This window comes from Nonomuraea sp. NPDC050733 (assembly GCF_040654215.1).
Lineage (GTDB): Bacteria > Actinomycetota > Actinomycetes > Streptosporangiales > Streptosporangiaceae > Nonomuraea.
Window position 1 is genome coordinate 1 of record NZ_JBFAHO010000043.1, and the last position, 55,843, is coordinate 55,843.

General features: G+C 71.7%; 53 protein-coding genes and 1 pseudogene (1 of these 54 cut by a window edge). 31 read left to right on the forward strand and 23 right to left on the reverse strand.

The annotated features are described in order from the left end of the window. The first annotated feature begins 337 nt into the window (after positions 1–337). Together AB0H64_RS38060 and mgrA are read left to right on the forward strand one after the other, a co-directional pair. Positions 338–2,491, forward strand: coding sequence for a S9 family peptidase (locus AB0H64_RS38060; protein WP_357634762.1), 2,154 nt, complete (start codon positions 338–340; stop codon positions 2,489–2,491). Then, complete coding sequence (mgrA, locus tag AB0H64_RS38065; protein ID WP_357634765.1) at positions 2,488–3,486, forward strand: L-glyceraldehyde 3-phosphate reductase; 999 nt, start codon at positions 2,488–2,490, stop codon at positions 3,484–3,486. Before AB0H64_RS38060 ends, mgrA begins: the two co-directional genes overlap by 4 nt. On the opposite strand, the gene AB0H64_RS38070 is transcribed toward mgrA, so the two are convergent. Then, complete coding sequence (locus AB0H64_RS38070) at positions 3,455–5,833, reverse strand: lysylphosphatidylglycerol synthase transmembrane domain-containing protein (protein ID WP_357634767.1); 2,379 nt, start codon at positions 5,831–5,833, stop codon at positions 3,455–3,457. The two genes, mgrA and AB0H64_RS38070, sit on opposite strands and share 32 nt — an antisense overlap. A gap of 259 nt (positions 5,834–6,092) precedes the next feature. Here AB0H64_RS38070 and AB0H64_RS38075 point away from each other — a divergent pair, with 259 nt between their 5' ends. Then, positions 6,093–8,099, forward strand: a complete 2,007-nt coding sequence (locus AB0H64_RS38075; RefSeq protein WP_357634770.1) for a molybdopterin oxidoreductase family protein — start codon at positions 6,093–6,095, stop codon at positions 8,097–8,099. 27 nt (positions 8,100–8,126) lie between these two features. On the opposite strand, the gene AB0H64_RS38080 is transcribed toward AB0H64_RS38075, so the two are convergent. Then, positions 8,127–8,921 (reverse strand): hypothetical protein, encoded by a 795-nt coding sequence (locus AB0H64_RS38080; RefSeq protein ID WP_357634773.1) that lies wholly within the window; start codon positions 8,919–8,921, stop codon positions 8,127–8,129. Between the two features lie 68 nt (positions 8,922–8,989). Between AB0H64_RS38080 and AB0H64_RS38085 the strand changes: the two genes are divergently transcribed. Beyond that, on the forward strand, positions 8,990–9,568 hold the full coding sequence (locus AB0H64_RS38085) for a helix-turn-helix transcriptional regulator (protein ID WP_357634776.1): 579 nt from the start codon (positions 8,990–8,992) through the stop codon (positions 9,566–9,568). On the opposite strand, the gene AB0H64_RS38090 is transcribed toward AB0H64_RS38085, so the two are convergent. Together AB0H64_RS38090 and AB0H64_RS38095 are read right to left on the reverse strand one after the other, a co-directional pair. Next, entirely contained in the window at positions 9,511–10,008 is a 498-nt protein-coding gene (locus AB0H64_RS38090; protein WP_357634903.1) for a GNAT family N-acetyltransferase, read from the reverse strand. The genes AB0H64_RS38085 and AB0H64_RS38090 overlap by 58 nt on opposite strands. A 15-nt stretch (positions 10,009–10,023) precedes the next feature. Further along, positions 10,024–10,521 (reverse strand): annotated as a pseudogene (locus tag AB0H64_RS38095) (GNAT family N-acetyltransferase); the annotation flags it as partial. Here AB0H64_RS38095 and AB0H64_RS38100 point away from each other — a divergent pair. Next, on the forward strand, positions 10,496–10,879 hold the full coding sequence (locus AB0H64_RS38100; RefSeq protein ID WP_357634778.1) for a VOC family protein: 384 nt from the start codon (positions 10,496–10,498) through the stop codon (positions 10,877–10,879). The pseudogene AB0H64_RS38095 and the gene AB0H64_RS38100 sit on opposite strands and share 26 nt — an antisense overlap. 13 nt (positions 10,880–10,892) lie before the next feature. Here AB0H64_RS38100 and AB0H64_RS38105 read toward each other — a convergent pair whose 3' ends face one another. Further along, positions 10,893–11,345, reverse strand: a complete 453-nt coding sequence (locus AB0H64_RS38105; protein WP_310717202.1) for a hypothetical protein — start codon at positions 11,343–11,345, stop codon at positions 10,893–10,895. An 82-nt stretch (positions 11,346–11,427) separates the two neighbouring features. After that, the gene (locus AB0H64_RS38110) at positions 11,428–12,225 is read right to left on the reverse strand and encodes a class I SAM-dependent methyltransferase (RefSeq protein ID WP_357634781.1); all 798 of its coding nucleotides are present in this window, start codon (positions 12,223–12,225) and stop codon (positions 11,428–11,430) included. 103 nt (positions 12,226–12,328) lie between these two features. On the opposite strand from AB0H64_RS38110, the gene AB0H64_RS38115 reads away from it, so the two are divergent. From AB0H64_RS38115 to AB0H64_RS38135, 5 genes are all read left to right on the forward strand, one after another. After that, positions 12,329–14,134, forward strand: coding sequence for an acyl-CoA dehydrogenase (locus AB0H64_RS38115; protein ID WP_357634784.1), 1,806 nt, complete (start codon positions 12,329–12,331; stop codon positions 14,132–14,134). A gap of 78 nt (positions 14,135–14,212) precedes the next feature. After that, positions 14,213–15,151 carry an MBL fold metallo-hydrolase gene (locus AB0H64_RS38120; RefSeq protein ID WP_357634787.1) on the forward strand — a complete coding sequence of 313 codons (939 nt, stop codon included), beginning with the start codon at positions 14,213–14,215 and terminating at the stop codon, positions 15,149–15,151. Positions 15,152–15,216: 65 nt separating this feature from the next. Beyond that, positions 15,217–15,441: a DUF6458 family protein gene (locus AB0H64_RS38125; RefSeq protein ID WP_357634790.1), complete on the forward strand. Its 225-nt coding sequence runs from the start codon at positions 15,217–15,219 to the stop codon at positions 15,439–15,441. Between the two features lie 65 nt (positions 15,442–15,506). Beyond that, positions 15,507–16,040 (forward strand): RNA polymerase sigma factor, encoded by a 534-nt coding sequence (locus AB0H64_RS38130; RefSeq protein WP_357634793.1) that lies wholly within the window; start codon positions 15,507–15,509, stop codon positions 16,038–16,040. Then, the gene (locus AB0H64_RS38135; RefSeq protein WP_357634796.1) at positions 16,040–17,023 is read left to right on the forward strand and encodes a CU044_5270 family protein; all 984 of its coding nucleotides are present in this window, start codon (positions 16,040–16,042) and stop codon (positions 17,021–17,023) included. The genes AB0H64_RS38130 and AB0H64_RS38135 overlap by 1 nt, the downstream gene beginning before the upstream one ends. Here the strand turns inward: AB0H64_RS38135 and AB0H64_RS38140 are convergent. The 4 genes from AB0H64_RS38140 to pdhA form a co-directional block, all read right to left on the reverse strand. Then, positions 17,013–17,306 carry a Dabb family protein gene (locus tag AB0H64_RS38140; RefSeq protein WP_310717217.1) on the reverse strand — a complete coding sequence of 98 codons (294 nt, stop codon included), beginning with the start codon at positions 17,304–17,306 and terminating at the stop codon, positions 17,013–17,015. The genes AB0H64_RS38135 and AB0H64_RS38140 overlap by 11 nt on opposite strands. 83 nt (positions 17,307–17,389) lie before the next feature. Then, on the reverse strand, positions 17,390–18,883 hold the full coding sequence (locus AB0H64_RS38145; protein WP_357634799.1) for a dihydrolipoamide acetyltransferase family protein: 1,494 nt from the start codon (positions 18,881–18,883) through the stop codon (positions 17,390–17,392). 16 nt (positions 18,884–18,899) lie between these two features. After that, positions 18,900–19,880 carry an alpha-ketoacid dehydrogenase subunit beta gene (locus AB0H64_RS38150; RefSeq protein ID WP_357634801.1) on the reverse strand — a complete coding sequence of 327 codons (981 nt, stop codon included), beginning with the start codon at positions 19,878–19,880 and terminating at the stop codon, positions 18,900–18,902. Beyond that, positions 19,877–20,968 carry a pyruvate dehydrogenase (acetyl-transferring) E1 component subunit alpha gene (gene pdhA / locus AB0H64_RS38155; protein ID WP_355445855.1) on the reverse strand — a complete coding sequence of 364 codons (1,092 nt, stop codon included), beginning with the start codon at positions 20,966–20,968 and terminating at the stop codon, positions 19,877–19,879. The genes AB0H64_RS38150 and pdhA overlap by 4 nt, the downstream gene beginning before the upstream one ends. Before the next feature lie 224 nt (positions 20,969–21,192). Here pdhA and purS point away from each other — a divergent pair, with 224 nt between their 5' ends. The 4 genes from purS (at position 21,193) to purL (ending at position 25,134) form a co-directional block, all read left to right on the forward strand. Continuing rightward, positions 21,193–21,438 (forward strand): phosphoribosylformylglycinamidine synthase subunit PurS, encoded by a 246-nt coding sequence (gene purS, locus AB0H64_RS38160; RefSeq protein ID WP_357634804.1) that lies wholly within the window; start codon positions 21,193–21,195, stop codon positions 21,436–21,438. 170 nt (positions 21,439–21,608) lie between these two features. Beyond that, the gene (locus tag AB0H64_RS38165) at positions 21,609–22,046 is read left to right on the forward strand and encodes an ATP-binding protein (RefSeq protein WP_357634806.1); all 438 of its coding nucleotides are present in this window, start codon (positions 21,609–21,611) and stop codon (positions 22,044–22,046) included. 158 nt (positions 22,047–22,204) lie between these two features. After that, on the forward strand, positions 22,205–22,885 hold the full coding sequence (gene purQ / locus AB0H64_RS38170) for a phosphoribosylformylglycinamidine synthase subunit PurQ (RefSeq protein ID WP_357634809.1): 681 nt from the start codon (positions 22,205–22,207) through the stop codon (positions 22,883–22,885). Beyond that, positions 22,882–25,134 (forward strand): phosphoribosylformylglycinamidine synthase subunit PurL, encoded by a 2,253-nt coding sequence (purL, locus tag AB0H64_RS38175; RefSeq protein WP_357634812.1) that lies wholly within the window; start codon positions 22,882–22,884, stop codon positions 25,132–25,134. Before purQ ends, purL begins: the two co-directional genes overlap by 4 nt. A gap of 56 nt (positions 25,135–25,190) precedes the next feature. Here the strand turns inward: purL and AB0H64_RS38180 are convergent, their stop codons facing one another. Then, entirely contained in the window at positions 25,191–25,889 is a 699-nt protein-coding gene (locus tag AB0H64_RS38180) for a hypothetical protein (RefSeq protein WP_357634814.1), read from the reverse strand. Positions 25,890–26,138: 249 nt separating this feature from the next. On the opposite strand from AB0H64_RS38180, the gene AB0H64_RS38185 reads away from it, so the two are divergent. From AB0H64_RS38185 to AB0H64_RS38195, 3 genes are read left to right on the forward strand one after another with little or no spacing between them, the layout of a single operon-like run. Beyond that, positions 26,139–28,154: an adenylate/guanylate cyclase domain-containing protein gene (locus AB0H64_RS38185; protein ID WP_357634816.1), complete on the forward strand. Its 2,016-nt coding sequence runs from the start codon at positions 26,139–26,141 to the stop codon at positions 28,152–28,154. A 33-nt stretch (positions 28,155–28,187) separates the two neighbouring features. Next, a complete protein-coding gene (locus AB0H64_RS38190; RefSeq protein WP_357634819.1) occupies positions 28,188–28,850 on the forward strand; it encodes a Crp/Fnr family transcriptional regulator in 663 nt (220 codons plus the stop codon). Then, positions 28,840–30,318, forward strand: a complete 1,479-nt coding sequence (locus tag AB0H64_RS38195) for an MFS transporter (protein ID WP_357634822.1) — start codon at positions 28,840–28,842, stop codon at positions 30,316–30,318. Before AB0H64_RS38190 ends, AB0H64_RS38195 begins: the two co-directional genes overlap by 11 nt. Here AB0H64_RS38195 and AB0H64_RS38200 read toward each other — a convergent pair. Both AB0H64_RS38200 and AB0H64_RS38205 read right to left on the reverse strand, forming a co-directional pair. Continuing rightward, on the reverse strand, positions 30,301–31,050 hold the full coding sequence (locus AB0H64_RS38200) for a methylenetetrahydrofolate reductase (RefSeq protein ID WP_357634825.1): 750 nt from the start codon (positions 31,048–31,050) through the stop codon (positions 30,301–30,303). The genes AB0H64_RS38195 and AB0H64_RS38200 overlap by 18 nt on opposite strands. A 9-nt stretch (positions 31,051–31,059) precedes the next feature. Beyond that, the gene (locus tag AB0H64_RS38205; RefSeq protein WP_357634906.1) at positions 31,060–31,713 is read right to left on the reverse strand and encodes a TetR family transcriptional regulator; all 654 of its coding nucleotides are present in this window, start codon (positions 31,711–31,713) and stop codon (positions 31,060–31,062) included. Between the two features lie 68 nt (positions 31,714–31,781). Between AB0H64_RS38205 and AB0H64_RS38210 the strand changes: the two genes are divergently transcribed. Continuing rightward, complete coding sequence (locus AB0H64_RS38210) at positions 31,782–33,218, forward strand: MFS transporter (RefSeq protein WP_357634828.1); 1,437 nt, start codon at positions 31,782–31,784, stop codon at positions 33,216–33,218. On the opposite strand, the gene AB0H64_RS38215 is transcribed toward AB0H64_RS38210, so the two are convergent. Both AB0H64_RS38215 and AB0H64_RS38220 read right to left on the reverse strand, forming a co-directional pair. Beyond that, the gene (locus AB0H64_RS38215; RefSeq protein ID WP_357634830.1) at positions 33,182–35,059 is read right to left on the reverse strand and encodes an ABC transporter ATP-binding protein; all 1,878 of its coding nucleotides are present in this window, start codon (positions 35,057–35,059) and stop codon (positions 33,182–33,184) included. The two genes, AB0H64_RS38210 and AB0H64_RS38215, sit on opposite strands and share 37 nt — an antisense overlap. Positions 35,060–35,108: 49 nt before the next feature. Continuing rightward, entirely contained in the window at positions 35,109–37,112 is a 2,004-nt protein-coding gene (locus AB0H64_RS38220) for a PhoX family phosphatase (protein WP_357634909.1), read from the reverse strand. A 212-nt stretch (positions 37,113–37,324) separates the two neighbouring features. On the opposite strand from AB0H64_RS38220, the gene AB0H64_RS38225 reads away from it, so the two are divergent. After that, entirely contained in the window at positions 37,325–37,765 is a 441-nt protein-coding gene (locus AB0H64_RS38225; RefSeq protein ID WP_357634833.1) for a sterol carrier family protein, read from the forward strand. A 19-nt stretch (positions 37,766–37,784) separates the two neighbouring features. Here the strand turns inward: AB0H64_RS38225 and AB0H64_RS38230 are convergent, their stop codons facing one another. Further along, positions 37,785–38,819, reverse strand: a complete 1,035-nt coding sequence (locus AB0H64_RS38230) for a hypothetical protein (protein WP_357634836.1) — start codon at positions 38,817–38,819, stop codon at positions 37,785–37,787. A 187-nt stretch (positions 38,820–39,006) separates the two neighbouring features. Here AB0H64_RS38230 and purF point away from each other — a divergent pair, with 187 nt between their 5' ends. Together purF and purM are read left to right on the forward strand one after the other, a co-directional pair. Continuing rightward, positions 39,007–40,443 (forward strand): amidophosphoribosyltransferase, encoded by a 1,437-nt coding sequence (gene purF / locus AB0H64_RS38235; protein ID WP_357634839.1) that lies wholly within the window; start codon positions 39,007–39,009, stop codon positions 40,441–40,443. Further along, entirely contained in the window at positions 40,440–41,465 is a 1,026-nt protein-coding gene (gene purM, locus AB0H64_RS38240) for a phosphoribosylformylglycinamidine cyclo-ligase (RefSeq protein WP_357634842.1), read from the forward strand. The genes purF and purM overlap by 4 nt, the downstream gene beginning before the upstream one ends. 147 nt (positions 41,466–41,612) lie before the next feature. Here purM and AB0H64_RS38245 read toward each other — a convergent pair whose 3' ends face one another. Beyond that, on the reverse strand, positions 41,613–41,840 hold the full coding sequence (locus AB0H64_RS38245) for a DUF3073 domain-containing protein (RefSeq protein ID WP_310716114.1): 228 nt from the start codon (positions 41,838–41,840) through the stop codon (positions 41,613–41,615). 151 nt (positions 41,841–41,991) lie between these two features. Beyond that, positions 41,992–43,071: a Glu/Leu/Phe/Val dehydrogenase dimerization domain-containing protein gene (locus tag AB0H64_RS38250; RefSeq protein ID WP_357634844.1), complete on the reverse strand. Its 1,080-nt coding sequence runs from the start codon at positions 43,069–43,071 to the stop codon at positions 41,992–41,994. Between the two features lie 106 nt (positions 43,072–43,177). Here AB0H64_RS38250 and AB0H64_RS38255 point away from each other — a divergent pair, with 106 nt between their 5' ends. Both AB0H64_RS38255 and bldC read left to right on the forward strand, forming a co-directional pair. Further along, entirely contained in the window at positions 43,178–44,041 is an 864-nt protein-coding gene (locus AB0H64_RS38255; RefSeq protein ID WP_357634847.1) for a hypothetical protein, read from the forward strand. 322 nt (positions 44,042–44,363) lie between these two features. Next, positions 44,364–44,567 carry a developmental transcriptional regulator BldC gene (gene bldC, locus AB0H64_RS38260; RefSeq protein WP_013133571.1) on the forward strand — a complete coding sequence of 68 codons (204 nt, stop codon included), beginning with the start codon at positions 44,364–44,366 and terminating at the stop codon, positions 44,565–44,567. A gap of 239 nt (positions 44,568–44,806) precedes the next feature. On the opposite strand, the gene AB0H64_RS38265 is transcribed toward bldC, so the two are convergent. Continuing rightward, a complete protein-coding gene (locus AB0H64_RS38265; protein ID WP_357634849.1) occupies positions 44,807–45,472 on the reverse strand; it encodes a TetR/AcrR family transcriptional regulator in 666 nt (221 codons plus the stop codon). Positions 45,473–45,628: 156 nt separating this feature from the next. On the opposite strand from AB0H64_RS38265, the gene AB0H64_RS38270 reads away from it, so the two are divergent. The 4 genes from AB0H64_RS38270 to AB0H64_RS38285 all read left to right on the forward strand — a co-directional run bounded on the left by AB0H64_RS38270 (position 45,629) and on the right by AB0H64_RS38285 (position 49,562). Next, on the forward strand, positions 45,629–46,669 hold the full coding sequence (locus AB0H64_RS38270) for a LacI family DNA-binding transcriptional regulator (protein ID WP_357634851.1): 1,041 nt from the start codon (positions 45,629–45,631) through the stop codon (positions 46,667–46,669). Positions 46,670–46,788: 119 nt separating this feature from the next. Then, on the forward strand, positions 46,789–47,037 hold the full coding sequence (locus AB0H64_RS38275) for a hypothetical protein (RefSeq protein WP_357634854.1): 249 nt from the start codon (positions 46,789–46,791) through the stop codon (positions 47,035–47,037). A 90-nt stretch (positions 47,038–47,127) separates the two neighbouring features. After that, positions 47,128–47,955 carry an N-acetylmuramoyl-L-alanine amidase gene (locus AB0H64_RS38280; protein ID WP_357634857.1) on the forward strand — a complete coding sequence of 276 codons (828 nt, stop codon included), beginning with the start codon at positions 47,128–47,130 and terminating at the stop codon, positions 47,953–47,955. Further along, entirely contained in the window at positions 47,952–49,562 is a 1,611-nt protein-coding gene (locus AB0H64_RS38285) for a beta-N-acetylhexosaminidase (RefSeq protein ID WP_357634859.1), read from the forward strand. The genes AB0H64_RS38280 and AB0H64_RS38285 overlap by 4 nt, the downstream gene beginning before the upstream one ends. 29 nt (positions 49,563–49,591) lie before the next feature. Here the strand turns inward: AB0H64_RS38285 and AB0H64_RS38290 are convergent, their stop codons facing one another. The 3 genes from AB0H64_RS38290 to AB0H64_RS38300 form a co-directional block, all read right to left on the reverse strand. Next, the gene (locus AB0H64_RS38290; RefSeq protein ID WP_357634862.1) at positions 49,592–50,143 is read right to left on the reverse strand and encodes a GNAT family N-acetyltransferase; all 552 of its coding nucleotides are present in this window, start codon (positions 50,141–50,143) and stop codon (positions 49,592–49,594) included. Between the two features lie 76 nt (positions 50,144–50,219). After that, entirely contained in the window at positions 50,220–51,317 is a 1,098-nt protein-coding gene (locus AB0H64_RS38295) for a quinone-dependent dihydroorotate dehydrogenase (RefSeq protein WP_357634865.1), read from the reverse strand. A 6-nt stretch (positions 51,318–51,323) separates the two neighbouring features. Next, positions 51,324–51,974 carry a response regulator transcription factor gene (locus tag AB0H64_RS38300; RefSeq protein WP_357634868.1) on the reverse strand — a complete coding sequence of 217 codons (651 nt, stop codon included), beginning with the start codon at positions 51,972–51,974 and terminating at the stop codon, positions 51,324–51,326. Positions 51,975–51,992: 18 nt separating this feature from the next. Between AB0H64_RS38300 and AB0H64_RS38305 the strand changes: the two genes are divergently transcribed. The 3 genes from AB0H64_RS38305 (at position 51,993) to AB0H64_RS38315 (ending at position 53,749) form a co-directional block, all read left to right on the forward strand. After that, positions 51,993–52,367, forward strand: a complete 375-nt coding sequence (locus AB0H64_RS38305; RefSeq protein WP_357634870.1) for a tautomerase family protein — start codon at positions 51,993–51,995, stop codon at positions 52,365–52,367. Positions 52,368–52,460: 93 nt separating this feature from the next. After that, positions 52,461–53,141, forward strand: coding sequence for a TIGR04282 family arsenosugar biosynthesis glycosyltransferase (locus AB0H64_RS38310; RefSeq protein WP_357634872.1), 681 nt, complete (start codon positions 52,461–52,463; stop codon positions 53,139–53,141). Next, positions 53,138–53,749 carry a methyltransferase domain-containing protein gene (locus AB0H64_RS38315; RefSeq protein ID WP_357634875.1) on the forward strand — a complete coding sequence of 204 codons (612 nt, stop codon included), beginning with the start codon at positions 53,138–53,140 and terminating at the stop codon, positions 53,747–53,749. Before AB0H64_RS38310 ends, AB0H64_RS38315 begins: the two co-directional genes overlap by 4 nt. A gap of 5 nt (positions 53,750–53,754) precedes the next feature. Here the strand turns inward: AB0H64_RS38315 and AB0H64_RS38320 are convergent, their stop codons facing one another. Next, complete coding sequence (locus AB0H64_RS38320; RefSeq protein WP_357634877.1) at positions 53,755–54,462, reverse strand: hypothetical protein; 708 nt, start codon at positions 54,460–54,462, stop codon at positions 53,755–53,757. A gap of 89 nt (positions 54,463–54,551) precedes the next feature. Between AB0H64_RS38320 and lpdA the strand changes: the two genes are divergently transcribed. Further along, positions 54,552–55,843 carry the 5' portion of a dihydrolipoyl dehydrogenase gene (gene lpdA / locus AB0H64_RS38325; RefSeq protein WP_357634880.1) on the forward strand. Its footprint extends 88 nt past the window's final position, so 1,292 of the gene's 1,380 nt are visible here — the first part of the coding sequence; the start codon lies at positions 54,552–54,554; its stop codon lies off the right edge, out of view.

Sequence of the window (55,843 nt, forward strand, 5' to 3'; positions counted from 1 at the left end):
TGCGAGAGGCGCTTTTCGTTTCGGTCTTTCGTTGTGTCTTTATTCTTTCAGCGATCCGATTTACTGTCAAATTCGGCGCTTCCGGAATTCCGACTTACCCCGTTTCCGGGGCAACCCCTCTAACTTACCAGCCCGCAGCCATGCTCCGAACCGACTCGCCAGAGGGAGGTTGTCGACGACCAACGACACAGCCCATGCCGAATCCACTGGAGTGGAGGAGGATGGTTGTGCCGCACCGCGTCGGCTTCACAAGATTAGCAGCGCGTCCGACTGCTTGAGCCGTCTTCGCCGAGCCTCGCGGCCACGGAAGGATTACGGCCGAACATAGACTCCCCACGTGAGCAGCGAAACCCAAGCGAGCAGCCAGGCCCCCGGCGACGCGACGACGCCCCCGGTGGCGAAGAAGGTTCCGACGGAGCGCACCCACCACGGTGACACCGTGATCGACGAGTTCGCCTGGCTCGCCGACAAGGACGACCCGGACACGGTCGCCTATCTGGAGGCGGAGAACGCCTATCTCAAGGAGCAGACCGCCCATTTGGGAGATCTTCAGGAGCAGGTGTTCCAGGAGATCAAGGGCCGCGTCCAGGAGACGGACCTGTCGGTGCCGAGCCGCAAGGGCGGCTGGTGGTACTTCACCCGCACCGAGGAGGGCAAGCAGTACGCCGTGTCATGCCGGGTGCCGGCGACCGGCGAGACCCCGCCGGAGATCACTCCCGGTGAGCGGCTCGACCGGGAGGAGGTCATCCTCGACGGCAACGAGCTGGCGGGCGACAGCGCCTTCTTCTCGGTCGGCGTGAGCGCCATCTCCCCCGACGGGGGGATGCTCGCCTACTCCACCGACTACAAGGGCGCCGAGCGCTTCACGCTGAAGTTCAGGAACCTCGCGACCGGCGAGGCGCTGGACGACGAAATCGAGGACATCTTCTACGGCGGCGCGTGGTCGGCCGACGGCTCGACGTTCTTCTACACGCGCGTGGACGACGCGTGGCGGCCGTACCAGGTCTACCGCCACACGCTCGGCACGCGGGACGACGTGCTGGTCTACGAGGAGTCCGACGAGCGGTACTGGGTGGGCGTCTCCCTGACGCGCAGCGAGAAGTACCTCGTTCTCGGCGCCGGCAGCAAGATCACCAGTGAGGTGCGCATCCTGGACGCCGCCGACCCGACCGGCGAGTTCCGGGTCGTGCGTCCCCGGACGGTCGGCGTGGAGTACGGCGTCGAGCACGCGGGCGACTTCTTCTACGTGCTGCACAACGAGAACGCCGAGAACTTCGAGCTGGCCACTGCCCCGCTCGACGACCCGGGCGCGTGGACGCCGCTGATCGCGCACCGCGAGGACACGCGGCTGCTGGAGATCGACGCGTTCGCGAGCCACGCCGTCGTCCACTTCCGGCGCGACGGCCTCACCGGCATCCGCGTCCTCCCGTACACCGAAGACGGCGGAGCCGCGGAGGGCGGCTGGCGCGAGCGGGCCGAGGCCGCCGCCGGCACCTCGGCGTACGAGATCGAGTTCCCCGAGCCGCTGTACGACGTGAGCCCCGCGGGCAACCCCGAGTTCGTCACCGAGAGGCTTCGGCTCGGCTACACCAGCATGGTCACCCCGTCGAGCGTCTATGACTACGACCTGGCGACCCGCGAGCTGATCCTGCTGAAGCGGCGGGCGGTGCTGGGCGGCTACGATCCGGACGACTACGAGCAGTTCCGTGAGTGGGCGACGGCCGAGGACGGCACGCGGGTGCCGATCTCCCTGGTCAAGCGGAAGGACACCGCCACTCCGGCGCCGACCGTCCTGTACGGCTACGGCAGCTACGAGACCTCGATCGACCCGGGCTTCTCGGTGCCGCGGCTGTCGCTGCTGGACCGGGGCTTCGTGTTCGCGGTGGCCCACGTGCGCGGCGGCGGGGAGATGGGCCGGCGCTGGTACGAGGAGGGCAAGCTCACCAGGAAGCGCAACACGTTCACCGACTTCGTGGCCGCGGCCCGGCACCTGAAGCAGGCGGGCGTCAGTGAGCGGGTGGTGGCGCGCGGCGGCTCGGCGGGCGGGCTGCTCATGGGCGCGGCCGTCAACCTGGCGCCGGAGGAGTTCGCGGGCGTCGTGGCCGAGGTGCCGTTCGTCGACGCGCTCAACACGATCCTCGACCCGTCGCTGCCGCTGACCGTGATCGAGTGGGACGAGTGGGGCGACCCGCTGCACAATCCCGACGTCTACGCGTACATGAAGAGCTACACACCGTACGAGAACGTCGACGGCCGGCCGTACCCGCCGATCCTGGCGATCACCAGCCTGAACGACACGCGGGTGCTCTACCACGAGCCGGCCAAGTGGATCGCCCGGCTGCGGGCCACCGCGGACGGCGGGCCGTTCCTGCTGAAGACCGAGATGGGCGCGGGTCACGGCGGCCGGAGCGGGCGTTACGACGCCTGGCGGGAGGAGGCGTTCGCGCTGTCCTGGATCATCCAGACGGGCGCCGACGGGAGTGCCGCGTGACGTACACGGCGGACGAGGGCCGCTACGAGCGGCAGCCCTACAACCGCAGCGGCCGGAGCGGGCTGCGGCTTCCGGCCGTCTCGCTGGGGCTGTGGCACAACTTCGGCGACGACCGGCCGGTCGCGACGTCGCGGGAGATCCTGCGCCGCGCGTTCGACCTCGGGGTGACGCACTTCGACCTGGCCAACAACTACGGCGTGCCGTACGGCTCGGCGGAGCGGAACTTCGGCCGGATCTTCCGCGAGGACTTCGCCCCGTACCGGGACGAGCTGGTCATCTCCACGAAGGCGGGCTACGACATGTGGCCCGGCCCGTACGGCGAGTGGGGCTCGCGCAAGTACCTGCTGGCCAGCCTCGACCAGTCGCTGGAGCGGATGGGGCTGGAGTACGTCGACGTCTTCTACAGCCACCGTCCCGACCCGGACACGCCGCTGGAGGAGACGATGGGCGCGCTGGACCGGGCGGTGCGCTCGGGCAAGGCGTTGTACGCGGGCGTGTCCAACTACTCGGCGGAGCAGACGGCCCAGGCGGCCCGGATCATGCGGGAGCTGGGGACGCCGCTGCTCATCCACCAGCCGTCGTACTCGATGATCAACCGGTGGATCGAGGGTGACCTGCTGGACACGCTGGAGGAGGTGGGCATGGGCTGCATCGTCTACTCGCCGCTGGCGCAGGGGCTGTTGACGGACCGCTACCTGGAGGGCGTGCCGGCCGGGTCGCGGGCGGCGACGAGCAGGTTCCTGAGCGCCGACCAGATCGACCGTGAGCTGGCGGGCGACCTGAACGAGATCGCGCGGGGCCGCGGTCAGTCGCTGGCGCAGATGGCGCTGCTGTGGACGCTGCGCGATCCGCGGGTGACGAGCGTGCTGATCGGCGCGAGCAGTGTGCGGCAACTGGAGGACAACGTGGCCTGCCTGCAGGGGCCGCCCTTCACCGAGGACGAGCTGCGGGAGATCGACCGGATCACAGGGCCTCGTGCCGCTGGAGGTGCGTGAAGGACGCCCAGCCGGGCAGCACCGGCAGCCAGAACGTGAGCAGCCGGTACAGCAGCACGGCCGAGGTGGCCAGCTCGGCGGGCAGCCCGGCGACGGTCAGGCCCAGCGTGAGCGAGGCCTCGACCGCGCCGAGCCCGCCGGGTGTGGGCGCGGCCGAGCCGATGGCGTTGGCCGTGAGGTAGACGACGGCGACGGTGGTGAAGCTGATGGAGCCGCCGAACGCCTCCACGCACGCGTCGAGGCAGGCCACGAACGCCAGGGTGATCATGAGGGTGCCGAAGGTGGCCTCGATCATCTTGGCCGGCGACTGGAGCACGTCGAGCAGCCGCGGCAGCACGTTGGAGAACAGCCGCCGCATGCGCCCGGTGACGAGCCGGCGCAGCGGCGGCACACCGAGGAGCACCACGACGAGCACGGCCACCGCGAGCAGCGCCACGGCCAGCCCGCGTGAGGGGGTGAAGGACGTGGCGGTGCTCGACCCGGTGATGTAGGCGAACAGCAGCAGCAGCGCGATGTGGAAGATCATCATGACGAGCTGCGACGCGCCCACGCTGGCCACCGCCGAGGCGGGTGAGATCCCGCGTTTCTGCAGGTAGCGGGTGTTGATGGCGACGCCGCCGACGGCGGCGGGCGCGACGAGCTTGACGAACGACGCCGCGAACTGCACGAGCACGGTACGCCAGAGGGGCAGCGCCTCGGGCACGAACCCGCGCAGCATGAGCGCGGCCGCCACGAAGCTGACGAACGAGGCGACCAGCGCGAGCCCGGACCACGCCCAGTCGGCCGTGGTGACGACCTGCGCGAGGTTGACCCGGCTGAGCTGCGACAGCAGGAAGTAGGCGGCCAGGGTGCTGGCGATGATCGTGACGAGCGTGCGCGGCCGGAAGCGCTCCAGCCGGATCTCCTCGGCCTTGCCCTGCGGCTTGAGCGCGACGATCTGCTCGCGCAGGTTGCCGAGCAGGGCCTTGTCCTTGGCCAGGGCCGCGCGGGTCTCGCGGGTGAGCGCGATGCGCTGGAGGAGCGGCAGGGCGGCGGCGAGCGCGTCGGGCCCCATGACGGCGGCCGCCGCGCGGACGGAGCGCTCGGGGCCGACGCGCAGGGCGAGGTAGGTGAGGAGCTGGGCGACGTCGAGCCGGAGCAGCAGGTCGCCGGCCGCGATCTCGCCGCTGCGGGCGTCGGTCAGCACGACGCGGCCGGCCTGGTCGAGGTGGATGCCCTCGCCGGTGAGCCGCCGGTGGGCGAGGCGCTGGATCTGGAGCAGCTCGATCTGCTCCCAGATCTGGGCGAGCACGTTGTCGTCGATCTCGGCGTCCGGAACGTCGTCCAGGGGCCGCGTGTCGAGGTGCTCGTAGGCGAGCAGTGCGGCCTCGGTGCCGATCTCGCTGGTGCCGAGCAGGCGGGGCGTGCTCGCGCCGGCCGCCTGGGCGGCGTACGCCATGAGCGCCTCGCGCTCCAGCTCAGCGCGGAGCGAGCGGATCGCGCGGCGGCGGGTCTCGGAGTTGAGCCGGATGCGCCGCCACAGCCGGTACGGCAGGCCGGCCACCTGACGGTCGCGGTCGAGGACGGTGACGTCGAGGCTGCTGCCGTCCTTGAGCCCGATGGCGTAGCGGCGGCTGCCCTGGTGGTCGTCGTCGATGCGGCGGGCGGAGACGGGCGTGAAGGACAGCTTGCGCAGGGCGGCGACGACGGCGTTGCCCGGGGGCCGGGTGTTGGGGCTGCCGACGCCGTACAGGGTGCCGTAGCCGACCGCCATGCCGAGCAGGACGGTGATGATGCCGCCGACGAGCGTGATCTGGTAGCCGGTGAAGAAGGCGAGGGCGTACAGCCCGATGACGGTCCACATGAGGGCCCGCCAGGTGGGGCGGCGGGAGATGCGGACGGCCGTGGAGTAGGCGATGACCGACGTGAGCAGTGTGTTGAGCGGCTCGATGTCGCGGTTGCCGGTCAGCAGGAGGCGCAGGTCGGTGGGGGCGGCGGTGACGATCCAGCCGCCGAGCAGGAAGGCGATGACCATGCCGAGGATGGCCGCGACCAGGCCCTCGGCGACGCGCAGGCCGTCGCGGTGGAAGACGCGCTCGACGGCGAAGGCGACGGGCACGACGAGCAGCGCGGCGCCGCCGAGGAACGTCGCGACGCGGCTCAGCAGCTCGGGCAGGCGGGTGGCGCCTTCGGTGACGTCCTTCTCCAGCCCGTTCAGGGTCTGCTTGGCGACGAGCGCGATGACGATCACGCCGACGATGGCGACCAGCGTGGCGAGGAAGCGGAGCAGGTCGGAGGGGCGGCGCAGGCGCTGGGGCAGCAGCGGCTCGACCACGTACACGTCGTGGTCCGGGCGCGCTTCAGCCACGGCCGGATCCCCTTCCGAGAGGTCCCCCGTGTCTTCACGTTCCCTGATGTCGGCCACCGACAGCGATTCTGCACCTTCCCGACCGGACCGTACGATCTTTGGCCGCTAGTGTCCCCAATCGTCACCTCGGTTACCGCACCAGGGGTGACGCACGACGAGCTCTTCCCTTCGATTTCTACCGCCGCCGGAGCCGTGCCGCGTGACGGAGGTCTCCGGCCACCCCGTGCCAGGCTCGTTCACCCGTCATAAGCTGGGGCGCATGTCGGGTGAATTGCGAGTTTTGGGGGCTTGTCCGCTGGACTGCCCCGACGGCTGCTCATGGGTGGTTACCGTCGAGGACGGCCAGGCCGTGAAGCTGCGCGGCAACCCGGACCATCCTTACACGCGCGGCGCTCTGTGCGTGAAGGTCAACCGCTACCTGGAGCACACCCGGGCCGACGACCGCATCCTGTACCCGCTGCGCCGCACCGGCCCCAAGGGCTCCGGCCGGTTCGAGCGGATCACGTGGGACGAGGCCCTGGAGGAGATCTCGGCCCGGCTGCGCGGGATCGTCGAGGAGCACGGGGGCGAGGCGATCTGGCCGTACGCGGGCACCGGCTCGCTCGGCTACCTCCAGGGGTGCGAGGGCGTGGCCGGCCGCCGGTTCTGGAACGTGCTGGGCGCCTCCAAGCACTGGCTGAACATCTGCTCCAGCGCCGGCAACTCCGGTCTCACCCTGGCCAACGGCACCCCCGGCGGCATGGACACCGAGGACTTCGCGCTGTCGCGGCTGATCCTGCTGTGGGGGACGAACACACTGACCAGCGGCCACCACCTGTGGAAGTTCGTGCAGGAGGCCCGGGCGAACGGCGCGTACGTGGTGGCGATCGACCCGATCCGCACCAGGACCGCGGACCAGGCGGACCGGCACCTGGCGATCAGGCCCGGCACGGACGCGGCGCTCGCCCTCGGGCTGCTCAACGTGGTGCTCGCCGAGGGTGCGCAGGACGACGACTACCTGGCCCGGCACACGACGGGCTGGGAGACGTTCCGCGAGGAGATCCTGGCCTACCCGGTCGAGCGGGTGGCCGAGATCACCGGCATCCCGGCCGAGGACATCCACAGCCTGGGGACGCGGCTCGCGCGCACCCGGCCGACCGCCATCCGCGCCACGATGGGCATCCAGCGGCACGAGGGCGGCGGCACGGCGATGCGCACGATCGCCGCGATCCCCGCCGTCACCGGCGACTGGCGGCACCCGGGCGGCGGCGTGGCCTACTCCACCAGCGGCCACGTCCACCTGAACATCGACACCCGCGACGACCTGCTCGCCAAGCCGGTCCGCACGCTGACGATGACGCGCCTCGCCTCGGAGCTGGACTCGGTCAAGTGCCTGTGGGTGTACGGCGCGAACCCGCTCGGCTCCACCTCCGACACCGGCGCGATCAGGCGCGGGCTGGCCCGCGAGGACCTGTTCACGGTCGTCATGGAGCACTTCCCGACCGACACGGTCGACTACGCCGACATCGTGCTGCCCGCGACGATGCAGACCGAGCACGCCGACCTGCACGCCGGCTACGGCCACATGTACCTCCACTGGAACGAGCCCGCGGTGGAGCCGCCCGGCGAATGCCTGTCCACCACGGAGACGTTCCGCCGCCTGGCCCGGCACATGGGCCTGAACGAGCCGTCCCTGTACGACTCGGACCTGGAGCTGGCCGAGCAGCTCCTCGCCAGTGGCCATCCGTCGCTGGAGGGCGTCACGCTGGACCGGCTGCGCAAGGAGGGCTGGGTGCGGATGAACTATCCCAAGCCGTTCACGCCGTTCGCCGAGGGCTTCCCGACGTCGTCCGGCCGGATGCGTTTCCCGTCGCGGGGCAAGGCGTACGTGCCGTCGATGTCGGCGCGGGAGGCGGGGCGCGGGCCGTACCCGCTGACCTTGATCACGCCGGCGGCGCACACGTTCCTCAACACGACGTTCGCCAACAACCCCGAGTTGCGGCGCCGCGCCAAGGACCCGGTGGTGTTGGTCAACCCGGCCGACGCGGCCGAGCGGGGGCTCGAGAGCGGGCGGCGGGCGCGGGTGCACAACGCGGGCGGCGAGTTCCTGGCCGAGGTGGAGGTGAGCGACCGGGTGGCGCGCGGCGTGGTCGCCTCGCCCAAGGGGCACTGGCCGAAGCACGTGCCGGGCGGCGCCAACCCGAACGCGGTGGTACGGGAGGCCGACGCGGACCTCGGCCGGGGCGCGGTCTACCACGACAACCTGGTCGAGGTCAGCCCTTGCTGACCGTGGTTGATCAAGAACTGTGGTCGTTCAGGAACGGTGCCGGTCCATGAACGTGAGGATGCGGTCGAGCACCTGCGGGCCGTAGGAGGCGCCGAACATCGCGGAGGCGTGGGCGCTCTCGCCCTTGACCAGGAGCAGCTCGTTGGCGGCCGCCTTGGTGGCGGCGTCGTGGGCGGCCCGGAGGTCGGCGGCGCCGCCGTAGCCGTCGTTCTCGGTGCCGATCTGGAGCAGCGGCGCGGTGATCGCGGCGGCGTCGGCGGGGTCGATCGAGCCTGACAGGGCGACGACCCCGGCCGTCTTGCCGCGCATCCTGGCCGCCGCGAGGGGGGCGGTGGTGGCGCCGATCGAGCCGCCCACGAAGAACAGGCGCTTGACGCCCTTCTCCTTGGCCAGCCGCTTGCCCATGGCCACGGCGACGTCCTCCGGCGGGACCCTGCTGTCCCTGGCGTACAGCAGCACGCGGTAGCCGGCCCCCACGAGACGGTCGGAGAGCGGGCGCCAGGTGCAGACGCTGCCGTTGCGCTCGTACGTGATCACCACGCCGACCGGTCCCTTGCCCGTGATGACGCCGGGCAGGTCGTCGCCGTGGGTGAAGATCCTGCCGTCCTTCTCGGTGAAGCAGCCGCTGACGTTCGGGCCGGTGACGACGGGTGACGGCGTCACCGAAGGCCTGGCCGGTGCCGACGTCGCCGGCATCGGAGATGTCGGGGACGGCGCCGCCGCGGTGCCGGCCGTGCCCCCGCAGGCGGTCAGCAGCGCCACGAGCCCCGCCAGGCCGGCGCCTCCCCACCCGGTGTGCCGTGAGCCGATGATCGCGCGCATGCCCGTCCCCTCTCCTCAGACTATGTCAGAAGTGACATAGTCTGCCGGCAGAATATCCTTGGCACACGATGACCTCAACGCTTGGTTTCGCGATCCTCGCCGTGCTGGCGCGGGGCGAGCGCACGGGCTACGACATCGCCGCCGCCATGCGACGGCCCGTGTCGTACTTCTGGACGGCCGGGCACAGTCAGATCCACGCCGAGCTGCAGAAGCTGACGGCCGGAGGTCTGGTCGCGTTCGAGACCCGGCACGGGCCCGGCCCGCAGGACAAGAAGGTCTACCGGCTGACGCCCGAGGGCGGGGACGCGCTGCGGGCGTGGATCACCGAGCCGCCGCGCGGGCGGCCCGAGCGCGACGAGCTGGTGCTCAAGACGTACGCCTCGTGGCTGGCCGACCCCGAGCTGGTCAGGCGGCTGTTCGCCGAGCAGTTGCGGGCGCACGAGGAGCGGCTGGCCGAGTACGAGCGCGAGGAGGAGCTGTTCGGGGGGCCTCCCGACCCGGGCGACCCCCGCTTCGGCAACTACGCGGCGCTGCGGTGCGGGCTCGGCTACGAGCGGCACCGCGCCGAATGGTGCCGGTGGATGGTGGGTCAGCTCAGCGCGAGCTTGAAGCCCTCGTGGGAGGCGGTGAAGCCGAGCGAGCCGTAGAAGCGGTGCGCGTCGGCGCGGGACTTGTCGGAGGTGAGCTGCACCATCGCGCAGCCCCGGGCGCGCGCCCGGTCCACGGCCCAGCTGATCATCTTGCGGCCGAGGCCCTGGCCCCGGGTGGAGGCGGCGACCCTGACCGCCTCGATCTGGCAGCGCTCGGCGCCCAGCCTCGACAGGCCGGCCAGGTAGGTGAGCTGCATGGTGCCGACGACCTTGCCGCCGACCTCGGCCACGATCAGCTCGTCGTAGGGGTCGGCGTCGATGCGGGCGAACGCCTTCAGGTAGCGCTCGTCGTTCGGGTCGCCCTCGCGCCGCGCGCCGAGCGGGTCGTCGGCCAGCAGGGCCACGATCGCGGGCACGTCCTCGGCCCTGGCCCGGCGGAACAGCAGCGACAGCGCGTACTGCGACTCGCCGACCTCGGGGTCGGACGGCAGCGCCATCGTCTGGCCCGTCGGGGTGAACCCCTTGCGCAGGTAGAGGGCACGGGCGGCCGCGTTGGAGTCCACGGCCCACAGCCGCACCTCCTCGGCCCCCGCGGCGCGGGCCCCGGCGACGACCTCGTCCACCAGGAGCGAGCCGATCCCCCGGCCCCGGGCCTCCGGCGCCACCCACATCGCCAGCAGATGGACCCCGTCCTCCTCCTGGCGGGCGCACACCAGCCCGAGGTCGGCCGTGCCGTCGGTGGCCACCAGCCACCTTGACTCGGGGGCGCTCAGCCGCTCCGCCCACGTCTCGGATGGGAAATCCTTCTCCCTGGCGTACGTGGACGCGAACGCGCCCGGCGCGTCCAGCAGCGCTCTCAGCCTGATCTCCCGCAGACGCTCCACGTCGTCCACGCCCAGCTCCACAAGTACGATGTCCGGCATATCGGGCATCATGCCAGTAACCGGCTTGACGGCTTCACCGGTGTCGCGGTTGGGTGATCGCATGATTGAGATCCATGCCGTGACCATCGACGCCGCCGACCCGTACGAGCTGGGGAGCTGGTGGAGCAAGGTCACCGGGCTTCCGCTCGGAGACGACGACCACCCGGGCGACCCCGAGATCATGCTCCGCACGAAGCAGGACCCGTTCCTGCTGTTCATCCGCGTCCCCGAGGGCAAGGCCGGCAAGAACCGCGTCCACCTCGACGTCAACGCCGTCGAGGGCAGCCGGGACCAGGAGGTCGAGCGGCTGCTGGAGCTGGGCGCCACCATCTTCGAGGACCACCGCAAGCCCGACGGGACCGGATGGGTGACCATGCACGACCCCGAGGGCAACGAGTTCTGCGTCACCCGGAACCAGGCCGAGCGGGACGGCCTGCTGGGCTGACGTCCCACCGGCCTCACGAGGACGAGCGCGCGCGGCCCTTCACGGTCATCGTGAGGATGCCCGCGATGACGTACACGAGCACGCCGTGCCAGACGGACTGGAAGGCCGAGCCGAAGACGCCCTCGGAGTCGAGCACGAGCTGCACCGGGTAGTCGAGCACGGTGGCGATGCCGGCGGGCAGCAGCGCGAACTTCCAGGGGTGGTTCAGCGCCCACTGGCGGGCCTGCCGGGTCACCCGGTCGCCGACGTCCGGCTTGGAGACCGCGCCGATCGCGGCGATCAGCGCGAACAGGTTGATGCCGAGTCCCAGCGCCCACACCAGGTTGGCGTCACCGGGCAGCAGGACCCCGAGGCCGAAGCTGACACCGGCCACCACACCGCCGCCGACGGCCGCGGCCTTCCAGGGCGCGCCGCGCAGCGCGGCGCCGGACAGCGAGACTTCGTCGCGTCGAGTGATTTCGTTCATACGGCCAGGGTGCCTCGCGGGCCACCCTGGCCACATCGGGGATCGTCCCTGATAAGTCCCCGACCACCCGGGCGCCCGGAGGTCAGTCCCACCAGATCGTCACCCAGCGCTCGCGCGGCAGCGGCCACATGCCCATGGAGAGCGCGGTCTCGGCGACCTCCTCCGCGCGTGCCGGGTCGAGGCAGATCCGGCGGCAGGCGCCCGCCGCCAGCTCCTCCAGGCTGCTGAATCGTTCCAGCGGGGCCTCCCGCTCCTCCACCCGGACCCGGAACCCGAGCGCCGCGGCCAGCGCGACGCAGTCCTCGGCGACGGGGCGCACGGGACGGTTCACTCCGTGGAAGTGCTCCCAGAGCGGGGTCATCCAGCTCATGGGGTGGCGGTGGGCGAGCTCGATCACCACGCGGCCGCTCGTACGGGCGTCCAGGGCGCGCAGGAATCCGGCCAGGTCGGGCACGTTGTAGACGACGTGCGCGGCGACCGCCACGTCCGCCACCGGCACCTGGTCGGCCACGTCGGGCCAGCGTCCCTCGACCGTGGTGTGCGCGACGCCCAGCTTGTCGGCGCGCAGCGCCAGCTCGGCCAGCATCGCGGCGGAGGTGTCGACCGCGTACAGCCGTCCCACGCGCCCGTGCAGCGGCAGCGAGGCGGCGCCCGTGCCGGCGCCGACGTCCAGGAGCGTGCCTCCCTCCGGCAGGGCCTCCGCGAGCCGGGTCATCGTGGGACCGTCGTCCGGCTCGGCCAGCGCCCGGTCGGTACGCGCGGCGAAACGGGTCGGGGAGTGGCCCCACGGATCGGCGTGGGCCTTGGCCAGGATCTCGGGCGGGATGGCCCACGAGTCAAGGCGCTCTCGCCAGCGCACGGCGAGTTCTTCGGCGTCCATGGAGATGAGCATGCCACGCATATCCACTGTTACCCGCGGGTAGCATTCAGAGTAAGGTTACTAGCCGGTAGATAAAGACCTCGGGTCAAGGAGATCAGCACCCATGGGCCACTACAAGAGCAACCTGCGTGACCTCGAGTTCAACCTCTTCGAGGTGTTCGGGCGCGGCGAGATCCTCCGCACCGGCCCGTACGCGGACCTGGACGAGGACGTCGCCCGCAGCATCCTCGGCGAGGTCAACAGGCTGGCCACCGGGGTCCTTGCCGAGTCGTTCGAGGAGGGCGACCGCAACCCGCCGGTCTTCGACCCCGAGAACCGCACCGTGAGCGTCCCCGCCGGTTTCAAGAAGTCGTACCAGGCGCTGCTCGACGGAGGCTGGGCGAACCTGGACCTGCCCGAGAGCCTCGGCGGCCCCGGCATCCCCCGCAGCCTCGCCTGGGCCACGGCCGAGATGGTCCTCGGCGCCAACCCCGCCCTCTACATGTACGCCGCCGGCCCCAACTTCGCCTACACCCTGTGGAAGCTCGGCACCCCCGACCAGAAGCGCTTCGCCCAGCTCGCCATCGAGCGCAACTGGGGCGCCACCATGGTCCTCACCGAGCCCGACGCCGGCTCCGACGTCGGCGCCGGCCGCGCCAAGGCGGTCCGGCAGCCCGACGGCACCTGGCACATCGAGGGCGTCAAGCGCTTCATCACCAGCGCCGAGCACGACCTGACCGAGAACATCTTCCACCTCGTACTGGCCCGCCCCGAGGGCCACGGCCCCGGCACCAAGGGCCTGTCCATGTTCCTGGTGCCGAAGTACCACGTGAACCTCGACAACGGCCGGCTGGGCGAGCGCAACGGCGTCTACGTCACCAACGTCGAGAAGAAGATGGGCCTGAAGGTCTCCACCACCTGCGAGCTCACCTTCGGCGACCGGCACCCGGCGATCGGCTGGCTGGTGGGCGACGTCCACGAGGGCATCAAGCAGATGTTCATGGTCATCGAGCACGCCCGCATGATGGTCGGCACCAAGGCCATCGCCACGCTCTCCACCGGCTACCTCAACGCCCTGGAGTACGCCAAGTCCCGCGCGCAGGGCGCCGACCTGACCCGGATGGCCGACAAGTCCGCCCCGCGCGTCACCATCACCCACCACCCCGACGTGCGCCGCGAGCTCATGCTGCAGAAGGCGTACGCCGAGGGCATGCGGGCGCTGGTCCTCTACACCGCGACCTTCCAGGACGCCATCCAGATCGACCCGGACGACCGGCACGCCCAGGCCATGAACGACCTGCTGCTGCCCCTGGTCAAGGGCGTCGGCTCCGAGCGCTCGTACGAGCTGCTGTCCCGCTCCCTGCAGACCCTCGGCGGCTCCGGCTACCTGCAGGACTACCCCATCGAGCAGTACATCCGCGACGCCAAGATCGACTCGCTCTACGAGGGCACCACCGCGATCCAGGGCCTCGACCTGTTCTTCCGCAAGATCCTGCGCAACCAGGGCGCCGCGATCGGCGCGCTGCTCACCGAGGTCAACGCCTTCGCCGGCTCCGAGGCGGGCAACGGCCGGCTCAAGGAGGAGCGCGGGCTGCTCGCCGAGGCCGCCGCGGACGTCAAGGCCATGGGCGACACGATGGCCGGCTGGGCGCTCTCCTCGCTGGAGCAGCCGCAGGAGGTCTACAAGGTCGGCCTCAACACCACCCGGTTCCTGCTCGCGCTCGGCGACCTCGTGATCGGCTGGCTGCTGCTGCGCCAGGCCGAGGTGGCGCTGGCCCGCCTGGCGGACGGCGAGGACCCCTTCTACCAGGGCAAGGTGGCCGCGGCCTCGTTCTTCGCCAAGACCGTGCTGCCGCGCCTGGCGGCCGAGCGGCGCGTGCTCGACGGCACCGGCCAGGAGCTCATGGAGCTGCCGGAGGAGGCGTTCTAGCGACGCCCGCGCCGCCCCTCCACGACGCCCGCTCCGGACTCCGGAGCGGGCGTCCGCGTCCGGCGGTACGGTCGCCTCATGAGTGCCACCCCCCACGACCACCCCCTCCCCCCGCCGCGCGTCGAGGAGGTCTCCGACGGCGTGTACGCCTACGTCCAGCCGGACGGGAGCTGGTGGATCAACAACACCGGCTTCCTGGCCGGCCGGCGCGGCGTCGTCGGGATCGACGCGTGCTCGACCGAGCGCCGCACGCGGGCCTACCGCGAGGCCGTCGCCAGGGTCACCGACCGGCCCGTCACTACCCTGGTCAACACCCACCACCACGGCGACCACACCTTCGGCAACTACCTGTTCCCCGAGGCCACGATCGTCGCCCACGAGCGGACCCGCGAGATGGTGCTGGCTGAGGGCATCCCCGCCTACCGAGCCGCCTGGTCGCCCGACGTCGAGTGGGGCGAGCTGGAGGCCGTGGCGCCGTTCCTCACCTACACCGACGGCGTGACCCTCTACTCCGACGAGCTGCGCTGCGAGGTACGGCACGTCGGCACCGCCGCGCACACCACCAACGACTCCTACGTGTGGATCCCGGAGCGCCGCCTGCTGTTCTCCGGCGACCTCGTCTTCAACGGCGGCACCCCGTTCGTGCTGATGGGCTCGGTGGACGGGATGCTGGACGCGCTGGACCGGCTGGCGGAGCTGGGGGCGGAGACTATCGTGCCCGGCCACGGCGACGTGTGCGGCCCCGAGGTGATCGGGCGGGTGCGCGGCTACCTGCGCTTCGTCCGGGACACCGCCGAGCGCGGCCGGTCGGCGGGGCTCACACCGCTGGAGACCGCCCGCGAGACCGACCTCGGCGAGTGGGCGGAGCTGCTCGACGCCGAGCGGATCGTCGGCAACCTGCACCGCGCCTACGCCGAGCTGGACGGCCTGCCGAGGGGCGGTGACATCGACCTGGTCGCGGCCATCGGGGACATGATCGCCTTCAACGGGGGCCGTCCACTCTCCTGCCTCGCCTGAGGGTGTGATCGCCTTTCCCCGGGTATTGCACAGGGTGTACTCGCCTTTTGCCTGCGGAGGTCGTCATGGGTGTCGGGGTCAGCATCTTCATCCTCACGCTCGGCGCCATCCTGAAGTTCGCCATCGAGCCGGACGTGTTCGGTGACGCCGTCCACATGGACGTGATCGGCCTCATCTTCATGATCGTGGGCGGCATCGGGATCGTGCTCAGCGTCGTGATGGCGCCCCGGCGCGGCCGTACCTCCGACGACCGGCTGATGCACCGCGAGAACAACCCGCCCGAGATGTGACGGAAGGGTCTCCCGGGAGCGGGCAATCACGGTTGTCCATGTTCCCCGGCGAGGGAGACCCTTGCATGACCGCATCGCTCGACGGAGCCGTCGCGGACCCCGAGAGGTTCGCCACCGTCTTCGACGCCCACTACGAGGAGATCCGCCGCTACGTCGGACGCCGGCTCGACCTCGACGTCGCCGAGGACCTGGCGGCGGAGACCTTCCTCATCGCCTTCCGCCGCCGTCACAGCTTCGACGCGGCCAAGGGCGGCGTCAGGCCCTGGCTGTACGGCATCGCCACGAACCTCATCGGCGGGCACCGGCGCGCCGAGGTGCGCCGCTACCGGGCCCTGGCCAGATCGGGGCCGCCGCCGGACGACGACGGCCATGACCAGCGGGTCGTGGACCGGATCGCCGCCGGGGTGACCGTGCAGAGGCTCTCGGCCGCACTGGCCGGCCTGTCGCGCGGCGAGCGCGACGTGGTGCTGCTCGTCGCGTACGGCGAGCTCACCTACGACGAGGTGGCCGCGGCGCTCGGCGTCGCCTACGGCACCGTCGCCTCCCGGCTCAGCCGGGCCAGGACCAAGCTACGTGACGCCCTGGGGGTGGAGGTTTGATGAAGGAGTTCCAGCTCATCGACGACGTGATGCCGGACGTCCCGCCCGCCGGGCACGCGGAGACGGCGGTGGTGCGGGCGCGGGTGCTGGCTGCGGCGTCGCCGCGCCGCCGGCCGCCCGTCTGGGCGCGGGTGTCGCTCGCGGCGGCGGCGGTCACGGGCGTGCTCCTGGCCGGGTTCGTGGTGGCGCCCCGCCTGGGCGACGACGGGACCGGCACGGCGTCTCCCCCTGCCACAGCCGCCGCCATGGCGACGGCCTCCTCGCCGAGCGACGCCCTGAAGAGAGCGGCGGACCGGCTGGCCGCGCAGCCCGCGGGCACGGGACGGTGGTGGAGACGCGAAGCGCTGCACAGCCAGCGGGCGCGATTCAAGGACAACCCCTCCTTCTACGTCGAGAACCAGGCGAAGGAGGTGCTGTGGATCGACCGCCAGGGCCGGCAGCGAATCGAGCGGGGGGGCGTCTCCTCCACGTTCCCGACCTCCCTGGACGAGCGGGAGTGGAAAAGGGCGGGATCCCCGCCGCTCTGCGGTGACGACAACGACTGCCAGATCGGCAGGGTGTTCATGGCTCCGCTGCCGCTCAAGCCTGTCACGGATCTGCCCGCCGAGCCCGGCGCGCTGAAGGCCGAGCTGCTGAGGCGCCTTCCCCAGGACGGCACCTACGAGCAGGAGAGCTGGCTGTGGAGCGTCGCCCTCTGGGTGCTGCTCGACACCGAGGCGACGCCCGCCATCAGAGCCGCGGTTTACGGGATGCTCGCCGACCTGCCCGGGACAGACATCGCTGAGCGGCTCTTCGACGGGCGTACCGGCATCACGCTGACGCACGGCGACGCCACCGCCCCTCAACAGGTGGTCATCGAGCCGGAGAGCGGCGAGCTGCTGGCCGTGCAGACCGTGACGACAGGCCGGACGGATGAGAAGGTGGTCGACGCGTACAGGGTGCGTCGGCTCGGCTGGACCGACGAGCAGCCGGCTACAGACTGAGCTGTACGGCGGCGCGGCTCGCCAGGATGGGCTTGATGTACTCGGCGATCAACGCCTGGTGCCCCGGGTCGTCGCGGTAGATCACGTAGTCGTCGAGGTCGTCGAAGTCGGCGACGACGGCGAAGTCGTGGTTGCCGTGGTTGATGCCCGCGTCGGGACCGAAGGCGTAGGCGCGGATCTGCGGGATGGCGGCCGGCAGCTTCTCCAGCTCGGCCGCCACCCTGGCCTTCTGCTCGTCGCTGGCGTCATCGGTCCAGGTGAACAGCACGACATGGCGAATCATGCGATCACCCTACCCAGGCTCCGCCCGGCGGATGAGCCCGGGCCCGGACGACTCGCGGGAGACGTCCGGGCCCGGCTCACGGGTCAGCTCCAGGCGAGCATGCGCAGCGGGTCCTCCAGCATCTGGCCGACGTCCCGCAGGAACAGCGAGCCCAGCTCGCCGTCCACGATCCGGTGGTCGAACGAGAGCGCCAGCGTCGTGACCTTGCGCACCGCCAGCTCGCCGTCCACCACCCACGGCATGTCCCTGACCTGGCCGAAGGCGAGGATGGCGGACTCGCCCGGGTTGAGGATGGGGGTGCCCGCGTCGACGCCGAACACGCCCACGTTCGTGATCGTGAACGTGCCGCCCGCCATGTCCGCGGGCTGGGCGCGCCCGGCCCTGGCCGTCTCGGCCAGCGCGGTGAGCCGCCCGGCCAGCTCGGGCAGCGGCAGCTCGTGGGCGTCCTTGATGTTGGGCACCACGAGCCCGCGCGGGGTGGCGGCGGCGATGCCCAGGTTCACGTAGTGCTTGACCACGATCTCCTGGGCCTGCTCGTCCCACGACGAGTTGATCATCGGGTGGCGCCTGGCGGCGACGAGCACGGCCTTGGCCACCAGGAGCAGCGGCGAGACCTTGACCTCGGCGAAGTCGGGCAGCTCGCGCAGCCGCCGGACCGCCGCCATCGTCTCGGTGACGTCCACCTGGAGGAACTCGGTGACGTGCGGGGCGGTGAAGGCGCTGGCCACCATGGCCTGGGCCGTCATCTTGCGCACGCCCTTGACGGGGATGCGCTCCTCGCGTGGGCCCCGGGCGGCCGTCCAGGAGGTCGCCGTCGGCTCCCCAGCCGGCGCGGCGGGCTGGGTGGAGGCGGCGGCGTGGACGTCGTCGCGGGTGATGGAGCCGTGCGGGCCCGTGCCGGTCAGCGTCGCCAGGTCCACGCCGAGGTCGCGCGCCAGCTTGCGGACGGGCGGCTTGGCGAGCGCCGCGACCCGCCCGGGGACGCCGCGCTGTGCCGGTACGGGGTCCGCCACGACGGGCTCGGCGATCGCGGGCTGAACGGCGGCGGACTGGTCGGCGGGGAGCTGGCCGGTCGGGCGGGACTTGCGGGGGCGGCGCTTGGTGGCGCCGGTCTTGACGCCGTAACCGACCAGGACCGCCTGCCGCTCCTCCTTGGGCGCGGGACTGCCGTGGACGCCGGGCTCCACCGCGCCCTCGGCAGGCGGACGCGGCACCATGTCGTCGGCCAGCGCCTCACCGCGGCCGGAAGCCGCCTGCGCGGGTACGGCCGCCCGGGTGGGACCGGTCTGGGCGGGAGCGGCCTGAGTGGGAGCGGCCGGAATGGGGCCACCGCCCTCCTCGGCCGTGTCGACGGCGATGATGGGCGCGCCCACGTCGACCGTCTGCCCCTCCTCGGCCATCAGGCCGCCGACCACCCCGTCCCAGGGGATCGGCAGCTCGACGATCGACTTGGCCGTCTCGATCTCGACGACGATCTGGTTGACCTTGACCGCGTCGCCTTCCTTGACGTGCCAGCGGACGATCTCCGCCTCGGTCAGCCCTTCGCCGACGTCGGGGAGCTTGAACTCACGTCGCATGAAAACGAGTCCCCTCTCAGTAGCCGAAGGACCGGTCGACGGCGTCGAGCACCCTGTCGAGGTCGGGCAGGTAGTGCTCCTCCAGCTTCGACGGGGGGTACGGCGTGGAGAAGCCGCCGACGCGCAGCACCGGAGACTCCAGGTGGTAGAAGCACTGCTCGGTGATCCGCGCCGCCAGCTCCGCGCCGAACCCGCTGTTGACCGGCGCCTCGTGCACCACCACGACCCGGCCCGTGCGGCGGGCGGAGTCCATGACGAGCGGGGCGTCGAGCGGGTTGAGCGAGCGCAGGTCGATGACCTCCAGCGACCGCCCGTCGTCCTGGGCCGCCGCCGCGGCCTCCAGGCACGTCTTGACCATCGGCCCGTACGCGATGAGCGTGGCGTCGGTCCCCGGGCGGACGATCTTGCCCTTGTCGAGGGGCGTCCACCAGCCGGTGTCGGCGGTGTCGATGTCGGCCTTCTCCCAGTAGCGGCGCTTGGGCTCGAAGAAGATGACCGGGTCGTCGGAGCGGATGGCCTGCTGGATCATCGAGTACGCGTCGGCCGGGTTGGAGCAGGCGACCACGCGCAGGCCGGCGGTGTGGGTGAAGTACGCCTCGGGCGACTCGCTGTGGTGCTCGACCGCGCCGATGCCGCCGCCGCAGGGGATGCGCACGACCACGGGCAGCTTGATCGCGCCGAGCGAGCGCATCGGCATCTTGGCGAGCTGGGTGATGATCTGGTCGGCCGCCGGGAAGACGAAGCCGTCGAACTGGATCTCGCACACCGGCCGGTAGCCGCGCAGCGCGAGGCCGATGGCGGTGCCGACGATGCCCGACTCGGCGAGCGGCGTGTCGATGACCCGGTCCTCGCCGAAGTCCTTCTGCAGGCCGTCGGTGACGCGGAAGACGCCGCCGAGCTTGCCGACGTCCTCGCCCATGATGAGGACCTTGGGGTCGTCCTCCATGGCCTTGCGCATGCCCTCGTTGAGCGCCTTGGACAGGCTCAGGATCGTCATCGCTCGAACCCCTCGAGGTAGGCGGCGAACTGGGCGCGCTCCTCGTCCATCAGCGGGTGGGGCTCCGCGTAGACGTGGTCGAAGATGTCGAGCGGCCCGGGGTCGGGCATGGCCAGGCAGCGCCTGCGCAGGTCGGCGCCGAGCTGGTCGGCCTCCGCCTCGACGGAGTCGATGAACGCCTGGTCGGCCAGCTCGTTCTTGAACAGGTACGACTTGACCCGCTCGATGGGGTCCTTGAGCTTCCACGCCTCCAGCTCGCTGGCGACCCGGTAGCGGGTGGGGTCGTCGGTGGTGGTGTGGGCGCCCATGCGGTACGTGTACGCCTCGATCAGGGTCGGGCCCTGTCCCTCGCGGGCGTTCTTGAGCGCCTGGCGGGTGACCGCGAGGCACGCGAACACGTCGTTGCCGTCGACCCGGATGCCGGGGAAGCCGAAGCCGGAGGCCCGCCGGTAGAGGGGGATGCGGGTCTGCTTCTCCAGCGGCTCGGAGATCGCCCACTGGTTGTTCTGGCAGAAGAACACGATCGGCGCGTTGAAGACGCTGGCCCAGATGAACGACTCGTTGACGTCGCCCTGGGAGGTGGCGCCGTCGCCGAAGTACGCGATCGTGGCCGAGGGCGCGTCGTCGCGCTGGATGCCCATGGCGTAGCCGACCGCGTGCAGGGTCTGGCTGCCGATGACGATCGTGTAGAGGTGGAAGTTGTGCTCCTGGGGGTCCCAGCCTCCGTGGTTCACCCCCCGGAACAGGCCCAGCAGCTTGACCGGGTCGACGTCGCGGCACCAGGCGACGCCGTGCTCCCGGTACGTCGGGAAGGCCATGTCGGCGTCGGTCAGCGCGCGGCCGGAGCCGATCTGGGCGGCCTCCTGGCCGAGCAGGGAGGCCCAGATGCCGAGCTCGCCCTGGCGTTGCAGGGCGACGGCCTCCAGGTCGATGCGCCGGACGAGCACCAGGTCGCGGTAGAGCGACCTGACCTCCTCGGGCTTGAGGTCGATGTCGTAGTCGGGGTGCTCAACGCGCTCACCCTCCGGGGTGAGGAGCTGGACCAGCTCTGGGGGTGCTGCGGCACCACGAGAGGCGTCGGCGGTCACGTGCCACTCCTGTGCGGTCGGGGCCGATCTGGGCGGGATTGCCACCTCACGCCGGCCTTTTGAGCGTCGGACCATGTGGTGGTGGTTCGTACGCGTGTGGGGACATCGTGGCAGACGTCACAGCCCTCCGCGCAAGCCCCATGCACTTCCCCGTTCCCGTTGTACCGTCTGCCACACGCGCCGGTAGGCTGGCTTTCCCAACCCGCCGTACCAGGAGGAACGCAGTGGCGCGCGTCATCGTAGACGTCATGCTGAAGCCGGAGATTCTCGACCCCCAGGGTCAGGCCGTCGCCCGGGCGCTGCCCCGGCTCGGCTTCTCCGGGGTGTCGGAGGTGCGGCAGGGCAAGCGGTTCGAGATCGAGCTGGACGGCCCGGCCGACGAGACGGCGCTGGCGGAGATCCGTAAGATGGCCGAGACCCTGCTCGCCAACACGGTGATCGAGGACTACGACGTCCGGGTCGACGGCTAGACCTCACATTCGGCGGCTGGATTTCCCCTTGGCGGCTTAAAGCCGGGTTAGGGCGTGCCACAATGCCACGGGCGTGTCAACAGTAAATAACAACAGCGTGATTTTGCGGTTAGCCCCGTTTTCACGGGGAAACCTACTCCAGGTGACATTCCGGAGCCCGGAGGAGTCCGGTGGATATTGAGTTCTCGTTGGCGCTGCCCCGGGATGCGATCGGCATACCGATGGTCAGGCGGGTGCTCGGAGACGCGATGCGGTCGCTCAGCGTGAGCGAGACCTGCATCTCCGACATGCTGCTCGCCGTCTCCGAGGCGTGCTCCAACGCGGTCCGGCACGGAGGACCGGGCAACCGCTACGAGGTGACCGCGGCGATCGGCTACGGCCGCTGCGACGTCCGCGTGGCCGACAACGGCGGCGGTCTGCCCTCCATGCCGCTGCACTTCCCTCCCTCCGACACGGAGAACGGCCGCGGTCTGCTCATCATGCGCTCCGTGGTCGACGAGATCTCCTTCGGCGTCACCCCCGGCCAGGGCACCACGGTCCACCTGCGCAAGCTGCTCGCCTGGGACGACGAGGCCGAGGCCCGTCCCCGCCAGCTCGCCGCCGTCTGATCCGCGCGATCCTCCGCTCGCCACCTGCCTGTCATCCGCGCGCCGCGCACGCCCGGCGAGGAACATCCGGTCGCACCCGATAACCTGGGGAGTGCCGCCCCCGTCCACCCCGAGCGACGGTGGCGCGCGTGCGCATTCCTCAGAAGGGGACGACTGTCATGAGCGCTGCCCGCGTGGGCGTAGTCACGTTTCCAGGAACTCTCGACGACCAGGACGCCGCCAGAGCCGTTCACCTCGTGGGCGCGCAGGCGGTTCCGCTGTGGCACGCCGACCACGACCTCAAGGGGGTCGACGCGGTGTTCCTGCCGGGCGGCTTCTCCTACGGCGACTACCTCCGCTGCGGCGCGATCTCCCGGTTCGCGCCGCTCATGGACGAGCTCATCCCGGCCGCTCGCGCCGGGCTGCCCGTGCTCGGCACCTGCAACGGCTTCCAGATCCTCTGCGAGGCCCATCTGCTGCCGGGCGCGCTGACCCGCAACGCCTCGCTCCACTACGTCTGCCGCGACCAGCGGCTCCGGGTCGAGCAGACCGGCACGGCGTGGACGTCGGCGTTCGGCCAGGGCCAGGAGATCGTGCTGCCGGTCAAGCACGGCGAGGGCCGCTACGTCGCCTCCGCCGACACGCTCGCCGAGCTGGAGGCCGCCGGCCGGGTGGTCGTGCGCTACATCGGCAACCCCAACGGCGCCATGAACGACATCGCCGGCATCACCAACGAGGCGGGCAACGTGGTCGGTCTCATGCCGCACCCCGAGCACGCGGTCGAGGAGCTGGTCGGCGCCCCGAGCACCGACGGCCTCGGCTTCTTCACCTCCATCCTCAAGAAGCTGGTCAACGCATGAGCGCCGACTCCGTCAAGCGAGCCCAGACCACCCCGGACGAGCCGATGCCGTTCGCCGAGCTGGGGATGAAGCAGGACGAGTACGACCGGGTCAAGGAGATCCTGGGCCGCCGTCCCACCGGCTCCGAGCTGGCCATCTACAGCGTCATGTGGTCCGAGCACTGCTCGTACAAGTCGTCCAAGGTGCACCTGCGGCAGTTCGCCACCAAGGCGCCGAAGTCCGAGGCGCTGCTCGTCGGCATGGGCGAGAACGCCGGCGTGGTGGACATCGGCGACGGCTGGGCGGCCACGTTCAAGATCGAGTCGCACAACCACCCGTCGTACGTCGAGCCGCACCAGGGCGCGGCCACCGGCGTCGGCGGGATCGTGCGCGACATCATGTCGATGGGCGCCCGCCCGATCGCGGTCATGGACGCCATCCGCTTCGGCGCCGCCGACGCCCCCGACACGCGGCGGGTGCTGCCCGGCGTCGTCGAGGGCATCAGCCACTACGGCAACTGCCTGGGCCTGCCCAACATCGGCGGCGAGGTCGTCTTCGACCCCTGCTACATCGGCAACCCGCTGGTCAACGCCCTCTGCGTGGGCCTGCTGCGCAAGGACCAGATCAAGCTGGCCACCGCGCCCGGCCCCGGCAACAAGGTCGTGCTCTTCGGCGCCTCGACCGGCCCCGACGGCATCGGCGGCGCTTCCGTGCTCGCCAGCGCCACGTTCGAGGACGAGTCGCAGGCCAAGCGGCCCGCCGTGCAGGTGGGCGACCCGTTCATGGAGAAGCTGCTCATCGAGTGCTGCCTGGAGCTGTACGCGGCCGACGTGGTCGTGGGCATCCAGGACCTCGGCGCGGCCGGCGTCTCCTGCGCCACCACCGAGCTGGCCGCCAAGGGCACCGGCGGCATGCACGTCGACCTCAACCTCGTCCCGCTGCGCGACCCGTCGCTGCGGCCCGAGGAGATCCTGATGAGCGAGTCGCAGGAGCGCATGATGGCCGTCGTGCACCCCGACGACATCGCGGCGTTCATGGCGATCTGCGAGAAGTGGGACGTGCCGGCCACCGTCATCGGCGAGGTCACCGACACCGGCCGCCTGGTGATGACCTGGGACGGCGAGGTCATCGTCGACATCCCGCCGGGCACCGCCGCCGACGACGGCCCCGTCTACGAGCGCCCCTTCCACGAGCCCGCCGGGCAGGCCGCGCTCAACGCCGACGTCCCCGACCGGCTGGAGCGCCCCGCCGACCTGCGCGAGACGCTGCTGCGGCTGCTCGGCTCGCCCAACCTGGCGTCCAAGGAGTGGGTGACCTCCCAGTACGACCGGTACGTCCGCTCCAACACCGTGCTGGCCCAGCCGGCCGACGCCGGCATGCTGCGCGTCTCCGAGGTGATGGCCGGGGCCGAGCCGACGACGCGCGGCATCGCGCTGGCCACCGACGGCAACGGCCGCTACGCCAAGCTCGACCCCTACGCGGGGGCGCAGCTCGCGCTGGCCGAGGCGTACCGCAACGTCGCCGTGACCGGCGCCCAGCCCCTCGCGGTGACCAACTGCCTCAACTTCGGCTCGCCGGAGGACCCCGAGGTCATGTGGCAGTTCGCCGAGGCCGTGCGCGGCCTGGCCGACGCGTGCCGCACGCTGGGCGTCCCGGTGACCGGCGGCAACGTCTCCTTCTACAACCAGACCGGCTCCACGCCCATCCACCCGACCCCGGTCGTGGGCGTGCTCGGCGTGATCGACGACGTGGCCCGGCGCGTGCCGTCCGGCTTCACCGCCGAAGGGCTGCGCGTCGCGCTGCTCGGCGACACGCGCGAGGAGTTCGGCGGGTCGGAGTGGGCGCACGTCGTCCACGGCCACCTCGGCGGGCTGCCGCCGCAGGCCGACCTGGAGGCCGAGCAGGCGCTCGCCACCGTGCTGGTCGAGGCCGCCCGGCGCGGGCTCCTGGAGGGCTCCCACGACCTGTCCGACGGGGGCCTGGCGATCGCGCTGGCCGAGGCGTGCCTCGCCCGGGGCGTCGGCGCCACCGTGACGCTGAACGACGACCCGTTCACCGGGCTGTTCAGCGAGTCGGCGGCGCGGGCGCTGGTGGCGGTCCGGCCGGAGGCGTTCGAGGAGTTCGCCGCGCTCTGCGCCGCCCACGAGGTGCCCTGCTACGGGCTGGGCGTCACCGGCGGTGAGTCGCTGGTGGTCGAGGGCGTGCTGGAGGTGCCGGTCTCCGAGCTGCGCGAGACCCACACGGGCACGCTGCCGGCCCTGTTCGGCTGACGTTCCGCGGGGTGAGGGCCGGTACGGCGCGCGCCGTACCGGCCCTTCTTCGTGCCTCAGGACTTCTTGAGGCAGACGACGTAGACGCTGCCGGCGCTGCCGCCGCCGGTGAAGTCGTTGTCCTTGCCGTTCTTGGTCGCGCTCACTGTCCAGGCGTTGCCGCTCGGCATGCTGGACTGGACCGTGTAGGAGGAGCCGACGGAGAAGCCGCCGCCGGTGAGCAGGTCGCCGGGGTTGCAGGAGGCGGAGCCGGAGCCGCCGCTGAGCGAGGCGTTCTTGGTGTAGCTCGTGTAGGTGGCGCCGTCCTCGCCGTCCCGACCGGGCTTACCGGGCAGGCCGTCCTCACCGTTCTTGCCGTTGAGGCCGTCCTTGCCGTCCTTACCGTTGAGACCGTCCTTGCCGTCCTTGCCCGGCAGGCCGTCCTTGCCGTTGACGCCGTCCTTGCCGTTCTTGCCGGGAAGGCCCTGCGGACCCTGGGGGCCGGTGTCGCCCTTGGGTCCCTGAGCGCCGGTGTCGCCCTTCGTGCCCTCCGAGATCGTGGTCGTCGACGTGCCGCCGCCGATCACCATCCGGATCTCGGTCTTCCGGCACGGCGTGGAGGCGTTGACGATGCGGGCGTACCGCGACTTCTTGTTGACGCAGGCGTACACCTCGCCGCTGGACGAGGCGGTGGCGACTCCACCGACGGCGAGGAGCGACAGGGCGAGCGCTCCGACAGTGGCGAGCGTGAGCGTGCGCCCACCGCGAACCTTCATAGCCACGGCTTTCCTTCCAAGGATCTGTTGCTCGTGTTGAGCATGAGATTCACGCTTCAACCGTTCCAATGGATGACAGCCGCTACATAACGTGTTCATCACGACACATTTCGTGACCGATACCCCTGACGTCACTTGACGAGTCAAGAAGATTCGCACTGCGTAAAAGGACGCATCGGCCCATGGCTTCCGCGGTGGATAATCGGGGTCTGCTTCCGGCCACCGCACCACGCGCGACGGAGGATGACCGTGCCGACGGAGAGTCCCTACCTTCCCCCTGCCACGCAGCCGGTGCGGGGGGTCGTCTGGGCTCTTCACCTGGCGATCCCCCTGGCCGGCCTCTGGCTCCTGCTCGCCCGGCCACACCTGAACGTGATGTGGCAGCACAACCCCAGCCACTTCTGGATGATCCTCATGGTGGCCGGGATCAACGTGGTGCTCGGCAGCCTCATCAGCCAGGCGTCGTCCCGGCGGGAGGACGCCCGGCTCTTCCTGGTCTCGATGGTGTTCCTGGCCGGGGCCGGGTTCTTCTTCCTGCACGGGCTCGCCACGCCGAAGGTCATCCTGCCGACCGGGTCGCTCGGGTTCGACCTGGGTCAGCAGGTCGGGCTCACGATCGCCGCGGGGTTCGCGTTCGTCTCGGCCCTGCCGCTGGGCGAGCGGGCGGCGGCGGCCGTGCTGGCCTTCCGGCACCTGATCCGGGGCGCGCTCGTCGGGTTCATGCTCCTGTGGGGGGCGGCCTCGCTGATCGACGGGCTGACGCCGCTCAGCCGGCCGCCGCTGAGCGCGTACTCCTCCTGGGTGGCCTGGAGCTCGCTGCCGGGCGTCGCACTGTACGTGGCGGCGGCCGTGATGATGTTCCGGCTGCACCGGCGGCGGCCGTCGGCCATGCTGGTCAGCCTCATCACCGCGTACGCGCTGCTCGCCGAGTCGATGGTGGCCGGGATGTCGCAGCACAACTGGCACCTGACGTGGTGGGAGTGGCACATCCTGCTGACGTTCGCGTTCGTGTTCGTCGCCTACAGCGCCTACCTGCAGTTCAGGCGGGAGGGGTCGAGCGCGGGCCTGTTCGACTCGGTGGCGCTGTCGGCGACGGTGGCGCGCATCCAGGCCCAGTACGACCAGGCGCTGGAGGAGCTGGTCGAGCACGTACGGCGGGGCGAGCCGCTGGCCGCGACCCGGCTGTCGGGCAAGTTCCGGCTCAACGAGGGCCAGGCGGCGGTGCTCGACCGGGCGGGCCGGGCGCTGGCCGACGAGCGGGAGCTGTCGGAGCGGCTGGCCGCGCTCGTGGACGTGAGCACGCGCACCCGCGTCGGCCTGCCCGAGACCGAGCTGCTGACCGACGCGCTCGACCGGGTCCGCCAGGCGTTCGGCGACGTGCGGATCGGCCTGGTCTCGGAGGGTCGCGCGCACATCGGCTCCCGCGAGTACGAGTTCGCCGGCGACCAGCCGATCCGGCGCGGCCACCTCCTGGCCTTCCCGCTGACCGTCAAGGGCCGGCTGGCCGGGGCGCTGGAGGTGCCGGTCGGCCGGACCACGCAGGACGAGGCGCTGGCCGCCACGCTGGCCGGGCAGCTGTCGATCTCGCTCGAGAACGCCCGCCTCTACCAGGAGCTGGACACGCTGTTCCGGCAGTACATGTCGCCGGACGTGGCGCAGGCGCTGCTGGCCGACCCGTCGCAGGCGGCGCTCGGCGGGCAGCTCAGGGAGCTGACCGCGCTGTTCGCCGACCTCAAGGGCTTCACCACGTTCTCCGAGCGGGTCACCCCCGGCGAGATCGTCGAGATGCTCAACCGCTACCACACGGCCGCCGTGCCGTGCATCCTCGACAACGGCGGCACGATCGTGCAGTTCGTGGGCGACGCGCTGCTCGCGCTGTTCAACGCCCCGGCCACGCAGAAGGACCACGCCGCGGCGGCCTGCCGGGCCGCGCTGGCCATGCAGCGGGCCGCGGCCGAGATCGCCGACGAGATCTCCTGGAAGCGGGACGACGTGGAGTGGCCCACGTTCCGGGTGGGGGTCAACACCGGGCCGGCCCTCGTGGGCAACATCGGCAGCCCGCGGCTGCGCGGCTTCAACGCCATGGGCGACTGCGTGAACGTCGCGGCCCGGCTCCAGTCGCTCGCCGAGCCCGGCACGGTGGTGATCGGCGACACCACGCTGCGTCAGCTCGGCTTCGGCGCCGAGGTCTCGCCACTGGGGAGGCTGAGCCTCAAGGGCAAGGAGGAGGCCGTGGCGGCGTACGTTCTGACCTCCATGCCATAGATCGTGCGCCTCCGTGCCGACATAATCGGGCGCATGAACCCTGAGCCCGGCGAGTTCCTCTCCATGCTCACCCCCGAGGAGATCGCGGCGCTGCGTGCCGCCGGTCGGCCGCGCCGGTGGGAGCGCGGCTCCACCGTGATGAGCGAGGGCGACACCACCGACTGGGTGCTCGTGCTGACCGAGGGCCGGGTCAAGGTGTCCTCGCACACGAGCAGCGGCACCGAGGTGGTGCTGGCCGTACGCGGGCCGGGGGCGATCCTCGGCGAGATGTGCGCCATCGACGGCTCGCCCCGCTCAGCCACGGTGACCACGCTGGAGCCGGTCGCCGGGGTCGTGGTCCACGACTTCCCCGCGTTCCTGCAGGCCCACGGGCGGGTCGCCGTGCTGCTCATGCGGCTCGTCACCGGGCGGCTGCGCGACGCCGACCGCAAGCGCGTCGAGTACGGCGCGTTCGACACCACCGGCCGGGTGGCGACCCGGCTGCTGGAGCTGGCCGACCGCTACGGCGAGAAGACCGACGGCGGCGTGCGCGTGGCGCTGCCGCTCTCCCAGGACGAGCTGGCCGGCTGGACCGGAGCCTCACGGGAGGCGGTGAGCAAGGCGTTACGCACGCTGCGCGACCGTGGCCTGATCGAGACGGGCCGGCGGCGGGTGGTGATCCACGACCTGGAGGGTCTGCGCAGGCGTGCGCGCTGAGGAACTCGGCTCCCGCGACTCCTCGGCCGGCTACGCCGCCCGGCTGCGGTACGCCTGGAAGGTGTGCTCGGTCACCAGCCTCGGGCTGGTGCTCATCGGGATCGCCGGGAGCACGCTGAACGTGGCGCTGCCCGCGGTGGTGCGGCACTTCCACGCGGGACCGTTCGAGTCCGGCTGGGTCCTGCTGTCGTTCCTGCTGGTCAACACCGCCAGCCTGGTGTTCTTCGGCCGCGTGGCCGACCTGCTGGGACGGCGGGAGGTGTACCTGGCGGGCTTCGCCCTGTTCACCGCCGCCTCGCTGCTGGCCGGGCTGGCGCCCGGGGTGTGGTTCCTGGTGGCGATGCGCGTGGTGCAGGCGGTCGGGGCGGCCATGATCCTGGCCAACGGCACGGTCATCATCACCGACGCGTTCCCGCCGGACCGGCTCAGCCAGGGCATGGGCGTCTACATCGGCACGCTGTCGGTGGCGCAGCTCGCCGGGCCCACGCTGGGCGGGCTGATCGCCGAGACGGCCGGCTGGCAGTGGATCTTCTGGGTGAACGTGCCCGCCGGCGTGGTGGCACTGGCCTGGGGCGCGGCCACGCTGCGCAAGGTGCCCGCCGGGCCGAGGCAGCCGGTGGACGCGCTGGGCAACGCGCTGGTCTTCGCCGCGCTGTCGGCGCTGCTGCTGGCCCTGTCGGAGGCGGGATCGGCCGGCCCGGCGAGCCCGGTCGTGCTGATCGGGGCGGCGGTCTTCGCGGTGCTGGTGCCGTTGATCGTGCTGGTGGAGCGGCGGGCGCCGCACCCGGTGCTGGATCCGCGGCTGTTCGGCGGGCGGCTGCTGGCCTTCGCCAACCTCGCCTCGTTCTGCAACGCGATGGCGCGGGCGTCGCTGATCCTGCTGGTGGCGCTGTACTTCCAGGCGGCACGGGGCGTGGACGCCTTCACGGCCGGGCTGAGCGTGCTGCCGGTGCCGGTGGGCATGGCGCTCGCCTCGCCCGTCACGGGCGCGCTGGGGCGCAGGGTCTCGCCGTACGCGCTGGCGGTGGGCGGGGCGCTGATGAGCGCGGCGGGGCTGGCGACCCTGGCGCTGACGGCCGGGGCGGGCACGTCGTACTGGGTCATCGGCGCGGGGCTGTTCGTGGCCGGCTGCGGCAGCGGCACGTTCCTGACGGGCAACACCACACACGTGATGCGCTCGCTGCCGGCCGGGAGCCTGGGGGTGGTCAACGGGTTCCGGCTGATGGTGATGAACGTGGGCGTCGTGCTCAGCGTCGGGCTGGCGCTCAGCGTGCTGGCCGCGTCGGTGGGGCCGGTGCTGGGAGCCCAGGTGTACGCGGGGACGCTGTCGGAGCTGTCACCCGTGGCAGTGGAGCGGCTGATGGGCGGGTTCGCGCGGGCGTACACCGTGCTGTGCGGGGTCGCCCTGCTCGGCGCCGCCCTGTCCGTGCTCGCCCGCCCCCGCGCCGGCTCACCTGAGGGCGGCTGACAGGCGCGCCTCCACGTCGCGGTAGCGGCTGACCGGGATCAGGTGGACGCCGTCGAACGCGCCGGAGTCGCGGATGGCAAGTACCTGCTCGCAGGCCGCGTCCACCCCCGCCATGCGGTCGGCCGCCACCCGGCGCACCAGGTCCTCCGGGATGGCGATGTCGGGGATCGCCGCCGACAGGGTCCGCGCGTGGCGCTCGCTGGCGATCACGATGACCCCGGCGTACACCGGGACCTCCACCTGGTTGGCCTCGCGCCAGCGCAGCAGCGCCTCCAGCGAGAACCCGGCCTGGACGAACAGGAAGTCGGCCGCCCGCTTCCACGCCGGCAGCGGACGCGCGCCGGCCGCCGCCCCGACCTGGACGCCCGGGGAGAACTCCCTGGCCTCCTCGATCATCGAGCGCACCGTCAGGTCACTCGTCCGGTTGCCGCTCGCGGGCTTGTCCCCGTAGACGAACAGGAAGCGGTCCACCCCGTACGCGGCGGCCGTCAGCAGGTCGCGGCGGAAGCCGAGCAGGTTGCGGTCGCGCGAGTTGAGGCACGCGATGCTGCGGCCGCCCATGGCCTGCACCTCGTGCGCCACGGCCACACTCGACACGGTCGCCCGGCCGATGTGGTTGTCGGGGATGAGGAAGGTGTCGGCGATGGTGGTCAGCGTGCCGATCTGGTGGCGCACGCGCTTCAGGTCGGGCTTGGTCGGCGGCTCGATCTCGCACACGAGCTGGAAGGTCATGAGGGAACCCTAGTGGCGGGCGGCCAGGGACTCGATGCCGCTGAGGATCAGGTCGACGCCGAACGTGTCGTACGTCTCCGGGGAGATGCCGCCGACCATGGGGGCGGCCATCTCCACCAGGTTCGGGTAGCGGTCGGCGGGCAGCGACCGGAGGGCGAGCTGCTTGATCCGGACGATCTCGGCGGCCTGCTCCGGCGTGTGGCGCGCGACGTAGTGGACGGGGGCGTCGGCGATGGCGATGGCGCTCTGCAGGATGTACTTGGAGATCAGGCAGCTCTCCTCCACGCTGAAGCCGGCCCTCCTGGCCAGGCCAAGGGCCAAATCCCAGACGGCGAGGAAGCTCGGCACCTCCGTCTGGTCCACCTGCTCCAGCACGTTCTTGGCGCACGGGTGGGCACGCAGCATCCGGACCAGCCCCTCAAGCAGGTCGCGCATGCGCTCGCTCCACGGCCGGTCGTCGTCGGGTCCGGGGGCGAACCCGGCTACGAGGTGGTCGGCCAGGCCGGCGACGAGCTGTTCCTTGTTCTTGAAGTGCCAGTACAGCGCCATCGGCGTGACGCCGAGTTCGGTGGCCAGGCGGCGGATCGTCACAGCGTCGAGCCCTTCGCTGTCGCCGATCTCCAGTGCCCGCTCGACGATCGCGGTCGCCGTCAGTTTTCCCATCACGGTTGACAACTATACGCCGTACAAGTTAGTTATACGACGTACAAGTACGACGTATAGGAGAGCTTGTGGACCGGAAGAAGTGGTGGGCGCTGAGCGCGGTGACGCTCGGCACCTTCATGACGTACCTCGACAACAACATCGGCAACGTCGCCCTGCCGACGATCCAGCGGGAGCTGGGGCTGACGATCTCCGGACTGGAGTGGATCGTCAGCGGCTACCTCCTGGTGTTCGCCGGGCTCATGCTGGCCGGCGGCAGGCTGGCCGACGTGCTCGGCGCCCGGCGGGTGTTCGTGACCGGCCTGGCCGTGTTCACGCTCTCGTCGCTGGCCGCGGGCCTGGCGACCGGGCAGGCGGCGCTCATCGCGGCCCGTGCAGTCCAGGGCGTCGGCGCGGCGCTGCTGACCCCGACGGCGCTCTCCCTGATCGGCCAGATCTTCCCCGACCCCGGCGAGCGCGGCAGGGCCATCGGCATCTGGAGCGCGACCGGCTCCCTGTCGATGGCGCTCGGCCCGCTGGCCGGCGGCTTCATCAGCGAGCGGCTGCACTGGGGCTGGATCTACCTCATCAACGTGCCGATCGGCGCGGTGACGCTCGGGCTCGCGCTGTGGGCGGTGCGCCCCTCCTTCACCCGGGTACGGCGCAGCCTGGACATCCCCGGCCTGGCCTCCTCCGCCGTCGCCATGGTCGCGCTGACGTACGCGCTCATCGAGGGCGAGAGCGCCGGCTGGACCTCCCCCGAGATCCTCGGCGCCGTCGGGGTCGCGCTGGCCGCCGCCGCGGCGTTCCTGCTGGTGGAGTCCCGGGCCGCGGAGCCGATGATCGACCTGTCGGTCTTCCGGTCGCGGGTGTTCTCCGGCGGCGCGCTGACCAGCGGCCTGTGGTCGTTCGGTGTGTTCGGCATCTACTTCTTCAGCGCCCTGTGGCTGCAGAACACGCTGGGCTTCTCCCCCATCGAGGCGGGCGCCGCGTTCGTGCCGATGGCCCTGGTCATGGCGGTCGTCGCGATCCTGTCGCAGCGGATCAGCGCGGCCATCGGCATGGCCCGCACCGTGGCCGCCGGCATCGCGCTCATGGGCGTCGCGCTCTTCCTGATGTCCGGTGTCGGCGCCGATGGCGGCTACATCGACGTCCTCCCCTGGTTCGTGCTGTACGGCGTCGGCGCCGGCATGCTGGTCCCCCTGACCGCCGCCGTGGTCGGCGCGATGCCCGAGGGGCGCTCGGGCGTCGCCTCCGGCGTGCTGAACGTCTCCCGCCAGGTGTTCGGCCTGCTCGGCATCACGGTCCTCGGCGCGCTGCTGAACGCCCGCCGGGGGGACAGCGCCGACCCGGCCGCCTTCCTGGACGCCTACCGGTTCACGCTGGTCGTCGCCGCGGTCATCGTGCTGGTGGGCGTCCCGGTCAGCCTGTACGCGCTGCGCTCCCGGCGGGCGCCGGAGGCCGCCGGGGCGGAGGGCGGCCCGGCGGCTCAGGCGGCCCCGGCCACCGCGGGCTCGGCGAACTGAGTGCGGTACAGCTCCTCGTAGCGCCCCTCGGCGGCGAGGAGCTCCGCGTGGGTGCCCCGCTCGACCACCTGCCCGTCCTCGATCACCAGGATCTGGTCGGCCGCGCGGATCGTGGAAAGCCGGTGCGCGATCACCACCGCCGTACGGCCGGCCAGCGCCTCGCCCAGGGCCTCCTGGACGGCCGCCTCGGAGGTGGAGTCCAGTGCGGCGGTGGCCTCGTCGAGGATCACCACCCGGGGCTGGGCGAGCAGCAGGCGGGCGATGGTCAGCCGCTGGCGCTCGCCGCCGGACAGCCGGTAGCCGCGCTCGCCCACCACGGTGTCGAGCCCGTCGGAGAGCGATTCGACGAGGGCGCCGAGCCGGGCGCGGCGCAGGGCGTCCCAGACCTCCTCCTCGGTGGCCTCCGGCCGGGCGAAGAGCAGGTTGGCCCGGATCGTGTCGTGGAACAGGTGGCCGTCCTGGGTGACCATGCCGAGCGTCTCCCGGATCGAGGCCGCGGTCAGGTCCCGTACGTCCACCCCGGCGAGCCGGACCGCGCCCTCGTCCACGTCGTACAGGCGGGGCAGGAGCTGGGCGATCGTGGACTTGCCGGCGCCGGAGGAGCCGACCAGCGCGACCATCTGGCCGGGCTCGGCGCGGAAGGAGACGCCGCGCAGCACCTCGACCCCGCCGCGGTCGTCGAGGGCGGCGACCTCCTCCAGTGAGGCGAGCGACACCTTGTCGGCCGAGGGGTAGGCGAAGCGCACGTCGTCGAACTCGACCGCGACGGGCCCGTCCGGCACGGCCACGGCGTCGGGCCGCTCCTTGATCAGCGGCTCCAGGTCCAGCACCTCGAAGACCCGCTCGAAGCTCACCAGCGCGCTCATCACGTCCACCCGGGCACTGGCCAGCGCCGTCAGCGGGGCGTACAGGCGGGTGAGCAGCAGCGCCAGCGCCACCACCGAGCCGGGTTCGAGCTGGTCGCGCAGCGCGTAGAAGCCGCCCAGGCCGTACACGAGCGCCAGGGCGAGCGCGGAGACCAGGGTGAGCGAGGTCACGAACACCGACTGCGCCATCGCGGTGCGGACGCCGATGTCGCGCACCCGCCGGGCCCGCGCCGCGAACTCCTCCGACTCGCGGACCGGCCGGCCGAACAGCTTCACCAGCGTCGCGCCGGGCGCGGAGAACCGCTCGGTCATCTGCGTGCCCATGGCGGCGTTGTGGTCGGCCGCCTCGCGCCGCATGCGGGCCAGCCGGACGCCGACCCGCCGCGCCGGCAGTACGAACACCGGGAGCAGCAGCAGGGCCAGCAGGGTGATCTGCCAGGAGATGCCGACCATCACGGTGAGCGACAGCACGAGCGTGACGACGTTGCCCGCGACGCTGGAGAGCGTGTCGGTGAACGCCCGCTGCGCGCCGATCACGTCGTTGTTCAGCCTGCTGACCAGCGCCCCCGTACGGGTTCGCGTGAAGAACGCGATCGGCATGCGCTGCACGTGGTCGAAGACGGCGGTGCGCAGGTCGAGGATGAGACCCTCACCGAGGCCCGCCGAGAGCCAGCGGTTCACCAGCCCGAGCCCCGCCTCGGCGACCGCGAGGCCGCCGATGAGCGCGGCCAGGCCCACGACGACGCCGAGCGGCTCACCCTTGCCGATCGCGTCCAGCACCCGGCCGGCGAGCACGGGCGGCGCCACCGCCAGCGCCGCCATCACGATGCTGAGCGCGAGGAACAGCGCGATCTTGCGGCGGTGGGGCCGGGCGAAGCCCCAGACACGGCGGAGCGTCGCCCGGGAGATCGGGCGACGCTCCTTCTGGTTGCCCATCGAGTAGAGCTGCTGCCATGCGATCACTTCCATGCTCATGCATGGAAGCGTAAGACCTAAAGTGAACTTGAGGTCAACGGTTTTCCGCTCAGGCGCCGATCTTCTTGCCCTGAGTGTGCCAGGTGACCGCGACCGACGGGCGCGGCTGGTCCCCGTCGGGCCAGTGGCTCACCGGGCTGTCCGGGGTGGCGCCGTCCGCCTCGCCCGGGTGCTGCACCGCGACGAACACGCTGCGCTGATCCTCGGTGACCATCGGGCCGCACGTCTCCGCGCCGATCGGCACCGTGAGGAACTGCCGCACGTGCCCGCGCTCCTTGCCCTTCAGCGGCGTCACGAACAGGCCGTCGTTGCTGCCGAGCGCGTTGCCGTCGGTGGCGATCCACAGGTTGCCGTCGTGGTCGAAGGCCAGGTTGTCGGGGCAGGAGATCGGCGACACCTTGGTCTTGTCGTAGCCGCCGAAGTACGTGGAGGGGTCGTTCGGGTCGCCGCAGACCAGCGGCAGCGACCAGGCGAACGTCGTCGACCCCGCGTCGTCGCGCCGCTCGACCAGCTCCAGGACGTGGCCGTGCTTGTTGGCGGGGCGCGGGTTGGCCTCGTCCACCTGCGCCGGGACGCGGTTGGAGTTGTTGGTCAGCGCGACGTAGACGGCGCCGTTGACCGGGTTGCGCTCCACGTCCTCCGGACGGTCCATCTTCGTGGCGTTCACCTTGTCGGCGGCGGCGCGCGTGTAGACCAGCACCTCGGCCGCGGTCATGCCGTCCACGAACGACCTGTCGCCCGCGACCAGCGGGATCCACTCGCCCGACCCGTCGAACGCCCCGTCGGAGGGCAGCTTGCCCGAGCCGTCGATCTCGGCCGCCGGGCTGTCACCCGTGAACCGGGCCACGTACAGCGTGCCCTCGTCGAGCAGGTCGCGGTTGTGCCGGTCGAAGCCCGGGATGTAGCGGTTCTTGGAGACGAACTTGTAGACGTACTCGAAGCGGGAGTCGTCGCCCATGTACACCACGAGGCGGCCGTCGCGGGCCAGCGTCGTGGTGGCGGCCTCGTGCTTGAAGCGGCCGAGCGCGGTCCGCTTGACCGGCGGCGCGTCGGGGTCGAACGGGTCGATCTCCACGACCCACCCGAACCTGTTGACCTCGTTCGGGTGCTTGGCCAGGTCGAAGCGCTCCTCGACCCGGTCGAAGCGCCGGTTGCCGGAGGCGATGCCCGACGGGATCGTGTAACGCGTGATGTACGGCTTCTGCGCCGCGGGCACCTTGTCGCCGTTGACGAAGTACTGGTCGAAGTTCTCCTCGGCGGTGAGGACCGTGCGCCAGGGGGTGGTGCCGCCGGAGCAGTTGTTCAGCATGCCGACCGGCTTGAGCCCCGCCGGGTCCGCGGCCGTCTTCAGCAGGTCGCTGCCCGCCGCCGGGCCGCTGAACCGCATCGGCGTGAGCGCCGTGACGCGCCGGTTGTAGCGCCTGCGGCCGGTCGTCACCAGCTTCCACTGGCCGGTGCCGCGCACCCGCTGCACCTCGACCACCGAGCCGCCGTGCGCGGCCAGCGCGATCTTGATCTGCTCCTCGGTCGCGGCGGTGCCGTCCTTGTAGCCGCGGAACATCAGCGCCTCGGTGGTGTACTCGTGGTTCACCCACAAAAGGCCCCGATCGCTTCCCAGCGGGAACAGGGTCACGAAGTCGCAGTTGTAGCCGAACTGCTTGGCCTGCGCCTCGGCGCTCTGGCTGTCGAACGCGAACTCCGGCGCGTCGGGCAGCACGGGGTCGCCCCAGCGCACCACCACACCCGTGCTGTAGCCGTCGGGCACGCGCAGGGCGTCGTCCTTGTTGGGGGCCACGGGGGTGAAGCGCAGGTTGCCGGTGCCGCCGCCGAGCCGGGCGGCGTCGTCGGACACGGCCTCGGGGGTCGCCGGGTCGGCCAGCGCCGGGACGGCGCCCGCCACGCCGGCGCCGACGACCAGCGCGCCAAGGGCGCCGGCACGCAGCACGCCCCTGCGGGTCAGCGCCTCGGCCACGACCTCGCCGAAGTAGGTGTTGCCGCTGACGTTGCCGACCTCGTGCGCGCACGCGTTGCCGCAGCGGAACTGGCAGGTCATCGCCGAACGGCCGGATTTGTGCGGGCTGGGAAGCAGCGGAAGATGCCGGTTCGCCACGGGGTACTCCAAGGGTTGCGCAGTAGTTCGGCTGGGACGCTACGGCCGGCGTCGAAACCGGAGGTGAACGACGACCTCCGGGACGATGAACGCTTCCAGGGAGAAACCGGGCACCAGCACATTTCGCCTCCCGCCGGACGGAGCAGAATGGGCGGGTGCCACCACGCAGACCGGACCCCGAGAAGCTGAGGGCCGCGCTCGACGCCCAGCTCGTCGCCCTCGACCAGCCCGCGTACGACGGCCCGGCCGCCGCGCTGCCCGGCGCGCTGGTCGAGGCCGTGCTCACCGCCTACGACCGCGGCCTGGAGCCCGAGCGCGACGCGGCCCGGCAGGCTGTGCGCCACCTGCTCGACCGGCTCGCCACCACCGCGCCGGGCCGCACGGTCGAGGTCCGGGTTCCGCCGTACGCGGCGGCGCAGGTCATCGAGGGGCCCCGGCACACACGCGGCACCCCGCCGAACGTCGTGGAGATGAGCCCCCGCACCTGGATCGAGCTGGCCGTCGGCCGCCGGACCTGGGGCGAGGCCATGGCCGAGGGCGCCGTCGCGGCCAGCGGGTCCCGCGCGGACCTGTCCGGGCACCTGCCGCTCGCCTGAGCGCCTCCGGCCCGCATTCCTAGCCGGAGCGGCCCATCCAGGGGAACCTGCTCCGGAAGCACTGGTCGGCGAGCTGCCCCGGCAGCCGGCCGCAGTCCTGCACCACGTTCCAGAACCACACGGCCACGATCGTGAACAGGATCAGCGCCAGGACGCTGACCACGATGCCGGCGATGGCGCGGCCCTTGCCCACGCCCCTGCTCAGCGCCACGCCGCCGAACACGATCGACAGGATCGCGGTCAGCACGCCGACGAAGCAGACGAACACGAGGAACGGGCTGGCCACGCCCAGCACCAGCGACGCGGTCGCCAGGCCGCTGCCCGGCCTGGGCTGCTGGTACGGACCCTGGTAGCCGCCGGGAGGCAGTGTCTGATAGCCGCCGGGCGGCGGTGTCTGGTAGCCGCCCGGCGGTGGCGCCTGGTAGCCGCCCGGGCCCGGCGCCGGCCCGTAGGGGCCTCCGCCGGGTGGCCCGCCGTACGGGCTGGAGGGCGAGGTCCCGGGCGCGGCGGGCGCGCCCTCGGGAGTCCCGGCGTACGGACCGGACGGACCGGCGCGGGGACCGGCCGGGGTGGCTCCCGGGGTCTCCTCCTGCGGGCTCGGCGGCTCGAAGCGGGACGGGGCCGGGGCGCCCGGCGGGGTGGGCGGCGGCTCGGCCGTGCCCTCCCAGCCCGGGTAGGGCGGGGTGCCGCCCGGCACCGGGTACGCCTGCGTCTTCTCCGCGTCCGCCTCCTCGTCGCCCGGCCGGCCGCCCCGGACGCTCGTCGGGTCCGGCACCTCGGGCGTGGTCGGCTGGTCGGGACCCGGCGGATGCACGGGCGGCTCGCCGGGCTCGGGCGCCGTGGGGCGGGGCTCTCCGCCCGGACGCGGCCCCTCGGGCTGCGGCACGACCGGTGGCACGGGCCCGAGCGGCGGCTCAGGCGTCTCCGCGCCGGCCGGTGCGGCGCCGCCGGCCTCCTCAGCCGGGGACGGGCCGCCGGAGCCGAGGTAGTCGTCGGCATCCTCGCGCGGGTCCTGCCCCTGGCCGGACTGGTTCGGATCCCCCGATGTGGTCACGTGTGCGTCTCCCGACGGGTGTGCATGCCGGACACTTCACCTTTACGCGGAGAGCAGCCCAGAAAGGGCGTGACACGGTAAATCCGCGTCCATCCTTGGGCCACCATGCGTTTAACGACCACCGGTACGGCCCCCCAACCGGCCCCGGGTGCACGAGCAGCGAAGCGTCCGACCTAAACTGAAGCACGTGCTGAAAGGCGACGGCCGGCTCGGCCATGACCTGGACCCCGACGATCGAGCTCCGCAAGACGCCTGTGGCGTCTTCGGCGTGTGGGCGCCAGGCGAGGAAGTGTCCAAACTCACCTACTACGGGCTGTACGCGTTGCAGCACCGCGGCCAGGAGTCCGCGGGCATCGCAGTCAGCGAGGGCAGCCGCATTCTCGTCTACAAGGACATGGGGCTGGTGTCCCAGGTCTTCGACGAGTCCGTGCTGGGCACCCTGCGCGGTCACCTGGCGATCGGCCACTGCCGCTACTCCACGACCGGATCCAGTGTGTGGGAGAACGCGCAGCCCACGCTGAGCTCCACCGAGGTCGGCGGGCTCGCCCTGGCCCACAACGGCAACCTCATCAACACCGCTGAGCTGTCCCAGCGTCTGGCCCCCGGCGCGACGCGGGCCACCACCGACACCGAGGTGCTGGCCGCGCTGCTGGCCCAGGACCGCAGCAAGTCGGTCGAGGACTCGGCCGCCGAGCTGCTGCCGCAGGTCAAGGGCGCGTACTCGCTCGTGTTCATGGACGAGACGACCCTCTACGCGGCGCGCGACCCGCAGGGCATCCGCCCGCTGGTGCTGGGCCGCCTGGAGCGCGGGTGGGTGGTCGCCTCCGAGACGGCCGCCCTCGACATCGTGGGCGCCACGTTCGTGCGGGAGATCGAGCCGGGCGAGCTGCTCACGATCGACGAGCAGGGCGTCAGGTCGCGCCGCTTCGCGCTGGCCGAGCCCAAGGGCTGCCTGTTCGAGTACGTCTACCTCGCCCGCCCCGACACCACGATCGCCGGCCGGGGCGTCCAGGTGACCCGCGTCGAGATCGGCCGCGCGCTGGCCCGCGAGCACCCGGTCGAGGCCGACCTGGTCATCCCCACGCCCGAGTCCGGCACCCCCGCCGCCGTCGGCTACGCCGAGGAGAGCGGCATCCCGTACGGCCAGGGCCTGGTGAAGAACTCCTACGTCGGCCGGACGTTCATCCAGCCGTCGCAGACCATCCGCCAGCTCGGCATCCGGCTCAAGCTCAACCCGCTGCGCGAGGTCGTGCAGGGCAAGCGCCTCGTCGTCGTGGACGACTCGATCGTGCGCGGCAACACCCAGCGCGCGATCGTCAAGATGCTGCGCGAGGCCGGGGCCAAGGAGGTGCACGTGCGCATCTCCTCGCCGCCGGTGTCGTGGCCGTGCTTCTACGGCATCGACTTCGCCACCCGCGCCGAGCTGATCGCCGGCTCCCTGTCGGTGGAGGAGATCCGGGCCTCGCTCGGCGCCGACTCGCTCGGCTACATCTCGCTGGAGGGGCTGACCCGGGCCACCACGATCCCGGCCGAGCGGCTGTGCCGCGCCTGCTTCGACGGCTCCTACCCCATCCCCATCGACCAGGACAACGTCGGCAAGTACGTACTGGAGAGCAAGGCGTGACGAGCTACGAGGCCGCCGGCGTCGACATCGAGGCCGGCGAGCGCGCGGTCGCGCTGATGAAGGACAAGGTCGCGCGCTCGCGCCGGCCCGAGGTGGTGGACGACGCCAGCGGCTTCGCCGGGCTGTTCGACGCCTCGGCGCTGCTGAAGTACCAGCGGCCGCTGCTGGCGACCTCCACCGACGGCGTGGGCACCAAGGTGATGATCGCCCAGCGCTACGGCAAGCACGACACGATCGGCATCGACCTGGTCGGCATGGTCCTGGACGACCTGGTGGTGTGCGGGGCCGAGCCGCTGTTCATGACCGACTACATCGCCTGCGGCAAGGTGGTGCCCGAGCGGGTCGCCGAGATCGTCGGCGGCATCGCCGAGGGCTGCCGGCTGGCCGGCGCCGCCCTGGTGGGCGGCGAGACGGCCGAGCACCCCGGCGCGATGGCGGCCGACGAGTACGATCTGGCGGGCGCCGGCACGGGCGTCGTGGAGGCGTCGGCCATGCTCGGGCCCTCGCGGGTGCGCGAGGGCGACGTGGTGCTGGGCCTCGCCTCCTCGGGCGTCCACTCCAACGGCTACTCGCTGGTGCGTCACGTGGTGCGCGAGGCGGGGCTGTCGCTGGACGCGGAGCTGCCCGAGCTGGGCCGGCCGCTCGGCGAGGAGCTGCTGGAGCCGACCCGGATCTACTCCCTCGACTGCCTGGCCCTGGCCGGGGCGGTGGAGGTGCACGCGTACGCGCACATCACGGGCGGCGGCGTCGAGGGCAACCTGTCGCGCTCGCTGCCCGGCCACCTCGACGCGCTGCTCGACCGCTCCTCCTGGACGCCCCCGGCGATCTTCGAGGTGCTCGCCGGGCACGGCGGGATCGCGCGCAAGGACATGGACCGCACGTTCAACCTGGGCGTCGGGATGGCGGCGATCCTCGCCCCCGAGGTCGCGGACGAGGCGGTGCGGCTGCTCGCGGAGCGCGGGCTGCCCGCGTGGGTGCTCGGCGAGGTCGTGCCCGGCTCAGGCCAGGCCCGCTACCGCTGAGCCGGGAGCGCGCCGCGCCGCACGACGAAAGCCCCACGGGCGGATGCCCGTGGGGCTCTGCTCGATGGACACGCGGCCCGACCCGGCGCGGAGGTCACGCCAGGTGATGGGCCACGTCAACCAGAAGCACGTCAACCAGGAGAACGTCTACCGGCGGCCGGACGTACGGTCATCGTCGTCGTCTCCGCTCACGTACTCGTCCGCGTAATCGGAGTAGCGATCCGCGAGCTCGTCGTTGAGGTCGTCGGCGTCGTCACTGCTGGAGTCTCCGACCCCGAGTTCATCGCGAAGACGGTCAAGATCCGTGCCACCGCTGTTGTACTTCAGCTGGCGAGCAACCTTGACCTGCTTGGCCTTTGCTCGGCCGCGCCCCATTGGCTCGACCCCCTCATGTGGGGTCGTCCCCGACCCCTCGTCGCTAACGCACCACACGCTGACGCCACCTGACTATGGGCGTCAGCCTATCGTTCGCCTATTACCGTACCTGTTTTGTGCCCAGCTCGGTACGTCGTATGGGCGCGGGGCGTCAGTGGCCCAGCCAAATGGCCCGAATCCGCCCGACTTCCGACATTCTGCGCTCCGCTAGCCTATCGGCTGCGACGGCCGGAGGGACGCCCTCGTCGCCCGCGATCGCGAAAATCTTCAGCGTGGTGTCGTAGATCCGGGCGGCCTTGGCCCTGGCGCGTTCCATGTCGAAGCCGCGGAGCTCGTCGGCCACCTGGATGACGCCGCCGGAGTTGACCACGTAGTCGGGCGCGTACAGGATGCCGCGCTCGGCGAGCTGCTTCTCGACGCCGGGATGGGCGAGCTGGTTGTTGGCCGCGCCGCAGACGATGCCCGCCCGCAGCCGCGTGACCGTGGCGTCGTCGAGGGCGCCGCCCAGCGCGCAGGGGGCGAAGACGTCGATGTCGGAGCCGGTCAGCGCCTCGGCGTCGGCGACGACGTCCACCTCGGGGTGCCGCAGCCGCACGCGCTCCACGGCGCGCTCGTCCACGTCGCACACGACGACGTCGGCGCCGTCCTCGCGCAGCAGCTCCACCAGACGGTGGCCGACCTTGCCGACGCCCTCGACGCCGACCCGCCGGCCGCGCAGCGTGGGCGCGCCGTACACCCGCTCGGCCGAGGCCCGCATGCCCTGGAAGACGCCGAAGGCGGTGAGGATGGAGGAGTCGCCGGCGCCGCCCTGGGCGAGCGTGCGGCCGGTCACGAAGCGCGACTCCCGCGAGACGACGTCCATGTCCTCGCTGTAGGTGCCGACGTCGCAGGCGGTGACGTAACGCCCGCCGAGCGACTCGACGAACCTTCCGTAGGCGCGCAGCAGCGCCTCGCTCTTGTCGCGCGACGGGTCGCCGATGATGACGGCCTTGCCGCCGCCGTGGTCGAGCCCGGCCAGCGCGTTCTTGTAGGACATGCCGCGGGAGAGATTGAGCACGTCGGCGAGCGCGGCCTGCTCGCTCTCGTACGGATAGAACCTCGTGCCGCCGAGGCCGGGCCCGAGGGCCGTGCTGTGGACGGCGATGATGGCGCGCAGGCCGCTGCGCGGGTCGGCGCAGAACACGACCTGCTCGTGCGCGTCCTTGTGAGACGGGTCGAAGACGTCGGTCACGGTAGTGACTCCCTGTCCGGTCCACCGCATCTTCGCGGCGGAGATCACTTCCCAGGGTAGTGGCCGCAACGGTGCGAGCTGATTGTCTTCATGACACGATGCCTCCGTGCTGCCCTATGCCGCGTATCTCCGTGTCTACGAGCCGTTGACCGCATTCCCCGAGCCCGAGCAGAAGGCATGGGCCGAGTACGCCGACTCGCGTGACCGTCCGCGCCGCGCCAACGCCCTGAACGCGGAGCACGGCGAGTCGATCAGGCGTCTGCTCGGCAGGCCGCCTCACCCGGTTCCCGCCCAGGAGAGCCCCAACGCCTACCTGCGGCGGGTGGAGGACCGTCTCTATGTGTGCCCCTGGCAGACGCGGCTGCGCTCCTGGATGGCGTTCTCACGGCTGCGCGGCGCCACCCCGGCCAAGCTGATGGACCGTCTCGTCCCCAAGGCGATCTCCGACCAGACGGCCGACGACTTCGACCGGTACAAGCAGGCGGCCGGCTCCTCCGCCCTGCGCACCCACATCCGCACGACGGCCTGGCACGTGCCGTCGTCGTGGTTCGTGCCGTTCGACGGCAACGAGCGCTGGCTGGTGCTCGGCGGCTCGGCCCCGGGACAGGACGTGACCACGGCCACGGGGCGCAACCTCATCTACGTCACCTCCATGGCGCAGGCCCGCCGGCGCGCGGCCAGGGCCCTGCAGGTGCTGCGGAAGCACCTGGGCGAGGTGCCGTCCCACATCGACGTGGAGGACGTGGCCCGCTGGCTGGAGGAGTTCCACCCGCACTCGCTGGTCGAGCTCGACTACGGCGGTCTGGTGCACCTCATGGACGACGACGCGCTGCAGGCGGACCAGTCGGTGGCGGAGCTGTCGGCGGCGCTCACGGGCCTGGACACGGGTCAAGAAGAGCTTGCCTACGCCATGTACCAGAGGGTCAACCTGCGCTGGAAGTCAATGCAACTTCTGGAATCTGCCAACTGAACCCCAATACAACCGTCTGACCTGCATGAGTGGGTCATGACTAGCGGCTGCTCGCTTCTGCGAACTGAGCAGTTTGCCGTTTTCACTGCGATACCACGAAACGTGTCGCTAGAATCACCGAGCGTGACATCGCCATGAGGGCGGGCAGTTGGGTCAAAGAAGGGCTCGCCAATCGCTCTACGTGGCGGTATGGTCACTTCGGGTGATGCCGCATATGGGCCAGAAAAGCCGCACGCTTTGGGCCATAGGGGGACATCCGTGACACGCGCAAAGGCAGTCACAGGATCGCTGAGCCGGTCCACACGGAGGAGAGGCCGCACAAATGTCAGCTCGTACACCCGAGGCCGAGCCGCTGCTCACGCCCGCCGAGGTCGCGACCATGTTCAGGGTCGACCCCAAGACCGTCACCCGGTGGGCCAAGGCGGGCAAGTTGACGTCGATCCGCACCCTCGGAGGACACCGGCGTTACCGGGAAACCGAGGTTCGGGCGCTTCTGGCGGGCATTCCGCAGCAGCGCTCGGAGTAGTGCCGAGGTCGTCACGGACCTCAGGGGGGTTGAACGGTGGGCCTGGCCGGCGGCCCGGTCCACCACTGTGACGACGGACGTCGCTCTGGGAAGTTGGCGCCGCCCGCCCGGCGCCATTCTTCCGGCCGTGCCTCCTGGCCGTTCCAACGGCCGTGCTTCCTGGCCGTTCCACCGGCCGTGCTTCCTGGCGGTTCCACCGGCCGTCGCGGCACATGTCCCCCGGCCCCCTCGGGCCCGGCCTACCCCGGCTGGTCCCCCGTCAGCGCGTGGAGCAGCCGGGCGGCCTCGCCGTCACGGCGGGCGGCGACACCCAGCAGGGCCACCATGTCCTCCACGAGGAGCCGCTCCAGCTCCGCGCGCTCGATGTCGCGGTTCTCCAGCCAGTCGAGCCCCGCCGTCTCCACCGACGCGATCCACGAACGCAGCGTCGCCCGTAGCACCGGGCTCGGCTCCGCCACGCGCATCTGCCGCTGGATCAGCAGGAACAACCGCCCGCGCACGCCGTCGACGATCTCACCGACCTCGCCCGCGCGGTTCGCCGGGCCGCCACGGAGCAGCGCCGCGTAGCCGGCCGCGTGCTGCTCCACGAAGTCGAAGTAACGCGCGATCCCCGCGGCCAGCTCCTCCAGCGGCCGGCCGCTCCCCTGCGGCCGCAGTCGCGACTCCAGCAGCTCCGCGGCGCTTCTCAGCGCGGCCACGTAGAGCTCCTGCTTGCCGCCGAAGTAGTGGTAGACCAGCGCCCGCGACGCTCCCGCCGCCGAGGCGACGTCGTCGATCGAGACGTGCTCGGCGTCGCGCCTGCTGAACAGCTCCAGGGCGGCCGTTATCAGCTCCTCGCGGCGACGGTCGACGCTCAGCCTGCGCCGCGCCGGTCGCGGCGTCTCTGTCACAGGGAGCTCTGTCACAGGGAGCACAGTATCCGACCAGATGCGGCCATAGCGGACAGATGCCGTCATGGACGTCATGGTCAATATGAGGCTTCCCTAACCCAGGCCGTACCCTGCGGGGAACTCGATCGTTTGGTGAGACAGGTGCCCAACTTCGCATCGCGGGGGAGACCCATGTCAGGACCACCCGTCAAGTCTTCAACCATCAACGACCTCCGGGAGATACCCCGGCCAAGACCCACCATCCGGAACGTCGCCGAGCGCGCCGGCGTCTCCAAATCGCTGGTATCGCTCGTGCTCCGCGGCTCACCGCACGTGAGCGAGCACCGGCGGCAGGCCGTGCTCCAGGCGGCCCGCGAGCTCGGCTACCGGCCCAACGCGGTCGCGCGCAGCCTGGTCGAGGGCCGTACCCACCTGGTCGGTGCGCTCGTAGCCGACCTGCACAACCCCCTCTACGCCGAGGTCCTCGACGGCCTCCAGGAGAGCCTGCACGGCGACGGCCTGCGCATGCTCATCGGCAACAGCCAGTGGGACCCCGCGTTCGAGGACGAGGCCGTGGAGGCCTTCCTGGAGCTGAGGGTCGACGGGCTGGTGTTGTTAGGCATCGCGCCGACCAGCGACACGCTGATGGAGGCCACCTCCTACACACCCACGGTCGTCGTGGGGGAACGTGACATCGAGCTCGGCGGCGTCGACATCGTGGTCGACGACGACCAGCTCGGCGCCCGCCTGGCCATCGACCACCTGGTCGAGCTCGGCCACAAGCGGATCGCCCACATCGAGGGCGCCCGGCCGACCCGCTGCGAGGGTTACCTCGTGGCCATGCGGCGGCACGCGCTGGCGCCGTACATCATGGTCGAGGCCGCGGACTCGACCGAGGACGGCGGGCGCAAGGCCGCGCTCGCGCTGCTGACCCGCGACCCCAGGCCCACGGCGATCTTCGCCGCCACCGACGCGGTGGCGCTCGGCGTGCTCTCGGCCGCCGCGGAGCTGGGCCTCGCCGTGCCCGGCGACCTGTCGGTCGTCGGCTACGACAACACCCAACTGTCCGCCTCGCACCACATCTCCCTCACCTCGGTCGACCAGCCGCGCCGCGCCATGGGCCGTTCGGCCGCGGCACTGCTCAGCGACCGCATCGGAGATCCCGGCAAGGTCACGCGGCTGCGCCAGGTCACCCCCGAACTCGTCGTACGGCGCAGCACGGGCCCCGCCTAAGAGCGGCCAAAAACTCGGTCAACACACCCGGTATCCCGGCCTCCTGGAGGTTTACTCGTCAGGTCATGCGATACGCGGCCGTACACGGTGCGGTCGCGAATCTGATCCGGGGGACAGTCATGCGTGATCCAGAACTGGTTTCCTGCGCCCAGCGCGCCGCGTCCGAGCTCGAACGCGCCTGGGCGCAGTGGCGGGCGAGCCGGGGTCGTGCCGGGGACAACGGCGCCGAGTCCGTGGCCGGCTACGTCGCCCACTCCCTCGACCACCCGTGGGGGCGGCCCCGCGTCGTGCTCGGCCTCGACGCCGAGGACGCCCGGGAGCTCGCCGCCCTCCTCCAGCGCCAGGAGGTCGCCGAGCGCGTCTGGTGACAGCCGTGACGGATCGATCACGGGCGCGGACCGATGCCTTCGGCGGCGAACGCGCCGGGACAGCGCGTGTCTTGACGTAAGTTGGAGCGCATGCGTGCTTTCCCCGTCACCCTCCTCGCCGCCTGCGGCCTGATCGCCTCCGCGTGCGGCACGGCCGCCACGGCCGTCGTCCCGGCCTCCGGCGGCCCGGCCGGGCAGGCGCAACCGGCGACCGCGTCCACGGCGGGGCCGGGAGCGGGCAGGACCGGCGGGGCCAAGCCGCTCGCCGGCAAGGTCGTGGTCGTCGACCCCGGCCACAACGGCGGCAACCACCGCGACCCCAAGGCCGTGAACCGCAAGGTCAACGTGCTGACCCAGTGGAAGGCGTGCGACACCACCGGCACCTCCACCAACGACGGCTACACCGAGGCCGCGTTCACCTGGGACGTCTCCAACCGGCTCGTCAAGATCCTCAAGAGCCGGGGCGCCACGGTCAAGCTGACCAGGTCCGACAATGCCAGCGTGGGCCCGTGCATCACCCAGCGGGCCGCGATCGGCAACCGCGCCAAGGCCGACGCCGCGATCTCCATCCACGGCGACGGGTCCGCGCCCGCCAACCACGGCTTCCACGTGATCATGCCGAAGAAGATCGACGGGCCGGTCGACCCGGTCGTCGGCGACTCGCGCAAGCTGGGCGTGGCGGTCCGCGACTCCTACCGGCAGGGCACCGGCCTGCCCTACTCCACCTACATCGGCAGCAAGGCGCTGGACTTCCGCTCCGACCTCGGCGGCCTGAACCTCTCGACCGTGCCGAAGATCTTCATCGAGTGCGGCAACATGCGCAACGCCGCCGAGGCGGCCAAGTTCCGCGACCCGGCGTTCCGGCAGCGGATCGCCCTGGCGCTGGCGAACGGCATGCAGCACTATCTCCAGCCATGATTCCTCGCCCCCGCCTGATCCGCCACCTGTCCGGCTCCTTCGAGCTGACCCCCGGGTCCGTCGTCTCCGGGCCCGCCGCGCCGGTCGACGCCGTGCGCCTCGCGCTGCCCGGGCTCGACCTGCGGCCCGGCGACTCCGGTGACATCGACGTACGGCTCGACCCGGCCCTCGCGCCGGAGGCGTACCGGCTGGTCACCGGGTCGCGCGGGGTGGAGATCACGGCGGGCGGGCGGGCCGGGGCGTTCTACGCCGCGCAGACCCTCCACCAGCTCCTGCCCGACGCCTCCTACCGGGCGCCGGCCGGGCCCGGCCACGAGCGCGGGTGGAGCGTCCCGGGGGTGCGGGTCGAGGACGAGCCGAGGTTCGCCTGGCGGGGGCTCCACCTCGACGTGGCCCGGCACTTCTTCCCCAAGCGCGAGGTGCTGCGCCTGGTCGACCTGATGGCCGCGCACAAGCTCAACCGGCTGCACCTGCACCTCGTGGACGACCAGGGCTGGCGGGTGGAGAGCAGGGCGTACCCGCTGCTGCACGAGGTGGCCTCGCACCGGCCGCGGACCGCGAGCCACCAGCGGGGCGAGCCGGAGTCCTACGACGGCGTCCCGCACGGCGGCCACTACAGCCTGGCCGACCTGGCGGAGATCGCGGCCTACGCGCGGGTCCGCGAGGTCGTGGTGGTGCCGGAGATCGACGTGCCCGGCCACGCCTCGGCCATCCTGGCGGCCTACCCGTCGCTGGGGGCCACCGGTGAGCGGTACGAGGTGCTCGACCGTTGGGGCATCTCCCCCGCGATCCTTTCGCCGCTGCCGCCGACCGTGGAGTTCCTGACCACGATCTTCGACGAGCTGACCGGCGCCCTGGGCACGACGCCGTTCTTCCACATCGGCGGCGACGAGGTGGTGCTCGACCACTGGGCGGCCTCGCCCGAGGTCGACGCCTACCGGCGGTCGCTGGGGCTGGACTCGATGCCGGCGCTCCAGGCGTGGTTCCTGCGGCGGCTGGCCGACGCCCTGGCCGAGCGGGGCTCGCGGGCGGTGGTGTGGGACGAGGCGTTCGTCAGCGGGAAGCTGCGGCCCGACACGGTCGTCATGCCGTGGCGCGGCATGGGCGTCGGCCGCCGCGCCGCCGCGGCGGGCCACGACGTGGTGGCCACGCCGGTGTTCCCGCTGTACTTCGACTACGCCGAGTCGGCGTCGCCGGACGAGCCGGTGGCGATCGGCGACGAGATCACGGTGGCGGACGTGGCGGCGTTCGTCCCGGCGCCCGCCGACTGGACGGACGAGGAGCGGTCGCGGGTCCTCGGCGCGCAGGCCCAGCTCTGGACCGAGCGCATCCCCGACGCCCGCGTGCTCGACTACCGGGCCTGGCCGCGGGCGTGCGCCCTGGCCGAGGTCGTCTGGGGCGGCGAGGCGGGCCCGGACTTCGCCGACCGGCTGCGGGCGCACCTGGGGCGGCTGGACGCCCTCGGGGTCGAGTACCGTCCGCTGGACGGGCCGCGGCCGTGGCAGCGGCGCCGGCCGCACCGGGCGAGCGCCACGCGGGTGGCCGACGTCATGGAGCGGCTCGACCGCATGACCCACGACGCGGAGTCCACGCGGCCCAGCGTCTAGGTCACGACGTCGAGGTCGGCGCGCGCGGGTCAGAGCGTGGGCGTACGGTCGTTGAGTATGCGCTGGTAGACGCGGTGGTCGCGCCACCGGCCGTCGATGTGGATGAAGTTCGGGGCGACGCCGTACGGCTCGAAGCCGGCCTTCTCCAGCACCCGCTGGGAGGCCACGTTGTCCAGCAGCGTGGCCGCCTCCACGCGGTGCAGGCCCAGCCGCTCGTCGGCGTCGCGGCACACCTCCACCACGGCCCTGGTGGCCAGGCCGCGGCCGGTGTAGCCGGCGTCGAGCCAGTAGCCCAGGTTGGCGCTGTGGAAGGCGCCGTACACGATGCCGGACACGTTCATGCAGCCGACGATCCGGTCGCCGTCGGCCAGCACCCACGGCATGAGCCGGCCGTCGCGGCACTGCTGGAGCTGCGCCTCCAGCCGCTCGGTCTGGCCGGTCAGGGTGAAGAAGGTGTCCGGCCTGCGCGGCTCCCATGGCCGCAGGTGGTCGCGGTTGCGTACGTAGGCGTCGGTGAGCGCCTGCGCGTCGTCCTCGGCGACGGGGCGCATGACGACGTCGTCTGCCAGCGGGATCCTCACCGTCCAACCCTAGGGCCGCCCGCGCCCCGGCTCTCACAGAGGTCCCGCCGATGCGGGTGTCCGGGCGGCCCGGCGGTCAGGAGCCGGTGCGGGTGGCCGGCCCGGGGGTCGTGACCGAGCCGGGGGCGGTGCGGCCGATGACCTCGGTGACGGAGGTCAGGCCGTGGCGGCGGACCCGGCGCGAGAGCTGCCGGTGGATGTGCGAGGCCCACAGCGGCCCGCCGTACACCCAGCCGGTGTAGCCCTGCACGAGCGTGGCCCCGGCCAGCAGCCGCTCCCAGACGTCGTCCACGTCCTCGACGCCCCCGACGGAGACGAGCGTGAGCCGGTCGCCGACGCGGGCCCGCAGCCGCCGCAGCACCTCCAGCGAGCGCGCCTTGAGCGGCCGGCCGGACAGTCCGCCGGTCTCGCCGCTGTGCCTGATCGTGGTGTTGGTCGCGATGATGCCGTCGAGCCCCAGCTCCAGGGCCAGGTCGGCGACCGCGTCCACGTCCTCGTCGGCGAGGTCGGGCGCGATCTTCACCAGCAGCGGGGTACGGCGGGGCGTGCCGTCGGCGACCTCCTTGACCGCGGTGAGCAGCGGGCGCAGCAGCGAGACGGCCTGGAGGTCGCGCAGCCCCGGCGTGTTGGGCGAGCTGACGTTGACCACGAGGTAGTCGGCCAGGGGCGCGAGCTCCTTGGCGCCGGCGACGTAGTCGGCCGCCGCCTCGGACTCGGGCACCACCTTGGTCTTGCCGATGTTGACGCCGACCACCACCGGCACCCCGCGGACGCGGCGCAGGCGGCGTGCGGCGGACGCGGCGCCGGCGTTGTTGAAGCCCATGCGGTTGACGACCGCCCGCTCGCGCACCAGCCGGAACAGGCGGGGCCGCGGGTTGCCGGGCTGGCCGTGCGCGGTGATCGTGCCGACCTCCACGTGGCCGAACCCGAGCGCGGCGGCCCCCTCGGCGCACGCGGCGTCCTTGTCGAAGCCGGCCGCGAGCCCGAGCGGGCCGGGGAAGTGGACGCCGAACGCGCTGACGCGCAGCGCCGGGTCGTGGGGCGCCAGCGCCCTGTGGAGCAGCCGCTTGACCAGCGGCAGCGCCGACAGCAACGCGAGGGCGCGGACGGTGAGGTGGTGCACGGCCTCGGCGTCGAAACGCCGCAAGACCTGCGTGAACACGAGGCGATACATCACGCGTCAGGCTACCAAGCCGGCCTCGTGGGCGATGATCGCGGCCTGCACCCGGTTGCGCACGTCGAGACGGGTGAGGATGGCGCTGACGTACGCCTTCACCGTGCCCTCCACGATGTGCAGCCGTCTGGCGATCTCCGCGTTGGACAGGCCGGCGCCGAGCAGGGCGAGCACCTCGCGCTCCCGCTCGGTCAGCGCCTCGACCCGGTCGCGGGCCGCCGCGCCGCGTGACACGCGCCCGGCGGCGAGCTGGGTGATGACCCGCTGGGCGACCTTGGGCGACAGGTACGCGGCGCCGCCCGCGACGGCGTGGATGCCGGCGATCAGCTCCCGCGGGTCGCCCGACTTGAGCAGGAACCCGCTGGCGCCCACGTCGATGGCCTTGGCGATGTAGTCGTCCTCGCCGAACGTGGTGAGCATCACCACGGCCGTCCCCGGCGCCGCCCGGCGGATCTCGGCGGCGGCGCCGAGCCCGTCGAGCCTGGGCATGCGGATGTCCAGGAGGGCCACGTCAGGGTGGTGGCTGATGGCCAGGTCCACCGCCTCGCGGCCGTCACCCGCCTCGGCCACCACGGTGAGCGTCGGATCGGTGGCGAGGATGGCCCGCACCCCGGCGCGGATCATGGCCTCGTCGTCAGCGAGGAGCAACCGGATCATCCCCCTATAGTGGCGCACATGGCACAGGTGAAGCTCTACGGGCGCAGGGACGTGTGGGCGGGCCGGCAGCGCGAGGTGTCCGACCTCGTCCACTCCTGCCTGGTGGAGGCGTGGGGACTGCCGGAGGAGAAGAGGTTCCACCGGTTCCTGCTGCTGGACGCGGACGATCTCATCTGCCCGCAGCGCGGTGACGGCTACCTGATCATCGAGGTGCTGTGCTTCACGGGGCGCAGCGACGAGGCCAAGCGGGCGCTCATCCGGGCGATCTACGACAGGTGCCCGTACCCCGCCGAGGACGTGGAGATCACCATCGTCGAGATGCCCAAGGTGAACTGGGGCATCCGCGGGGTGCCGGCGGACGAGCTGTCCCTGCCGTACAAGGTGGAGGTCTAATGGAAGGGCGGACGTCGCCCGTTACGACCTCGTAAGAGTTGCCCCGGGTCGCGAGCTCTACGGTCGGTACATGAAGATCGCCCCGGAGGCGGCATGACCACCATCGTGACCATCGCCAAGGAGCCGGTGGCCGGCCGGGTCAAGACCCGCCTCACCCCGCCGCTGAGCCCCGCCCAGGCCGCGCTCCTCGCCGAGGCGGCGATCGAGGACACCCTGCGGGCCGTCGCCGCCACTCCCGCCGGTCAGCGGGTGCTGGCCCTGGACGGGCTGCCCGGGAGCTGGCTGCCGCCCGGCTTCGTGGTGGTCCCCCAGCGCGGGACCGGCCTGGACGAGCGGCTGGCCGCCGCCTTTGCCGACTGCCACCGGCTCCGGCCCGAGCCGGTGGTGCTCATCGGCATGGACACCCCGCAGGTGACGCCCGGCCTGCTGCGCGGCGCGGTGGAGGCTCTGACGGAGTGCGACGCGGTGTTCGGGCCGGCCGCCGACGGGGGCTTCTGGCTGCTGGGGCTGCGGCGGCCCGATCCGGGACTGCTGCTGGGCGTGCCCATGTCGCAGCCGTACACCGGGGCCGCGCAGCTCGAACGGCTCTGCCGGGCCGGGCTGGCGGTGCGGCACCTGCCCGAGCTGACCGACGTGGACACCGCGGCCGACGCCTTCCGGGTGGCCTCCGAGACACCGGCCTCCCGGTTCGCCGCGACGCTGCGCGAGCTGGCGGGCGACACCGGGGCAGGGAACATCGGGGCACGGGTCACCGAGGCGGGCGCGCTCCGATGATGGGAGAGATCTACGCCGACGCCCTCGACGGCGCCCCCGTCGAGATCGAGCACGTCGACGGGGCCCGCGCCGTCCTGGAGGCCGCCCGCTGGCTGGAGCCCATGGACGGCGACGAGGCCATGCTGCGCCGGTGCGCCGGCCCGACCCTGGACATCGGGTCCGGCCCCGGGCGGCTGACCGTCGCGCTCAAGCGCCGCGGCGTGGCCGCCCTGGGCATCGACATCACGCCGCATGCCGTACGGCTGACCCGCAGGGCGGGCGGCTTCGCGCTGCTGCGCAGCGTGTTCGACGAGCTGCCCGGCAGCGGCCGGTGGGAGACGGCGCTGCTCGCCGACGGCAACATCGGCATCGGCGGCCACCCGAACGTCCTGCTGCGCAGGGTCAGGGAGCTGGTACGGCCCGGCGGCGAGGTCATCGTCGAGGTGGAGCGGCCGGGCGTGGCCAGCCGGGTCGAGCGGGTGCGGCTGCGCCGCGGGAGCACCGTGGGCGAGTGGTTCGGGTGGGCGGTGGTGTCGGCCGACGACATCGCGCGGGTCGCCCACTCCAGCGGCTTCGCCCTGGCCGACTGCTGGGAGGAGGTGGGGCGCTGGTTCGCCGGTCTGCGCTGAGCCGGTCAACCCACGCTCCCCAGCAGCACGGCCCCGGCCCCGAGCGCGAGCGCCAGCGGGAAGGCCCACCACCGGGGCGCGGGCCCGGCTCGCAGGACCTGGATCCCGTACGGCACGAGGGCGACGCACAGGCCCACGGTGGCCAGGATCGACATCGGACCGGTGCCCTTGAGCACCCCGATCGGCAGCGCGGTCATCAGCCCCAGGGCGACGCTCCGGACGAGTCCCAGCGTCCCGGCCCGCCACAGCCCGATCGCCAGCACCGCCCACCCGGCGAACACCACGATGTTGAGCGGCTGGAAGACGTGGAAGGCGCTGTAGGCGGCCGCCACGCTCCGCTGCGCGGAGGTCAGCCCCTGGACCTCGACGAGTTGGAAGGCCAGGTGGCTCACGCCGGCGTGGAAGGCACGGGCGAACAGGCCGAGCAGCACCATCACCCCGCCCCAGAGCACCACGCGGGACCCGGGCGAGCGGCGCACCAGCGCGAGCACCCCGGGCCAGAGCAGCACGGCCCCGGCGGCGAAGCATCCGTAGGAGGCGGACATCAGGGCGGGAGCCTCGTCGAAGGCCGCGAGCTGGGCGGGGAAGAAGCCGTCGTACTCCACGCGGAGCAGCACGCCGGCCAGCATCAGGACGGGTGCGAGGACGAGGGTGACGCCCTCGACCCAGCGCCCCGGGAAGCCGTCGGAGGGACGGCCGGAAAGATCGGTCATGGTTAGATCCAAGCCGCCGACAGGCTCCGTATCACTGGGGCAGGGGCGAGGGTCAGGGGTAGACCTAGGTGGACGGTATGGTCCGACTCATGAGCACTCACTATGACGTCGTCGTTCTCGGCGCGGGTCCCGGAGGGTACACGGCCGCGGTCCGCGCCGCCCAGCTCGGGCTGCGCACAGCGGTCATCGAGGAGAAGTACTGGGGTGGCGTCTGCCTGAACGTGGGCTGCATCCCGTCCAAGGCGCTGCTGCGCAACGCGGAGCTGGCTCACATCTTCCACAAGGAGGCCAAGACCTTCGGCATCAGCGGCGAGGTCTCCTTCGACTACGGCGCCGCCTTCACGCGCAGCCGCAAGGTGGCGGACGGCCGGGTCAAGGGCGTTCACTACCTGATGAAGAAGAACGCCATCACGGAGTACGACGGCCGCGGCACCTTCCTGGACCCCAACTCGATCCAGGTGAACGGCGAGACGATCACGTTCGACCACTGCATCATCGCCGCCGGCGCCACCACCCGGCTGATCCCCGGCACGTCGCTGTCGGAGCGCGTGGTGACGTACGAAGAGCAGATCATGACCGGCGAGCTGCCGGGCAGCATCATCATCGCGGGCGCGGGCGCGATCGGCGTGGAGTTCGCGTACGTGCTGCACAACTACGGCGTCAAGGTGACGATCGTGGAGTTCCTCGACCGGGTGGTCCCTCTGGAGGACGAGGAGGTGTCGGCGGAGCTGGCCAAGCGCTACAAGCGGCTCGGCATCGAGATCCTCACCTCCACGCGGGTGGACGCCATCGACGACAACGGCTCCTCGGTCAAGGTCACCGTGACGCGCGACGGCCAGCAGCAGGTGCTGGAGGCCGACAAGGTGATGCAGGCGATCGGCTTCCAGCCGCGGGTCGACGGCTACGGCCTGGAGAAGACCGGCGTGGCCCTCACCGACCGGGGCGCCATCGCGGTCGACGGCCGCTGCCGGACGAGCGTGCCGCACATCTTCGCCATCGGCGACGTCACGGCCAAGCTCATGCTGGCCCACGCCGCCGAGTCCATGGGCGTCATCGCGGCCGAGACCATCGGCGGCGCGGAGACCATGGAGCTCGACTACGTGATGATCCCCCGGGCGACGTACTGCCAGCCGCAGGTGGCGAGCTTCGGCTACACCGAGGCGCAGGCCCGCGACCTGGGCTACGACGTGAAGGTGGCCAAGTTCCCCTTCACCGCCAACGGCAAGGCCCACGGCCTGGGCGACGCCAACGGCTTCGTCAAGATCATCAGCGACGGCAAGTACGGCGAGCTGCTCGGCGCCCACCTCATCGGGCCCGAGGTGACGGAGCTGCTGCCGGAGCTCACGCTGGCCCAGCAGTGGGACCTGACGGTGCACGAGGT

Coding starts and splice junctions, on each gene's coding strand:
- AB0H64_RS38075 (WP_357634770.1), top strand. CDS start 6,093: ATGTCGGGTGAATTGCGAGTTTTGGGGGCTTGTCCGCTGGACTGCCCC.
- AB0H64_RS38080 (WP_357634773.1), bottom strand. CDS start 8,921: ATGCGCGCGATCATCGGCTCACGGCACACCGGGTGGGGAGGCGCCGGC.
- AB0H64_RS38085 (WP_357634776.1), top strand. CDS start 8,990: ATGACCTCAACGCTTGGTTTCGCGATCCTCGCCGTGCTGGCGCGGGGC.
- AB0H64_RS38090 (WP_357634903.1), bottom strand. CDS start 10,008: ATGGCGCTGCCGTCCGACCCCGAGGTCGGCGAGTCGCAGTACGCGCTG.
- AB0H64_RS38100 (WP_357634778.1), top strand. CDS start 10,496: ATGATTGAGATCCATGCCGTGACCATCGACGCCGCCGACCCGTACGAG.
- AB0H64_RS38105 (WP_310717202.1), bottom strand. CDS start 11,345: ATGAACGAAATCACTCGACGCGACGAAGTCTCGCTGTCCGGCGCCGCG.
- AB0H64_RS38110 (WP_357634781.1), bottom strand. CDS start 12,225: ATGGACGCCGAAGAACTCGCCGTGCGCTGGCGAGAGCGCCTTGACTCG.
- AB0H64_RS38115 (WP_357634784.1), top strand. CDS start 12,329: ATGGGCCACTACAAGAGCAACCTGCGTGACCTCGAGTTCAACCTCTTC.
- AB0H64_RS38120 (WP_357634787.1), top strand. CDS start 14,213: ATGAGTGCCACCCCCCACGACCACCCCCTCCCCCCGCCGCGCGTCGAG.
- AB0H64_RS38125 (WP_357634790.1), top strand. CDS start 15,217: ATGGGTGTCGGGGTCAGCATCTTCATCCTCACGCTCGGCGCCATCCTG.
- AB0H64_RS38130 (WP_357634793.1), top strand. CDS start 15,507: ATGACCGCATCGCTCGACGGAGCCGTCGCGGACCCCGAGAGGTTCGCC.
- AB0H64_RS38135 (WP_357634796.1), top strand. CDS start 16,040: ATGAAGGAGTTCCAGCTCATCGACGACGTGATGCCGGACGTCCCGCCC.
- AB0H64_RS38140 (WP_310717217.1), bottom strand. CDS start 17,306: ATGATTCGCCATGTCGTGCTGTTCACCTGGACCGATGACGCCAGCGAC.
- AB0H64_RS38145 (WP_357634799.1), bottom strand. CDS start 18,883: ATGCGACGTGAGTTCAAGCTCCCCGACGTCGGCGAAGGGCTGACCGAG.
- AB0H64_RS38150 (WP_357634801.1), bottom strand. CDS start 19,880: ATGACGATCCTGAGCCTGTCCAAGGCGCTCAACGAGGGCATGCGCAAG.
- purQ (WP_357634809.1), top strand. CDS start 22,205: ATGAGCGCTGCCCGCGTGGGCGTAGTCACGTTTCCAGGAACTCTCGAC.
- purL (WP_357634812.1), top strand. CDS start 22,882: ATGAGCGCCGACTCCGTCAAGCGAGCCCAGACCACCCCGGACGAGCCG.
- AB0H64_RS38180 (WP_357634814.1), bottom strand. CDS start 25,889: ATGAAGGTTCGCGGTGGGCGCACGCTCACGCTCGCCACTGTCGGAGCG.
- AB0H64_RS38190 (WP_357634819.1), top strand. CDS start 28,188: ATGAACCCTGAGCCCGGCGAGTTCCTCTCCATGCTCACCCCCGAGGAG.
- AB0H64_RS38200 (WP_357634825.1), bottom strand. CDS start 31,050: ATGACCTTCCAGCTCGTGTGCGAGATCGAGCCGCCGACCAAGCCCGAC.
- AB0H64_RS38205 (WP_357634906.1), bottom strand. CDS start 31,713: ATGGGAAAACTGACGGCGACCGCGATCGTCGAGCGGGCACTGGAGATC.
- AB0H64_RS38215 (WP_357634830.1), bottom strand. CDS start 35,059: ATGAGCATGGAAGTGATCGCATGGCAGCAGCTCTACTCGATGGGCAAC.
- AB0H64_RS38220 (WP_357634909.1), bottom strand. CDS start 37,112: ATGACCTGCCAGTTCCGCTGCGGCAACGCGTGCGCGCACGAGGTCGGC.
- AB0H64_RS38245 (WP_310716114.1), bottom strand. CDS start 41,840: ATGGGGCGCGGCCGAGCAAAGGCCAAGCAGGTCAAGGTTGCTCGCCAG.
- bldC (WP_013133571.1), top strand. CDS start 44,364: ATGTCAGCTCGTACACCCGAGGCCGAGCCGCTGCTCACGCCCGCCGAG.
- AB0H64_RS38270 (WP_357634851.1), top strand. CDS start 45,629: ATGTCAGGACCACCCGTCAAGTCTTCAACCATCAACGACCTCCGGGAG.
- AB0H64_RS38275 (WP_357634854.1), top strand. CDS start 46,789: ATGCGTGATCCAGAACTGGTTTCCTGCGCCCAGCGCGCCGCGTCCGAG.
- AB0H64_RS38280 (WP_357634857.1), top strand. CDS start 47,128: ATGCGTGCTTTCCCCGTCACCCTCCTCGCCGCCTGCGGCCTGATCGCC.
- AB0H64_RS38285 (WP_357634859.1), top strand. CDS start 47,952: ATGATTCCTCGCCCCCGCCTGATCCGCCACCTGTCCGGCTCCTTCGAG.
- AB0H64_RS38295 (WP_357634865.1), bottom strand. CDS start 51,317: ATGTATCGCCTCGTGTTCACGCAGGTCTTGCGGCGTTTCGACGCCGAG.
- AB0H64_RS38300 (WP_357634868.1), bottom strand. CDS start 51,974: ATGATCCGGTTGCTCCTCGCTGACGACGAGGCCATGATCCGCGCCGGG.
- AB0H64_RS38305 (WP_357634870.1), top strand. CDS start 51,993: ATGGCACAGGTGAAGCTCTACGGGCGCAGGGACGTGTGGGCGGGCCGG.
- AB0H64_RS38310 (WP_357634872.1), top strand. CDS start 52,461: ATGACCACCATCGTGACCATCGCCAAGGAGCCGGTGGCCGGCCGGGTC.
- AB0H64_RS38315 (WP_357634875.1), top strand. CDS start 53,138: ATGATGGGAGAGATCTACGCCGACGCCCTCGACGGCGCCCCCGTCGAG.
- AB0H64_RS38320 (WP_357634877.1), bottom strand. CDS start 54,462: ATGACCGATCTTTCCGGCCGTCCCTCCGACGGCTTCCCGGGGCGCTGG.